At 43.1% G+C, this 57671-nt stretch carries 57 protein-coding genes (1 of these 57 running past the window's edge); 39 read left to right on the plus strand and 18 right to left on the minus strand.

Annotated elements, in window-relative coordinates; translation table 11 throughout:
* Window positions 1-389 precede the first annotated feature (389 nt).
* The 8 genes from rplM (at window position 390) to LJ707_RS05300 (ending at window position 7482) form a co-directional block, all read left to right on the plus strand.
* Window positions 390-827, plus strand: a complete 438-nt coding sequence (gene rplM, locus LJ707_RS05265; protein WP_194100815.1) for a 50S ribosomal protein L13 — start codon at window positions 390-392, stop codon at window positions 825-827.
* Between the two features lie 27 nt (window positions 828-854).
* The gene (gene rpsI / locus LJ707_RS05270; protein WP_228949764.1) at window positions 855-1241 is read left to right on the plus strand and encodes a 30S ribosomal protein S9; all 387 of its coding nucleotides are present in this window, start codon (window positions 855-857) and stop codon (window positions 1239-1241) included.
* Window positions 1242-1262: 21 nt separating this feature from the next.
* Window positions 1263-2114 (plus strand): 30S ribosomal protein S2, encoded by an 852-nt coding sequence (gene rpsB / locus LJ707_RS05275; protein ID WP_228949765.1) that lies wholly within the window; start codon window positions 1263-1265, stop codon window positions 2112-2114.
* An 88-nt stretch (window positions 2115-2202) separates the two neighbouring features.
* Window positions 2203-3054: a translation elongation factor Ts gene (gene tsf, locus LJ707_RS05280; protein ID WP_228949766.1), complete on the plus strand. Its 852-nt coding sequence runs from the start codon at window positions 2203-2205 to the stop codon at window positions 3052-3054.
* Between the two features lie 95 nt (window positions 3055-3149).
* A complete protein-coding gene (gene nagA, locus LJ707_RS05285) occupies window positions 3150-4274 on the plus strand; it encodes an N-acetylglucosamine-6-phosphate deacetylase (RefSeq protein ID WP_228949767.1) in 1125 nt (374 codons plus the stop codon).
* A gap of 37 nt (window positions 4275-4311) precedes the next feature.
* On the plus strand, window positions 4312-5016 hold the full coding sequence (gene pyrH / locus LJ707_RS05290; RefSeq protein WP_228949768.1) for a UMP kinase: 705 nt from the start codon (window positions 4312-4314) through the stop codon (window positions 5014-5016).
* Between the two features lie 76 nt (window positions 5017-5092).
* The gene (frr, locus tag LJ707_RS05295) at window positions 5093-5656 is read left to right on the plus strand and encodes a ribosome recycling factor (RefSeq protein WP_228949769.1); all 564 of its coding nucleotides are present in this window, start codon (window positions 5093-5095) and stop codon (window positions 5654-5656) included.
* A gap of 71 nt (window positions 5657-5727) precedes the next feature.
* Window positions 5728-7482 (plus strand): ABC transporter ATP-binding protein, encoded by a 1755-nt coding sequence (locus tag LJ707_RS05300; protein ID WP_228949770.1) that lies wholly within the window; start codon window positions 5728-5730, stop codon window positions 7480-7482.
* 320 nt (window positions 7483-7802) lie between these two features.
* Here the strand turns inward: LJ707_RS05300 and LJ707_RS05305 are convergent, their stop codons facing one another.
* Window positions 7803-8222, minus strand: coding sequence for a nucleoside-diphosphate kinase (locus LJ707_RS05305; RefSeq protein ID WP_228949771.1), 420 nt, complete (start codon window positions 8220-8222; stop codon window positions 7803-7805).
* A gap of 200 nt (window positions 8223-8422) precedes the next feature.
* Here LJ707_RS05305 and LJ707_RS05310 point away from each other — a divergent pair, with 200 nt between their 5' ends.
* The 5 genes from LJ707_RS05310 to LJ707_RS05330 are packed head-to-tail and all read left to right on the plus strand — an operon-like array spanning window position 8423 to window position 13313.
* Window positions 8423-9433 carry a bifunctional oligoribonuclease/PAP phosphatase NrnA gene (locus tag LJ707_RS05310; RefSeq protein WP_228949772.1) on the plus strand — a complete coding sequence of 337 codons (1011 nt, stop codon included), beginning with the start codon at window positions 8423-8425 and terminating at the stop codon, window positions 9431-9433.
* Between the two features lie 2 nt (window positions 9434-9435).
* Window positions 9436-10392 carry an FKBP-type peptidyl-prolyl cis-trans isomerase gene (locus LJ707_RS05315; protein WP_228949773.1) on the plus strand — a complete coding sequence of 319 codons (957 nt, stop codon included), beginning with the start codon at window positions 9436-9438 and terminating at the stop codon, window positions 10390-10392.
* Between the two features lie 59 nt (window positions 10393-10451).
* The gene (locus tag LJ707_RS05320; protein ID WP_228949774.1) at window positions 10452-11441 is read left to right on the plus strand and encodes an FKBP-type peptidyl-prolyl cis-trans isomerase; all 990 of its coding nucleotides are present in this window, start codon (window positions 10452-10454) and stop codon (window positions 11439-11441) included.
* 47 nt (window positions 11442-11488) lie between these two features.
* The gene (locus LJ707_RS05325) at window positions 11489-12259 is read left to right on the plus strand and encodes a TatD family hydrolase (protein WP_228949775.1); all 771 of its coding nucleotides are present in this window, start codon (window positions 11489-11491) and stop codon (window positions 12257-12259) included.
* Window positions 12260-12293: 34 nt separating this feature from the next.
* Complete coding sequence (locus LJ707_RS05330) at window positions 12294-13313, plus strand: asparaginase (protein WP_228949776.1); 1020 nt, start codon at window positions 12294-12296, stop codon at window positions 13311-13313.
* Between the two features lie 2 nt (window positions 13314-13315).
* Here the strand turns inward: LJ707_RS05330 and LJ707_RS05335 are convergent, their stop codons facing one another.
* A complete protein-coding gene (locus LJ707_RS05335; RefSeq protein ID WP_228949777.1) occupies window positions 13316-14041 on the minus strand; it encodes a glycosyltransferase family 2 protein in 726 nt (241 codons plus the stop codon).
* Between the two features lie 335 nt (window positions 14042-14376).
* Here LJ707_RS05335 and LJ707_RS05340 point away from each other — a divergent pair, with 335 nt between their 5' ends.
* The 3 genes from LJ707_RS05340 (at window position 14377) to LJ707_RS05350 (ending at window position 18891) form a co-directional block, all read left to right on the plus strand.
* Entirely contained in the window at window positions 14377-15105 is a 729-nt protein-coding gene (locus LJ707_RS05340; protein WP_228949778.1) for a pyridoxine 5'-phosphate synthase, read from the plus strand.
* A 141-nt stretch (window positions 15106-15246) separates the two neighbouring features.
* A complete protein-coding gene (gene gcvP, locus LJ707_RS05345; RefSeq protein ID WP_228949779.1) occupies window positions 15247-18138 on the plus strand; it encodes an aminomethyl-transferring glycine dehydrogenase in 2892 nt (963 codons plus the stop codon).
* Window positions 18139-18474: 336 nt separating this feature from the next.
* The gene (locus LJ707_RS05350) at window positions 18475-18891 is read left to right on the plus strand and encodes a response regulator (RefSeq protein WP_228949780.1); all 417 of its coding nucleotides are present in this window, start codon (window positions 18475-18477) and stop codon (window positions 18889-18891) included.
* Here the strand turns inward: LJ707_RS05350 and LJ707_RS05355 are convergent.
* A complete protein-coding gene (locus tag LJ707_RS05355) occupies window positions 18888-19658 on the minus strand; it encodes an MBL fold metallo-hydrolase (protein ID WP_228949781.1) in 771 nt (256 codons plus the stop codon). The two genes, LJ707_RS05350 and LJ707_RS05355, sit on opposite strands and share 4 nt — an antisense overlap.
* Window positions 19659-19789: 131 nt before the next feature.
* Between LJ707_RS05355 and recJ the strand changes: the two genes are divergently transcribed.
* Together recJ and LJ707_RS05365 are read left to right on the plus strand one after the other, a co-directional pair.
* Window positions 19790-21490, plus strand: coding sequence for a single-stranded-DNA-specific exonuclease RecJ (gene recJ, locus LJ707_RS05360; protein WP_228949782.1), 1701 nt, complete (start codon window positions 19790-19792; stop codon window positions 21488-21490).
* Window positions 21491-21656: 166 nt separating this feature from the next.
* Window positions 21657-22505: a neutral zinc metallopeptidase gene (locus LJ707_RS05365; RefSeq protein ID WP_228949783.1), complete on the plus strand. Its 849-nt coding sequence runs from the start codon at window positions 21657-21659 to the stop codon at window positions 22503-22505.
* Here the strand turns inward: LJ707_RS05365 and LJ707_RS05370 are convergent.
* Together LJ707_RS05370 and LJ707_RS05375 are read right to left on the minus strand one after the other, a co-directional pair.
* Window positions 22500-23369 carry a DNA adenine methylase gene (locus LJ707_RS05370; protein ID WP_228949784.1) on the minus strand — a complete coding sequence of 290 codons (870 nt, stop codon included), beginning with the start codon at window positions 23367-23369 and terminating at the stop codon, window positions 22500-22502. The two genes, LJ707_RS05365 and LJ707_RS05370, sit on opposite strands and share 6 nt — an antisense overlap.
* Window positions 23366-24733, minus strand: coding sequence for a hypothetical protein (locus LJ707_RS05375; protein ID WP_228949785.1), 1368 nt, complete (start codon window positions 24731-24733; stop codon window positions 23366-23368). The genes LJ707_RS05370 and LJ707_RS05375 overlap by 4 nt, the downstream gene beginning before the upstream one ends.
* 102 nt (window positions 24734-24835) lie before the next feature.
* On the opposite strand from LJ707_RS05375, the gene LJ707_RS05380 reads away from it, so the two are divergent.
* Entirely contained in the window at window positions 24836-25663 is an 828-nt protein-coding gene (locus LJ707_RS05380) for an N-acetylmuramoyl-L-alanine amidase (protein ID WP_228949786.1), read from the plus strand.
* Between the two features lies 1 nt (window position 25664).
* Here the strand turns inward: LJ707_RS05380 and LJ707_RS05385 are convergent, their stop codons facing one another.
* Both LJ707_RS05385 and LJ707_RS05390 read right to left on the minus strand, forming a co-directional pair.
* The gene (locus LJ707_RS05385) at window positions 25665-25946 is read right to left on the minus strand and encodes a hypothetical protein (RefSeq protein WP_228949787.1); all 282 of its coding nucleotides are present in this window, start codon (window positions 25944-25946) and stop codon (window positions 25665-25667) included.
* A 144-nt stretch (window positions 25947-26090) separates the two neighbouring features.
* Entirely contained in the window at window positions 26091-27746 is a 1656-nt protein-coding gene (locus LJ707_RS05390) for a glutamine--tRNA ligase/YqeY domain fusion protein (protein WP_228949788.1), read from the minus strand.
* Between the two features lie 174 nt (window positions 27747-27920).
* On the opposite strand from LJ707_RS05390, the gene LJ707_RS05395 reads away from it, so the two are divergent.
* The 11 genes from LJ707_RS05395 (at window position 27921) to LJ707_RS05445 (ending at window position 34896) form a co-directional block, all read left to right on the plus strand.
* Complete coding sequence (locus LJ707_RS05395; RefSeq protein ID WP_228949789.1) at window positions 27921-28703, plus strand: enoyl-CoA hydratase/isomerase family protein; 783 nt, start codon at window positions 27921-27923, stop codon at window positions 28701-28703.
* Between the two features lie 123 nt (window positions 28704-28826).
* Window positions 28827-30278 (plus strand): sigma-54 dependent transcriptional regulator, encoded by a 1452-nt coding sequence (locus LJ707_RS05400; RefSeq protein ID WP_228949790.1) that lies wholly within the window; start codon window positions 28827-28829, stop codon window positions 30276-30278.
* A 3-nt stretch (window positions 30279-30281) separates the two neighbouring features.
* The gene (locus tag LJ707_RS05405) at window positions 30282-30476 is read left to right on the plus strand and encodes a hypothetical protein (RefSeq protein WP_228949791.1); all 195 of its coding nucleotides are present in this window, start codon (window positions 30282-30284) and stop codon (window positions 30474-30476) included.
* Between the two features lie 82 nt (window positions 30477-30558).
* Window positions 30559-31602 carry an AI-2E family transporter gene (locus LJ707_RS05410; protein WP_228949792.1) on the plus strand — a complete coding sequence of 348 codons (1044 nt, stop codon included), beginning with the start codon at window positions 30559-30561 and terminating at the stop codon, window positions 31600-31602.
* Between the two features lie 144 nt (window positions 31603-31746).
* Window positions 31747-32013, plus strand: a complete 267-nt coding sequence (locus LJ707_RS05415; RefSeq protein WP_194100846.1) for a YtxH domain-containing protein — start codon at window positions 31747-31749, stop codon at window positions 32011-32013.
* A 53-nt stretch (window positions 32014-32066) separates the two neighbouring features.
* The gene (locus LJ707_RS05420) at window positions 32067-32411 is read left to right on the plus strand and encodes a phage holin family protein (protein WP_228949793.1); all 345 of its coding nucleotides are present in this window, start codon (window positions 32067-32069) and stop codon (window positions 32409-32411) included.
* A gap of 5 nt (window positions 32412-32416) precedes the next feature.
* Window positions 32417-32893, plus strand: a complete 477-nt coding sequence (locus tag LJ707_RS05425) for a hypothetical protein (protein ID WP_228949794.1) — start codon at window positions 32417-32419, stop codon at window positions 32891-32893.
* 73 nt (window positions 32894-32966) lie between these two features.
* Complete coding sequence (trmB, locus tag LJ707_RS05430) at window positions 32967-33614, plus strand: tRNA (guanosine(46)-N7)-methyltransferase TrmB (protein WP_228949795.1); 648 nt, start codon at window positions 32967-32969, stop codon at window positions 33612-33614.
* A 6-nt stretch (window positions 33615-33620) separates the two neighbouring features.
* On the plus strand, window positions 33621-33959 hold the full coding sequence (locus tag LJ707_RS05435; protein WP_228949796.1) for an MGMT family protein: 339 nt from the start codon (window positions 33621-33623) through the stop codon (window positions 33957-33959).
* A gap of 71 nt (window positions 33960-34030) precedes the next feature.
* Window positions 34031-34252 carry a hypothetical protein gene (locus LJ707_RS05440; protein ID WP_228949797.1) on the plus strand — a complete coding sequence of 74 codons (222 nt, stop codon included), beginning with the start codon at window positions 34031-34033 and terminating at the stop codon, window positions 34250-34252.
* Window positions 34253-34422: 170 nt separating this feature from the next.
* Window positions 34423-34896, plus strand: a complete 474-nt coding sequence (locus tag LJ707_RS05445; RefSeq protein ID WP_228949798.1) for a ribonuclease H-like YkuK family protein — start codon at window positions 34423-34425, stop codon at window positions 34894-34896.
* 6 nt (window positions 34897-34902) lie between these two features.
* Here the strand turns inward: LJ707_RS05445 and LJ707_RS05450 are convergent, their stop codons facing one another.
* Entirely contained in the window at window positions 34903-37287 is a 2385-nt protein-coding gene (locus LJ707_RS05450) for an ABC transporter permease (RefSeq protein WP_228949799.1), read from the minus strand.
* A 188-nt stretch (window positions 37288-37475) separates the two neighbouring features.
* Between LJ707_RS05450 and LJ707_RS05455 the strand changes: the two genes are divergently transcribed.
* Complete coding sequence (locus tag LJ707_RS05455) at window positions 37476-37946, plus strand: SRPBCC family protein (protein WP_228949800.1); 471 nt, start codon at window positions 37476-37478, stop codon at window positions 37944-37946.
* Window position 37947: 1 nt separating this feature from the next.
* Here the strand turns inward: LJ707_RS05455 and LJ707_RS05460 are convergent, their stop codons facing one another.
* A complete protein-coding gene (locus LJ707_RS05460) occupies window positions 37948-39177 on the minus strand; it encodes an acyltransferase (protein WP_228949801.1) in 1230 nt (409 codons plus the stop codon).
* 276 nt (window positions 39178-39453) lie between these two features.
* A complete protein-coding gene (locus LJ707_RS05465) occupies window positions 39454-40398 on the minus strand; it encodes a TIGR01212 family radical SAM protein (RefSeq protein ID WP_228949802.1) in 945 nt (314 codons plus the stop codon).
* Between the two features lie 117 nt (window positions 40399-40515).
* Here LJ707_RS05465 and LJ707_RS05470 point away from each other — a divergent pair, with 117 nt between their 5' ends.
* Window positions 40516-41085 (plus strand): pentapeptide repeat-containing protein, encoded by a 570-nt coding sequence (locus LJ707_RS05470; RefSeq protein ID WP_228949803.1) that lies wholly within the window; start codon window positions 40516-40518, stop codon window positions 41083-41085.
* 78 nt (window positions 41086-41163) lie between these two features.
* Window positions 41164-43206 carry a M13 family metallopeptidase gene (locus LJ707_RS05475; RefSeq protein WP_228949804.1) on the plus strand — a complete coding sequence of 681 codons (2043 nt, stop codon included), beginning with the start codon at window positions 41164-41166 and terminating at the stop codon, window positions 43204-43206.
* A 158-nt stretch (window positions 43207-43364) separates the two neighbouring features.
* Here LJ707_RS05475 and LJ707_RS05480 read toward each other — a convergent pair whose 3' ends face one another.
* On the minus strand, window positions 43365-45092 hold the full coding sequence (locus LJ707_RS05480; protein ID WP_228949805.1) for a glycoside hydrolase family 3 protein: 1728 nt from the start codon (window positions 45090-45092) through the stop codon (window positions 43365-43367).
* 122 nt (window positions 45093-45214) lie between these two features.
* Here LJ707_RS05480 and LJ707_RS05485 point away from each other — a divergent pair, with 122 nt between their 5' ends.
* Window positions 45215-45895 (plus strand): porin family protein, encoded by a 681-nt coding sequence (locus LJ707_RS05485; RefSeq protein ID WP_228949806.1) that lies wholly within the window; start codon window positions 45215-45217, stop codon window positions 45893-45895.
* A gap of 92 nt (window positions 45896-45987) precedes the next feature.
* Window positions 45988-46632 carry a glycosyltransferase gene (locus LJ707_RS05490; RefSeq protein ID WP_228949807.1) on the plus strand — a complete coding sequence of 215 codons (645 nt, stop codon included), beginning with the start codon at window positions 45988-45990 and terminating at the stop codon, window positions 46630-46632.
* Window positions 46633-46643: 11 nt separating this feature from the next.
* Here the strand turns inward: LJ707_RS05490 and LJ707_RS05495 are convergent, their stop codons facing one another.
* From LJ707_RS05495 to LJ707_RS05525, 7 genes are all read right to left on the minus strand, one after another.
* Window positions 46644-47585: a hypothetical protein gene (locus tag LJ707_RS05495; protein WP_228949808.1), complete on the minus strand. Its 942-nt coding sequence runs from the start codon at window positions 47583-47585 to the stop codon at window positions 46644-46646.
* Window positions 47586-47598: 13 nt separating this feature from the next.
* The gene (locus tag LJ707_RS05500; RefSeq protein ID WP_228949809.1) at window positions 47599-49434 is read right to left on the minus strand and encodes an ABC transporter ATP-binding protein; all 1836 of its coding nucleotides are present in this window, start codon (window positions 49432-49434) and stop codon (window positions 47599-47601) included.
* Between the two features lie 173 nt (window positions 49435-49607).
* Window positions 49608-50432 (minus strand): hypothetical protein, encoded by an 825-nt coding sequence (locus tag LJ707_RS05505; RefSeq protein WP_228949810.1) that lies wholly within the window; start codon window positions 50430-50432, stop codon window positions 49608-49610.
* Window positions 50433-51434, minus strand: coding sequence for a glycosyltransferase family 2 protein (locus tag LJ707_RS05510; protein WP_228949811.1), 1002 nt, complete (start codon window positions 51432-51434; stop codon window positions 50433-50435).
* Window positions 51422-52405: a glycosyltransferase family 9 protein gene (locus LJ707_RS05515; protein WP_228949812.1), complete on the minus strand. Its 984-nt coding sequence runs from the start codon at window positions 52403-52405 to the stop codon at window positions 51422-51424. The genes LJ707_RS05510 and LJ707_RS05515 overlap by 13 nt, the downstream gene beginning before the upstream one ends.
* Before the next feature lie 7 nt (window positions 52406-52412).
* Window positions 52413-53372: a glycosyltransferase family 90 protein gene (locus tag LJ707_RS20395; RefSeq protein ID WP_228949813.1), complete on the minus strand. Its 960-nt coding sequence runs from the start codon at window positions 53370-53372 to the stop codon at window positions 52413-52415.
* A gap of 146 nt (window positions 53373-53518) precedes the next feature.
* Window positions 53519-54811, minus strand: a complete 1293-nt coding sequence (locus LJ707_RS05525) for an aminopeptidase P N-terminal domain-containing protein (RefSeq protein WP_228949814.1) — start codon at window positions 54809-54811, stop codon at window positions 53519-53521.
* A gap of 201 nt (window positions 54812-55012) precedes the next feature.
* On the opposite strand from LJ707_RS05525, the gene LJ707_RS05530 reads away from it, so the two are divergent.
* From LJ707_RS05530 to recG, 4 genes are all read left to right on the plus strand, one after another.
* Complete coding sequence (locus LJ707_RS05530; RefSeq protein ID WP_370632378.1) at window positions 55013-56305, plus strand: OmpA family protein; 1293 nt, start codon at window positions 55013-55015, stop codon at window positions 56303-56305.
* An 81-nt stretch (window positions 56306-56386) separates the two neighbouring features.
* Window positions 56387-56530, plus strand: coding sequence for a DUF6728 family protein (locus LJ707_RS05535; RefSeq protein ID WP_228949816.1), 144 nt, complete (start codon window positions 56387-56389; stop codon window positions 56528-56530).
* Window positions 56527-56907 (plus strand): RidA family protein, encoded by a 381-nt coding sequence (locus LJ707_RS05540; protein WP_228949817.1) that lies wholly within the window; start codon window positions 56527-56529, stop codon window positions 56905-56907. Before LJ707_RS05535 ends, LJ707_RS05540 begins: the two co-directional genes overlap by 4 nt.
* Window positions 56908-56925: 18 nt before the next feature.
* Window positions 56926-57671: the start of an ATP-dependent DNA helicase RecG gene (gene recG / locus LJ707_RS05545; RefSeq protein ID WP_228949818.1), read on the plus strand. 1375 nt of this gene lie beyond the right edge of the window; the window shows 746 of its 2121 coding nt (coding positions 1-746); its start codon is at window positions 56926-56928; the stop codon falls past the right edge of the window.

The following is a 57671-nucleotide window of genomic DNA, read 5'->3' on the forward strand; positions in this document are numbered from 1 at the left end:
AAGGAAAGGGCGAAGCCGCCCCAAAACAAAAAAGCCGGCCAACTGTAGCTGACCGGCTGATGCCTGATAGGATGTAATAGTTATAATGATATACAGCGCCCCTTAAACTGTTAACCTGCCCCTGAAACCGCGGGAAGCATAATAGGATGACGCACCATTGTGGGTATTGCTTTAGGGTTGGCGCCGTATTAAAAATGTATGAATTGCAAAGATTTTTTAATCACTACAGATACCTGTTATATATGGGTATATAGTTGCTTGCCTGTAAGTACTTAACAGCCTGAAACAAAATAGTTAAAAAGCATTTGACAGAATTGGAATAAAACGTATCTTTGCAGTCCCGAATTTTACGGGTAGAATAAACGTTTAATTAATTTAATTTTAAGCAAGTGAATACGTTAAGTTACAAAACTGTCTCAGCCAACAAAAAAACCGTTAACAAGGAGTGGGTTGTTGTTGACGCGGAAGGCGAGATTTTGGGGCGCTTGTCTTCTAAGATCGCTATGATCATCAGAGGAAAAAACAAGCCAAGCTTTACCCCAAACGTAGACTGCGGTGATAACGTTATTGTTATTAATGCAGACAAGGTAAAACTGACCGGAAACAAGTTTGCCGATAAGCAATATGTTTCTTACACTGGTTACCCAGGTGGTCAGCGTTTCATTTCTCCTAAGGAGTTAATGGCAAAGCATCCTGAGCGCGTAATTGAAAAAGCCGTTCGTGGTATGTTACCTAAGAATCGTTTGGGCAAGGCCTTATTTGGTAATCTGCATGTTTATGCCGGTGCCGAACATCCGCACGCCGCTCAAAACCCTAAAACCATTTAACTTTTTAATTTCTAAAGGAGAAAAGAAATGCCAACAACTAACACTTCAGGCAGAAGAAAAACCGCAGTTGCCCGCATTTATTTAAGCGAAGGCAACGGCAACATTACCGTTAACGGTAAAGATTACAAAGAGTACTTCCCAACATTGCCGCTACAATACATCGTTAACCAATCAGCAGAGGTTGCGGGTGTAGCAGGTCAGTATGATGTTAAGGTAAACGTAGCAGGTGGTGGTGTTAAAGGACAGGCCGAGGCCGTTCGTTTAGCTATCGCTAAAGCTATTGTTGAGCTTGACGCTGAAAAGAAACCAGCCCTGCGCGCTAAAGGTTTAATGACACGTGATGACCGTATGGTTGAGCGTAAAAAACCAGGACGCCGCAAAGCGAGAAGAAGATTTCAATTCAGCAAACGTTAATATTTTAAGGAGGACTCAACAATGGCAAGAACAACATATCAGGATTTACTGGATGCAGGTGTACACTTTGGTCACCTTACCCGTAAATGGGATCCGAAAATGGCTCAGTACATTTTCATGGAGCGCAACGGTATCCACATTATCGATTTAAATAAAACTTTGGCAAAAGTTGAAGAAGCAGCTTCAGCCATCAAACAAATAGTAAAATCAGGACGTAAAGTTTTGTTTGTTGCTACCAAGAAACAAGCTAAAGACATCGTTGCTGAACAAGCTAAAACTGTAAACATGCCTTTCGTTACCGAGCGTTGGTTAGGTGGTATGTTAACTAACTTCGCTACCGTACGTAAGTCGATCAAAAAAATGTCGAACATCGACAAACTGACTAAAGACGGTACTTACAGCATCCTTTCTAAAAAAGAGCGTTTGATGATCCAGCGTGAGCGTATCAAACTGGAAACTTTATTAGGTGGTATAGCTGACCTTAACCGTTTACCGGCTGCGTTGTTCCTGATCGACGTTAAGAAAGAGCACATCGCTGTTTCTGAAGCGTTGAAACTGAACATCCCAACCTTCGCGATGGTTGATACTAACTCTGATCCTTCAAACATCGACTTCCCGATCCCGGCGAATGATGATGCTACAAAATCAATCTCTTTGATCACTTCTATCATCATCAAAGCTATTGAAGAAGGTTTAGACGAGCGCAAACGCGAGAAAGAAGACGAAGCTGAAAAAGAAGCTGCTGCTGCAAAAGCAAAAGCTGATAGCCCTGAGGCTGCTGCCGAAGGTGGTAAAAGAGCACGTAAAGTAACAGCCGAGGCTGAAACTGAAACTGAAGCTCCATCTGCCGAAGCTTCTTCAACTGAAGAATAATTTAATGCTGAAAGGTTGAAATGTTGGAATGTTTCAAGTTTCAACCTTTCAGCCTTTTAACATTTGTAACATTTAAAACATAACAATAATGTCTACAGTACAAATATCTGCCGCCGACGTAAACAGACTGCGCCAGCAAACCGGTGCCGGTATGATGGATTGCAAAAAAGCTTTAACTGAAACTAATGGTGATTTTGAAGCAGCAATTGACTATTTAAGAAAAAAAGGTGCTAAAGTAGCAGCAAGCCGTCAGGACCGCGAGTCAAATGAAGGTGTTGTTATCGCCCGTGCATCTGCTGATGGTAAAAAAGGTGTTGTAATTGAGCTTAACTGCGAAACTGATTTCGTGGCAAAAAATGCTGAATTCATCGCTTTTGCTAACGCTATCGCTAATGCCGCTGTTGAAAAAACTCCGGCTTCAATTGATGAATTATACAAACTTGAAATTGATACTGAAACTTCACGCATCTCTATCGGCGAAGCTATTACCGACAAAACCGGTAAAATTGGCGAGAAGATAGGCGTATCAAAATACGAAGTGGTTGAAGGCGAGAAAGTAATTGGTTACATCCACGGTAACTTCCGTTTAGGTGTATTGGTTGCTTTGAGCGCTAACGCCGAAGGTGCTGAAGAAGCAGGTAAAGACGTAGCGATGCAAATTGCTGCCATGAACCCTGTTGCTATTGATAAGGATGATGTTGACGCTACTACTATTGAGCGTGAATTAGCTATCGCTAAAGAGCAAATTCGTGCCGAAGGTAAACCGGAAGAAATGGTTGAAAAAATTGCCACCGGTAAACTGAACAAATTCTACAAAGATTCAACCCTGTTGAACCAGGAATTTGTTAAGGACCCATCAAAAAATATTTCACAGTTTTTAGCAACTGTTGAAAAAGGCCTTACCGTAACCGCCTTTAAGCGAGTTGCTTTAGGAGCTTAATTTTATTATCCCCCTCGTTTTAAACGAGGGGGATTTTTTTTGCGATAACTTTTTTAACTACTTATGCCGAACTTGTTTCGGCAATTTAATGTTTAATGGTCACAGCATTACATAACCTGCAATTAATAACTAACGGAACCATTGTTTCGGGTAAGGCAATTTTAATTGAGGGTAATGTTATTAAAGCGGTGACGGATGCCGGGCAACTCCCCGCAGGTATTAAAAGCATTGACCTGAATGGTGCTTATGCAGCACCAGGACTCATTGACCTGCAGATTTACGGTGCCGGTACCAAACTATTCGGCGGCAATCCATCCGTTGAGGCGCTGGCCGAGATGGAAGACGTATTGTTAAAACAAGGTACAACGGGGTTTTTGGCCACCATTGCAACTAATAGCGATGAGGTGGTACTGCAAGGTATTGATGCTGCAAAGCAATATATGCCCCATGCCAAAGGCAACTTTTTAGGCCTTCACCTTGAAGGGCCATATCTTAACCCTAAACGTAAAGGCGCGCATCCCGAAAGCTTTATTAAAAAAGCTGTACTAACCGAACTCAAAAGCTGGGTTGAGCGTGGCGAAGGCATCATTAAAATGATAACCATAGCGCCCGAGTTGCAGGATGCCGAGGTGGTTGAATACCTCGCATTGCAAAACATTATTATATCAGCAGGGCATACTGATGCTACTTACGATCAGGCTTTACAATTTTTGAACAACCCGGTAAAGGCGGCAACGCACCTTTTTAATGCCATGCCGCAAATGCACCATCGTGAGCCGGGAATAATTCCTGCTATTTTTGAGAAAAGGCCATACACCAGCATTGTGGCCGATGGCATACATGTGAGCTTTCCGATGATTGCCCTGGCTAAACGCGAGCTGGGTGAAAAACTGTTTTTTATTACTGACGCGGTTACCGTAGCCAACGAAGGCGCTTACCAGCACCAGCTTAAAGATGGCCGTTTTGTAATGCCCGACGGTACACTGTCTGGCTCGGCATTAACCATGCTGAAGGCAGTTGAAAACGGCGTAAAAAAGATAGGCATCAGCTTGCCCGAGGCTATAAATATGGCATCACTTTACCCGGCGCAACTGGCATCGCTCACAAAAAAAGGTAAAATTGAAGCAGGCTACTTTGCCGATTTGATAATTTTTAATGATAGTTTTGCCATCGCAACTACCGTATTGCAGGGTGAGATCGTGTATAACACAAACCAATAATATTGAAACTAACTGACAACACTATAACACATATCTGATGAAATACAAAAGGATCTTACTTAAACTCAGCGGTGAATCGTTGATGGGCGAAAGGCAGTATGGTATTGATAACAACCGCGTGCAGCAATACGCGCAGGATATTAAAACCGTATTTGATGCCGGTATTGAGGTTGCTATAGTAATTGGCGGCGGCAACATCTTCAGGGGGTTGAGTGCCGAAAAATCAGGTATGGAACGTGCGCAGGCCGATTATATGGGCATGCTGGCAACGGTAATTAACTGTATGGCCATGCAAAGCGCGCTGGAGGATATAGGTATTGATACACGCCTGCAATCAGCCATTAAAATGGAGCAGATATGTGAGCCTTACATCCGTCGCCGTGCCATGACGCATTTGCAAACCGGTAAAATAGTAATATTTGGTGCCGGTACCGGTAACCCATACTTTACTACGGATACCGCTGCCTCATTACGTGCTATCGAGATCAAGGCTGATGTGGTAATGAAAGGTACCCGTGTAGATGGTATTTACACTGCCGACCCGGAGAAAGATCCCACCGCTACCCGTTACGATGAGATCAGCTTTCAGGAAGTGTATGACAAGGGCCTGAACGTAATGGATATGACCGCCATTACCCTTTGTAAAGAGAACAAGTTACCAATTGTAGTGTTTGATATGAATAAGGAAGGCAACTTTATGAAACTTGCCCAGGGCGAACACGTAGGTACTATTGTAAAGTAACAGCATTTTGTTATAGCCTGTAAAAGGCTTTACACAGAACAGATGTTTTTATTATTTTTGTTGAAAATTTATAAAAATGAGCGAACTCATTAAAAAGCAGGTTAACGATGCAAAGGCTTTAATGGAAAAAGCCGTTGACCATACAGATAGTGAACTATTAAAGATCCGTGCTGGTAAGGCAAATCCTGCCATGCTGGATGATATTACCGTTGATTACTATGGCACACCAACTCCATTGAGCCAGGTAGGTAATGTAAATACACCTGATGCGCGTACCATTGTTGTACAACCTTGGGAAAAATCATTACTTAACGCTATCGAAAAAGCGATTAAGGATGCCAACCTGGGTGTAAATCCTACCAATGATGGTGTTATTATCCGCATCAACGTACCACCACTTACCGAGGAGCGTCGTCGTGACCTGGTGAAGAAAGCCAAAGGCGAGGTTGAAAGCGGCAAGGTAGCTGTGCGTAACATCCGTAAAGATGCTAACGAGAAGATCAAGAAGCTAAAAGCTGAAGGTGTATCAGAAGATGAGATCAAAACCGGCGAAGCCGAAATCCAAAAGCTGACCGACAGCTACATAGCTAAATGCGATGTATTATCAGAAGCTAAGGAAAAAGATATAATGACGGTTTAATAACCAACCTAATGTCAAATTAAAGGGGATGAGCGTTTTACGCCATTCCCTTTTTTTATTTTTGCGCCCTTATGAAATTGCTTTTATCATATTTATCAAAACATAAATGGGTGGTGGTGCTTGCCCTCGGCCTGGCTGCTGTTAACATCGGCTTTTCACTGCTTGATCCTTACATTACAGGCCGTATTGTGGATGAGGTGATTGAAAAACGCCAGCATCTTGAATACAGTCAATATTTACAAAATGTATTGCGTTTGGTGGCTTACGCGGTAGGCGTGGCCATGGTATCGCGCATAGCCAAAAACTTTCAGGATTATTTTACCAGCATCATTGTGCAAAAAACCGGTGCCGAAATGTATTCGGATGGTTTGAGGCACTCGCTGCAAATGCCTTACCAGGTGTTTGAGGATCAGCGCAGCGGCGAAACCCTGGGCATACTGCAAAAGGTACGGTTGGATAGCGAAAAGTTCATCACCTCGTTCATCAGCATATTGTTTGTGAGCATTGTAGGTATGGTGTTCGTAATTGTTTATTCGGCCACGGTGAGCTACAAGGTAACAATAGTGTATTTTGCCGCTATACCGGTTATAGCGCTGGTAAGCACACTAATGAGCCGCCGTATAAAAAAGGTGCAAAAAAGCATCGTGAATGAAACTACCGCGCTGGCCGGTTCAACAACCGAATCATTGCGTAATATTGAGCTGGTAAAAAGCTTGGGTTTGGCTAACCAGGAGATTGAGCGCCTTAATAAAACCACCTACAAAATACTCGATCTCGAACTTAAAAAAGTAAAGTTTGTGCGCAGCATGAGTTTTGTGCAGGGTACTACGGTAAACCTGGTGCGCAGTGCCATGGTGGTGGTATTACTGATACTCATCTTTGGCGGAACCATTTCGCCGGGGCAATATTTTAGCTTTTTATTCTACTCATTCTTCCTGTTCAACCCATTGCAGGAGTTGGGTAACGTTATCCTGTCATGGCGTGAGGCGCAGGTATCACTGGGTAACTTTAGCCGCATACTTTCAACACCGATAGAGGTTAAGCCGGATAAGCCGGTACTGCTTGAAAAGGTAAGTAAACTGTCTTTTCAGGATGTAAGCTTTAAACACCTTACGGCCAACCGCAATGCGTTAAACCACATCGGCTTTGAAACCAACACCGGCGAAACCATTGCTTTTGTTGGTCCATCAGGCTCGGGTAAAACTACGCTGGTTAAGTTACTGGTAGGGTTGTATCAACCCATGCAGGGCGATATTTTATATAATGATGTGCCAAGTAATGCTATTGATCTGGATCAGTTGCGGGAGCGTATCGGTTTTGTAACACAGGATACGCAATTGTTCTCAGGCACTATTCGTGAAAACCTGCAATTTGTTCGTCCCGGTGCTACGGATGCCGAGTGTATGAATGTGCTGCACCGTGCTGCCTGCCAGGGTTTGCTGGCCCGTGCAGATAAGGGTTTGGATACCGTAATTGGCGAGGGCGGTGTAAAGGTATCTGGCGGCGAAAAACAGCGCCTTTCAATAGCGCGGGCTTTGCTGCGCAACCCGGATATACTTGTATTTGACGAGGCTACCTCGGCATTGGATTCATTGACCGAGGAAGAGATCACCGAAACGATACGTGATGTATCTGTAAAGAACGACCACATTACCATATTGATCGCCCACCGCCTGTCAACCATTATGCATGCCGACAAGATATACGTGCTGGAGAAAGGCAATATTGTGGAATCAGGCAAGCACCTTGATCTGCTGCTGCAAAAAGGCCTGTACTATGCCATGTGGCGCCAGCAGATAGGCGAGAAGGATGTGATTGACGGGTAATACCCCTCCCTAACCCTCCCGAGGGAGGGAAATTTAAAAGCTTTGAAAATAAATTTGTAATTCCCTCCCTCGGGAGGGTTAGGGAGGGGTTCGCAAACTAATTATGAGCTTGTTTCGTACCAAGCAATGATGTGGTTTTATATTCCTTTCTGCCCTTATCATATCGGGCGGTAGCGAGATATCTACACGAGTTTATAATCAGGCAACAGATTCCTCTTTGTATCTCGCTCGCAACGGCAAGTAATAAAAGTTAAAACCTCATAAAAAAACAACCCCCTCTTTGCGCAGCAGAGAGGGGGCAGGGGGTGAGTTAAAATAACTTAAAATTTCTCGAAAGCTGAGAAAAAGAAACTGCCTTCAATCTGTGCGTTCTCGTCAGAGTCTGAACCGTGAACGGCATTCGCTTCAATTGATTGGGCGAATAACTGGCGGATAGTACCCGCTTCAGCTTTAGTAGGATCAGTAGCGCCGATCAGTTTACGGAAATCTTCAACCGCGTTGTCTTTTTCAAGTATGGCGGCAACGATAGAGCCTGATGACATGAAATCAACCAAAGCACCATAAAACGGACGCTCTTTGTGTACAGCGTAAAATTCGCCAGCCTTGGCAGCGCTAAGCGCGGTATATTTAAGCGCTACAATTTTAAAACCGCTTTTAGTAATCTTATCCAATATTGCACCAATATGCCCGTTTGCAACAGCATCAGGCTTAATCATGGTAAATGTTTTGTTAGTTTCCATTTTGAGTGTTTATAGTTGCCGCAAAAATAGACTTTTACAGCATCATTTTTAAAACTTTTTGGTATAAGAGCAAAAGTAGCAGGCTTTTATCACATAAAGGGATAGCATAGCATACTGCCGGCTCGTAAATAAAAATGTTACACCTAAATATCAATGCGTTGGAAATTTATCTTAGCTTTGCAATCCTTTAAAAAAGTTTGATGTTAGATATAGCCTCGGTTGCCCGGCTGTTAGAGCAGCCACGAAAAATAGTAATAACCACGCATCATAAGCCTGATGGCGATGCGATGGGCTCGTCGTTAGGCTTGTATAATTATTTAGTACAGCAGGGGCACCATGCCCGGGTTGTTGTACCGTCAGACTATCCCGACTTTTTAAGCTGGTTGCCCGGTAATGAGGAAGTGGTCATCTATACCGAAAATGTTGCCATTGCCGACACCCTGATAGCCGAGGCCGAAATGATATTTTGCCTTGACTTTAACGCCCTGTCGCGCATTAACGCCATGACGGATAGCGTACGCGCCAGCCAGGCTGTAAAGCTGATGATAGATCACCACCTGGACCCCGAGGATTTTGATGATTTTCGATACTGGGACATTAACGCCTGTGCTACTGCGCAGTTAGTGTATACCTTTATTGCCGATGCCTTAAATAACAAGGCCCTGATCAATAAAGATGTGGCTACCTGTTTATATACGGGCATCCTGACGGATTCAGCATCATTCCGATTGCCTAAAACAACTGCCGAAGTGCACATGATAGCCGCCGAGCTGATCAATGCCGGTGCGGTTAACTGGCGCATACACGAGCTGATTTACAACAGCTCGACCGAAAACCGCCTTCGCTTTTTAGGGCATTGCCTGAGCAATAAGCTGGAGGTGCTTTACGAATACAATACCGCCATCGTATCAATAACCAAAGCCGAACTTGAACATTATGATGTACAAACCGGCGATACCGAAGGCATAGTAAATTTTGCACTATCAATTGCCAATATTAAACTTGCAGCGTTTATTGTTGAACGTACCGGTGAGGTTAAACTCTCGCTGCGCTCAAAGGGCGAGTTTCCGGCTAATGAGATCTGTAAAAAGTACTTTAGCGGCGGCGGGCACCGCAACGCGGCCGGAGGCCGGTCAGACAAGCCGCTTAACGAAGTAATACAAGAATTAAAAGATATATTACCCAACTACAAAAAGTTATTAATACAATAGAAATGAAAAAAGGCTTCATGTTTTTTGCGCTTGCCGCGTTAGCTATGGCAAGCTGTAACGGTGGATTTAAGCAGGCACCGGGTGGTTTGCTTTACAACATCCACAATGATAAAGAAGGTACTACAATTAAAGAAGGCGACTTTTTAGCGGTTAACGTGATCACTAAAAATGATGCCGACTCGGTATTGTCATCAACTTACGATGCCGGTAACTCGGCTCCTGTGCTGATGCAAAAACCACAGGCAAAAGGCGATATTTATGCCGCGCTGCAATTATTGAGCGAAGGCGATAGCGCTACCATCAAAATGAATATCGACTCGGTATTCCCTAAAGGCCAGCGCCCGCCGCAGCTTAAAGGTAAATACCTGGTTTATGAGATGAAAGTTGAAAAAGTGATCAGCAAAGGTAAACTGAGCGATCAGGTTTTCCAGGGCCGTATCTCTGAGTACTTCAAAAAACAATCAGAAGACTTTAAAAAACGCGAGCCTGCGCTGATCTCAAAATATATTGCTGAGAAAGATCTGAAAGTAACTAAAACGCCTTCAGGCCTTAACTATGTAGTTACTAAACAAGGCAGCGGCCCGCAAATTATTGAAGGCGATACTGCTGTTGTTAACTACACCGGTCGTTTACTATCAGGCAAAGTGTTTGATACCAGCGTTAAAGAAGTAGCCGAGAAAGAAAAGATAGCTAACCCGATGCGTAAGTATGAGCCTATCCGTGTTCCGGTTGGTTCAGTAGGTATCATCAAAGGTTGGGCTGATGCATTGGTGTTGTTAAACAAAGGCGCTAAAGGTACTTTCGTTATCCCGTCAAGCCTGGCTTACGGCGAGCAGGGTTCACCAAACGTTATCCCTCCGTACTCACCGTTGGCTTTTGAGATTGAAGTGGTTGACGTGGTAAAACCAAAGGCAGGCGCGGCACCACAGGCTGTAGCACCGGCTCCGGTTAAAAAATAACTGCACATTTAAAAAATACCGGCCTTTCTGACCATCATCAGAAAGGCCTTTTTATTACTATGAAAAAAACAAGTATAGCCATTGTGCTGGCCGCTTTATCATTTTCGGCATCGGCACAGGTACAACGCACGGCAAAGGGTGCCGAGTGTACCATTGTTACCAAAAACAACGGCCCTCATATTAAAGAGGGCGACATTATTACTTTCCAGGTAGAGCAGCTTACCGATAAGGATTCGGTATTATTTAGCACCTATAAGGCCGGTAAACCGGTACAAACGCAGGTGCGTGCCTCGCAAAGCATAATGGACCTGATGGACGTATTTACCCTGCTTGGCGCTAAAGATAGCGCGCTGGTAAAATTGCCGGTTGATTCGGTTTTTAAAGGTCATGAAGATGCTATGCCTGCATTCCTGAAAAAAGGAAGCAATATCATAACAAGGCTAAAAATTGAAAAGGTACAATCGCTTGCCGAAGCCATGGCCGAAAAGGAGGCTGAAATGGCTAAACTTAAAACCGCTGAAACCACAGCGGCTAATAAATATATCACTGATAATAAGTTAACGGTTGCAACAACGCCGTCGGGCTTAAAATATGTTATCAAATTACCATCGGCCAGGCTAAAACCCAAAGCAGGTGATACCATGCTGGTTAATTATGTAGGCCGCACGCTGGATGGTAAGGTGTTTGATTCGAGCATTGAGGCCGAAGCAAAAAAAGCCAACCTGCAACAACCCGGGCGTACTTATGAGCCCATTGAGGTGGTACAAGGCGAAGGCCGTGTAATAAAAGGCTGGGAAGAAGGTTTGGCCTTACTGGGCGAGGGCTCAAAAGCTACGCTGATCATCCCATCGGCATTAGGTTATGGCGAGCGTGGTTCGCAGCCGGTTATTATGCCATACAGCACCCTGGTGTTTGATGTTGAACTGGTAAAGGTAAAGCCGGGTAAAAAGGCGGTAACAGCGCCGGTTAAAAAAGCGCCTGCCAAAAAAGTGCCGGTACGTAAAAAGACCGCCGCTAAAAAGGCAGCCACAAGTAAAAAAGCTAATTAATTTAAAGCCTTCTGATATTAATCAGGAGGCTTTTTTATTTTTGCCGCATGGTATTAACTGACACACATACCCATCTGTACTACGAAACCGACCCGGAGAAGCGCCGCGGGCTAATAGACCGTTGCCTGCAAAATGATGTAAAGCGCCTGTTTTTACCCAATGTTGATGCCGATTCGGTGCCGAAGGTTTATGAACTTACCGACGCTTACCCCGAGATGTGTTTCCCGATGCTGGGCCTGCATCCCTGCGATGTTAAACCGGGTTGGGAGGAGCATCTGGAAAAAATAAAAGTTTACCATCAACCCGGGCATAAAATATATGCCATTGGCGAAATAGGTATCGACCTGTATTGGGATAAAACCTATCTCGAGGGGCAAATAGCCGCCTTTAAGGCGCAGATCAATTGGGCAAAGCAGCTTAATTTACCAATCGTAATTCATTGCCGCGATGCTTTTGATGAAGTGTACGAGGTGTTGTTAAGCGAAGCCGATGATAAGTTACGCGGTATATTTCATTGCTTTACCGGTACGGTCGAATATGGCCAAAAGGTGATCGATCTGGGGTTTTACCTGGGTATTGGCGGTGTGGTTACTTATAAAAACAGCGGGTTGGATAAGGTGGTTGAGCAAATTGACTTACAGCATATAGTTTTAGAAACGGATTCTCCGTATCTTACGCCCACTCCTTACCGTGGTAAACCTAACGAAAGTTCGTACCTGATATACATTGCGCAAAAGCTTGCCGATATATATAATACAGATGTTGAAACGGTGGCTGATGTAACTACCCTTAATTCAAAAAAAATATTCGGGGTATAATAATTTATTTAAAACACACACACGACAAATATTAATGAACCAGATACTGATCATCTATACCGGGGGGACAATAGGTATGATGAGCGACCCGGTGACAAAGGCGCTTGTACCCATTAACTTTGAGCAGATAATGGATAACGTGCCCGAACTGGAGCGCCTTAATTGTAAAATAAAGGTACACTCGTTTGATACCGTTATCGATTCATCTAACATGAATCCGGAGATATGGAACGAGCTGGCCCGCCTTATTAAAAAGAATTACGATTCGGTAGATGGATTTGTGGTATTGCATGGCTCGGATACGATGGCTTTCAGCGCATCGGCATTGAGCTTTATGCTCGAAAACCTGGATAAGCCGGTGATATTTACCGGTTCGCAACTACCCATAAGCGCGGTACGTACCGATGCCAAGGAAAACCTGATGACGGCCATCGAGATAGCCAAGGCAAAAAAGAATGACCGTGCGCGTGTACCCGAGGTATGTATCTATTTTGATTATAAACTCTTTCGCGGTAATCGATCCTTTAAATACAATTCATCTAAATTCGAGGCCTTCCGCTCGCCAAATTACCCAATACTGGCCGAGTCGGGCGTTCACCTGCGCTTTAGTATAAATGATATCCGTCAGCCCGGAACAGAACCCATCATTGTACATAATATGGCCGCTAATGATGTTGCCGTATTAAAATTATACCCGGGCATTAGTCCGAAGGTGGTGGAAAGTATCCTGTCATCTGATGTTCGCGGCGTGGTGATGGAAACCTACGGTTCGGGCAATACCACTACCGACGACTGGTTTATTGACCTGCTCAAGAACGCTATCGACAGCGGTAAGGTGATACTGGATATATCGCAATGTAAAGTGGGTACAGTTGAGCTTGGCCGTTACGAAACCAGCAAGCAACTAAAGGATATTGGTGTAACCAATGGTTACGACATGACCTTTGAGGCTGCCGTAACCAAAATTATGTATCTGCTGGGGCAATCTGATGATCCGCTGCAGGTAAAGGAATGGCTTGAAACCGACCTGCGCGGAGAGCTTACCATCTCCTGATATTATTTAACACCAAGCATGCCGTATTTTAGAATGCAATAGATAGCGCGGAAACCATCTTTCCAGCCTATCTTTTTGCCTTCTTCGTACGTACGGCCGTAGTAGGATATACCCACCTCGTAAATGCGGATCTTAGGTACGCGTGATATTTTCGCGGTAACTTCAGGCTCAAAGCCAAAACGGTTTTCGCGCAGCGTAAGTGCCTGTATCATTTTGGTATCAAACAGTTTGTAGCACGTTTCCATATCCGTAAGGTTAAGGTTAGTGAACATGTTTGATAGCGTGGTTAAAAACTTATTGCCTATTGTATGCCAAAAGAACAGGATACGGTGGGCATTGCCGCCCATAAACCTTGAGCCGAATACCACATCGGCAAAACCATCAACAACGGGTTTAAGCAGGTCGTTAAACTCCTCCGGATCATATTCCAAATCGGCATCCTGAATGATCAGGTATTCGCCTGTTGCTTTGCTGATGCCGGTATGCAGCGCGGCACCTTTGCCTTTATTAACCTCATGCGCATAGTACTTAATATCCATATCAGTATTTGCATCCATATAGTTTTTTATGGCTTCTTCGGTATTATCAGTCGAGCGGTCATTAACTATAATTATTTCTTTAGCAATGTTATTACGCAGGGTTACGCTTTTTACTTTGTTAAGGATGAAGTGAATGGTACGCCCTTCATTATAAGCCGGGATAACGATGGAAAGTTTGGTAATCGGCATGATCAATAGTTTGCGGTTAAAGTAATTAATAACCTTTAAGTACTATAATTATGCCTACAACACTGTGTTGTGAAGCTCTATAACAGAAAAGGCAGTTATTAGCCGCAAAAGTGTAAAAGTTACACCTTGTCGGAATATTATTGGCTTAATTTAATGATTGAGAATCAATACAGAAATTGTAATTAGTGAATTAAAAGTAACAATGTGGGGAAAATATTGCGCAGTATGAGAATTGTTTTAAAATGGTTTTAAGATGCAAACAGTTCAATCTAAAAATACATTTTATTGTTTAAACCTTAATTAATGATATTTGCCGTTCAATATAAACAAAGCTTATGGTACGTCTGTCTGTAAACATCAACAAAATAGCAACGCTGCGCAATTCACGCGGAGGCAATAACCCCGATGTGTTAAAGGTAGCTATGGATTGCGAACGTTTTGGCGCGCAGGGCATAACTGTACACCCAAGGCCTGATGAGCGGCACATACGTTACAGTGATGTACGTGCTATTAAACAGGTAATTACCACTGAGTTTAATATTGAAGGTAACAGCCGCGAACAAAAGTTTGTTGATTTAGTACTTGAAACCAAACCAGCACAGGTTACCCTGGTGCCCGATGAACTGGGGCAGATTACCTCGAACCACGGCTGGGATACCATTGCCAATCAGGATTATTTGAAATATACTATTGCTATGTTTCAGGAGGCGGGTATTCGTGTATCTATTTTTGTTGACCCGGTGCCGCAAATGGTGGAGGCCGCCGCTACAACAGGTACCGACAGGATAGAGCTTTATACCGAAGGCTATGCCACCCATTTTTCGCACGGGCGTGAGCTGGCAATCGCTCCCTATATCGCTGCTGCCAAGGTGGCAAATGAAGCAGGTTTGGGCATTAATGCCGGGCACGATCTTGATCTGCAAAACCTTAAATTTTTTGCGGCCCATATACCCGGTTTGCTTGAGGTAAGCATTGGCCATGCACTGGTTAGCGATGCCTTATACTTTGGTCTTGAAAGTACCATTCATCAATATTTGGAACAACTGAAAGTCAGTTCGGTTTAACGTTTTACCAATTTTGGTGTTTTGCTGTGCTGATGCTGGAGTTGCGACCATGTAAATGCAATGTCAATAACAGGTTAGGTGATTGATAATCGGCTTAATAATTGTACCTTTGCGGCATTATATTAACAGGGCCATATTTTCATGCAATTGAACACTGATTACCAGGAAAAATTCCAGTCGCGCCATATCGCTCCCAACGATGCCGACACCGCCGAAATGTTAAAAACTGTAGGCGTAAATTCATTAGACGAGCTTATTGAACAAACGGTTCCGGCGCCGATACGCCTCAAGAACCCTTTGAATTTGCCGCCTGCCAAAAGCGAATTTGATTACCTGAACACGCTTAAACAAACCGCGTCAAAAAACAAGGTTTTTAAAAGCTACATCGGTCAGGGCTATTATGATGTTATTGTTCCGGGTGTAATACAGCGTAACATTCTCGAAAATCCGGGATGGTATACCCAATATACGCCGTACCAGGCCGAGATCGCACAAGGCCGTTTACAGGCGCTGCTTAACTTCCAAACCATGGTGATTGACCTTACCGGTATGGAAATAGCCAATGCCTCGTTACTTGATGAAGGTACCGCCGCTGCCGAGGCCATGTTTATGCAATACAGCCTGCGTAAAAATCAAAAGGCCAATAAATTTTTTGTATCTGAAGAGCTATTTGCTCAAACCATTGATATTTTAAAAACCCGCTCACAGCCTTATGGCATTGAGCTGGTAATGGGTAGCCACGAGTCGGTTGAATTGACCGAGGATATGTTTGGCGCTATTGTACAATACCCTGCCAAAAATGGCGAGGTATATAACTACAGCGATTTTGCTGCCAAAGCACACGAAAAAGGCATTAAGCTAACCGTAGTTGCTGATTTGATGAGCCTTGTACTGCTAACGCCTCCGGGCGAGTGGGGTGCCGACATTGTAGTGGGCAGCAGCCAGCGCTTCGGTATCCCGATGGGCTTTGGTGGCCCGCATGCGGCTTTCTTTGCTACCAAGGAGGAGTACAAACGCTCAATGCCTGGCCGTATTATTGGCGTTACCATTGATAGTGCCAACAATTACGCCCTGCGTATGGCATTGCAAACCCGCGAGCAGCACATCCGCCGTGATAAGGCAACTTCAAATATTTGTACAGCCCAGGCACTATTGGCTATTATGGCCGGCATGTACGCCGCCTACCACGGTCCGCAAGGACTTAAACTGATAGCCGAGCGTATACATGGTTTATCCGTATTGCTTTCAAACTCGTTAGAGGGGCTGGGCTACAAGCAACTAAACAAAGCTTACTTTGATACCCTGCAATTTGATTTGGGCGACCTTGTTGGCCCGCTGCACGGCGAGGCGCTGAACAATGAGATGAACCTGAACTATAATGGTTCAACGGTTACCATTACGCTTGATGAAACTACCTCGGTTGAAGATGTAAAAACCATTGTTCGCTTTTTTGCCAAAGTAAAAGGCAAAACCCTGAATGATGTAAACATTGATGAGCTGAAGGGCATCCTGCAAACTACCATTCCGGCAGCATTGCAGCGTACATCAGCATACCTAACCCACCCGGTATTTAACTCGCACCACTCAGAGCATGAGATGCTGCGTTATATTAAATCGCTTGAGGCAAAGGATCTTTCATTATGCCACTCTATGATTGCCCTGGGCTCATGCACCATGAAGCTGAATGCTACTACCGAGATGGTACCGGTTACCTGGGCCGAGTTTAGCAAGATGCACCCTTTTGCCCCGGTTGATCAAACCGGCGGTTATATGCAACTGTTTGATGAACTTGATAAATGGCTGAGCGAGATTACCGGCTTTGCAGCCATGAGCTTACAGCCAAACGCCGGCGCGCAGGGCGAATATGCAGGTTTGATGGTTATCCGCGCTTACCATTTGGATAGGGGTGATACCCAGCGTAACATCGCTTTGATCCCGTCATCAGCACACGGTACCAACCCGGCATCGGCAGCTATGGCCGGCATGAAGATCATCGTTGTAAAATGTGATGAGAATGGCAACATTGATGTTGCCGACCTGAAAGCTAAAGCCGAGCAATATAAAAACGAACTTTCGTGCCTGATGGTAACTTATCCTTCAACACATGGTGTTTTTGAGGAAAGCATCATCGAAGTATGTAACATTATACATGACAACGGCGGCCAGGTTTATATGGATGGTGCCAACATGAACGCGCAGGTAGGTTTAACCAGCCCGGCCAATATTGGTGCCGATGTTTGCCACCTTAACCTGCATAAAACCTTCTGTATTCCTCACGGTGGCGGTGGCCCGGGCATGGGCCCGATCGGTGTAGCTAAGCACCTGGTGCCTTACCTGCCGGGCCATGCGGTGGTTGATATCGACAAGGGGAAATCCATCCCGGCTGTTTCGGCAGCGCCATGGGGTTCGGCATCAATCCTGATCATATCTCACGCTTATATAGCCATGATGGGGGGCGAAGGCTTAACCAACGCTACCAAATACGCTATACTGAATGCCAATTACATAAAAACAAGGCTAAAAGAGCATTACCCGGTATTGTACACCGGCAGCAAAGGCCGTTGCGCGCATGAAATGATATTGGATTGCCGCTCGTTCAAAGTACAGGGCATTGAGGTTACCGATATTGCCAAGCGTTTAATGGACTATGGCTTCCATGCGCCAACCGTATCATTCCCGGTTGCGGGTACAGTGATGATTGAGCCTACAGAATCAGAGCCTAAGCACGAGCTTGACCGTTTCTGCGATGCGATGATAGCTATACGTAACGAAATAAAAGATGTGGAAAATGGCTTGCTTGACAAGATAGACAACCCGCTGAAGAACGCGCCGCACACTGCTGCTGTAGTAACCGGCAACCAGTGGGATCACGCTTACACCCGTCAAAAAGCGGCATTCCCGCTGCCTTACGTGGCTGCTTACAAATTTTGGCCATCAGTAGGCAGGGTTAATGATACTTATGGCGACCGTACGCTTATTTGCTCATGCCCGCCAATTGAAGATTATGCTTTTGAAGAAAGTGTAATTGAATAATTAGGAATATTTTTTAACGCATAAACAATATGTGCCTTTTTGCATATTGTTTATGCGTTTTTTTTGTAAAAAATGCATTTTTAAAGCTGATTTTAGCAACAAATACAACCCATTTTGCGTATTTCAATGTGTAATATTTATGATCAAATGATGATTGTGATATTTATTATACATAAATTTAAGCTGGTGCAATAAAGAGTACTATTCACACTGATAAAAGCGCTGTAATTTTGATGTAAGATTTTGTGTGATAAGAATTGTGAGAATTAATTTTTATAGATTTACAACTTTTACGAATAAAACTTTTTACTTGACCATACGTATAACACCCCTAATATGAGTATTCTTAGCAAAACAATAAACGTTCTGTTAGTTGATGATGATGAGATCAATAATTTCATCTCAATTAAACTGATAAAAAAAGCGTTGTTAAACACCAACATCACCGCTTGCCTGAACGGTAAATTTGCTATTGATCAGCTTGTTGAATTGCAGCAAAAGGACCCGGAAGGGCTGCCCGACTATATCCTGCTGGATATTAACATGCCTATTATGAATGGCTGGGACTTTTTGGATGAGTACAAACGCCTCGGTATCGATCCATTAAAAAAGACCAAGATATTCATCATCTCTTCTTCGGTTTTTAGTAACGATATCAGCAAGGCCAAATCATACCCGCTTGTGCACGATTTTATTTCAAAGCCGCTGAATGTTGAACGTATAAAAGAAATTTTCGACGTAGAGAAAAATTAAACCGCCTGTATAGCGAAATGCTCGCCATCAAAGGTTACTGTGCCAACTGTAGTGCCTTTTGAGTGGTAAAACAAACATTGCCAGCCATCAGCCGCGGCTTGTTTTCCATATTCTTCGCGCAGCTCCATGGCTTTACGGCCATCATAATCATACTTAGCAATAAACCGGCGCAGCAATTGTTCAGGTTCCGGCAATTCATCGCCACCAAAAAACACCTTTTGGCCATCTTCTTCAATTAAAAACACCTGGTGATACTGGCAATGCCCGCCCGATAGCTGGTAGGTGATACCCGGTTTTAGTGTGCCATCACCTTCAGTAGTGGTTAGTTTTACACTATCCTGCAAGGCTTCAAAAATCTCGATATGGTATGATGATGATTTACCGGCCAGGGCGTATTCCCACTCGCCGCGCTGAACCACATGCTCAGCCTGCGGAAAGCTGGGTTGCAGGCCGCCGCCACGTTCAACCACCAAACCGCCTGAATGATCGTAATGCAGGTGCGACATTAGTATCAGCGTAACATCCTCAGGCTCAAAACCCGCATTACGTATATGTTGGTGCAGGTAAAGCTCGTCGCGGGTATCTTTGTAGCCCAAACCGCTGTCTAACAGGATCAGGTCTGTTGAGGTTTTTATTAGGAATGGATTTACGTGGATGAACAACGAGCCGGGGCGGCTTTTACGGTCATCGGTTTCGGGGTTAAAGGGAACGAACTTTTTTGTTGCATCTACCGAGTAAGAGCCTTCGTCCAGTGTAAATATTTCCATGATCTGTATATATGCTGATGTTTGAGCAAGCTCAGAATATCAGCCCGGTGTTATTTTGTTAACAATATTTAATTGGCTTTTATGTTTAATAGCCAATGTTATATATTTAGGGTTTTATCCCCTGCAAAGATATGAATAAACGGTGGGCCGTAAGGCAAAAAGCGGATCATGATGAAGTAAAAAGCCTTGCTGAGGCCTTAAACATCAATCCCGTTTTAAGCCATTTGCTGTTGAGTCGTGGTATTCATAATTATGATGAAGCCCGCTATTTTTTCCGTCCGGATATACGTCATCTGCATGATCCCTTCCTGATGGCCGGTATGGAACAGGCTGTTGAACGTATTGAACTGGCCATTGCTGGTAACGAAAAGATACTGATATACGGTGATTATGATGTAGACGGTACCACAGCCGTATCATTAGTATATGGCTTTTTTAAAGAGCGTTATGATAACCTGGAGTATTATATTCCCGACCGTTATACCGAAGGCTACGGTATATCCACCCAGGGCATTGATTATGCCGCTGCCAATGGTTTCTCGTTAATTATAGCGCTGGATTGCGGTATCAAATCTATTGATAAGGTTGATTACGCCAACACGCTGAATATTGATTTTATTATTTGCGACCACCACACCTGTGGCGATACCATACCTGCGGCCGTTGCCGTGCTTGACCCGAAACGCCCGGATTGCGGATATCCATATAAGGAGCTTTCGGGCTGTGGCGTTGGCTTTAAGCTGTTGCAGGCTTATGCCGAGAAAAATGACATTCCGTTTGAGGAGATATTTCGTTTTGTTGACCTGGTAGCTATCAGCATTGCCTGCGATATTGTGCAGATAACCGGCGAGAACCGTGTGCTGGCTTACTTTGGCCTGCAAAAACTCAATAACGAGCCATGCACGGGTATAAAGATATTAATGGAAGTAGCAGGTCGGTCAGCCAATTACTCCATCGCCGATATTGTATTTACGCTTGGCCCGCGCATTAACGCCGCAGGCAGGATAGATGATGCTAAGCATGCCGTGCAATTGCTGATAGCGTGCGATGAGGCAGATGCCCGCGAAAAGGGCGCGCTCATCAATATTAAGAATACCGAACGCAAGGGGCACGACCTGCAAATAACCGACGAAGCCTTAAGCATGATTGGTGCAAGCGAAGCCATGATCAACCGCAAATCAACCGTGGTATTTAACGAGAGCTGGCACAAAGGGGTGATCGGTATCGTGGCCTCACGCCTCACCGAAAAATATTACCGCCCGACCGTAGTGCTCACCCGCTCAAACGGGCATGTGGCAGGCTCGGCACGCTCTGTTTTGGGCTATGATCTGTATGAGGCCCTATGCGGTTGCAGCGACTTATTATTGCAATTCGGCGGGCACAAATACGCCGCAGGCCTCACCATGAAGCCCGAAAATGTGGAAGCGTTTGTCGAGAAGTTTGAAGAGGTGGTAAGTGCATCTATTACTGCCGAGCAATTGATCCAGCAGATAGAAATTGATGCGGAGCTCGAACTGAAGGATATTGACGGTAAGTTCTTCAGGGTACTGAACCAATTCGCTCCGTTTGGGCCGGGTAATATGTCGCCTGTATTCCTTTCAAAAAACGTATATGTAAATGGAACGCCCGGCCTGGTGGGTAGCAATCATATCAAAATGAGCATTAGTCAGCCCGGGTCGGCGTGGTTTGATTGTATTGCCTTTAACCACGGCGAATGCCTGCACCAGATTCGACCCGGTGTGCCCTTTGATGTATGCTACAGTATCGAAGAAAACGTATGGCGCGACAAGCGTTCGCTGCAATTAAATATCAAGGGTATAAGGTGTTATTAGTTTAATTCACCCTGTCATCGCTATCGCCCGACATCCCTCTCTACGTTAGCGTAGAGAGGGATTTTCTATTTAATCCCCCTCTCTGTTTACAGAGAGGGGGCAGGGGGTGAGTAAAACAAACCACCAACCTCCATGTTAACGAATAAACCTTTTAAATCAACACAACATGAAATGGCTTGGCAGGCGCGAAAGTAGTAATACCGAACAAGGCAGCGGCGGTGGTCGTGGTTTGGCATTGGGTGGGGGCGTGGTAGGCATTATTGCCGCCGCTATCTACTTCTTTACCGGGATTGATCCATCAGCAATACTGGGTGGTACCCAGCAGCAGCAAGGGGAACAAACCAATACCCAGCCCGGCATTGATCCGAACAACCAGCAGCAAAAGTTTGTAAGTGTTGTACTTGCCGATACCGAAGATATATGGGGGAAACTGTTTAAGGAGATGGGCAAAACATACGAGGAGCCTACCCTTCACTTTTTTGAAGGCGGTGTGCAAACCGAGGGCTGCGGCTTTGCCCAATCGGCTACAGGGCCGTTTTATTGCCCCGGCGACCGTAAAGTATATATCGACGTTACTTTTTTTGATGAACTGGAGCAACGCTTTGCTGCTGCCGGAAATTTTGCCCGTGCCTACGTAGTAGCGCACGAGGTTGGGCACCACGTACAGCAACTGCTGGGTACAAGTGCCAAACTGGAGCGTGCCCGTGGTAACGTAAGCGAAGCAGAATACAACAAGCTATCGGTAGCGCTGGAACTGCAGGCCGACTTTTACGCAGGTGTATTTGCCCATTACGAAGAAAGCACCAAGAACGTTTTAGAACCCGGCGATATTGACGAAGCCCTGAACGCCGCCAACCAAATTGGCGACGACCGCCTGCAAAAAGAAAGCACCGGCCGCGTAGAACCCGACAGCTTTACCCACGGCACCAGCGCCCAACGCCAACACTGGTTTAAAAAAGGCTACGAAACAGGTGATGTTAAGCAAGGCGATACTTTTGCGGAGATGGGATTATAGGATGATTTTTACATCCGTAAGGTCAATTGTTTCAGGTAAAAATATATTATCTGAATATATAAATACCTCTGTTCCCTTACTTGATTTCGCAGCACTATAATTAAGTGAATATTCAAAAGTTTGATGCTTGGAATAAAGTTGCTTTATTTCCAGTGCGTTATCATAGGATACAATCCACTTGTGTCTATCAAGTGATGTAATCATCTTACTTACTTCCTCGTGATCGCTGTGTTTATAGTAGTTGACATATAATTCTTTACCTTTTAAATAATATGGAGGGTCAAAGTAGAATAATGAATTTATAGGTAGTGTTTTCTTTAACTGCGGAATTAGATTACAAGCATCTAAATTATATAGATTTATTCTGTCAGAATACTTTGCAATTCTTTGTATTCTCTTAATTAAATTGTCTTTATTATATCGGGCATCAATCTTATAGTTGCCAATTTGATCTATGCCACCAATAACACCACCTTTGATTATACCCGATCTATTTGTTCTGTTTAAAAAAAAAGTTGAAAATCCTAAATCATCAATATTTGCGATATTTTTTTCTTTTTGGATTTCTTTTTGAAGTTTCCAGGTTTCAATATTAACTACAGTATCCTTTATTTTTTTACAAAGACTTTCGGTGTCATTTAACACACTATGCCAAAAAGCATAAATGGATTTGTCATAATCATTTATGACAATATTTGATGCATATTCGTCTATCAGTAAAGTTAATGCAACGGATGCTCCGCCTGCATAAGGTTCAATATACCATCCATCCATTAAAAGATTTTTTTTAAAAATCTCTTTGATAAAATCAGATACTTTTGCTTTACCTCCAGGGTATCTTAACGGGGAATAAAAGTCTGTCATACTAATTCCCAAATTTTCTCAATAAATACTTGAATAACATCCCAGCTCCTTTTTAAATGTTGTTCATTTGGTGAATAATGTCGGTTATGTACGTATGCATTGAATGTATCTATGGCTAAAATATCATGGGCATCATTTATTGAAACTCTAATACCCTTGAGCTCATGGTCTGTCAATAAGTTTCTGGCTTCTAAATAATCCGCTACTTTTTCAATTTTTTCCTTTAATGGCGTAAGTTTTTTCACTCCTTTAATAGCCCCTTGTTTACTTGCAATAAAAGCATCGATACTTAGTTCGATAAATACACGGAAAATAACAGCAGTGGAATTGACGAAATCTGCTACGTTTAAATCTTTTAATTCGTGATAAATAGTATTGACTCTCTGGTCGGTAATTTTTATTATACAGTTTTTAGGTATCAAATATTTCCGATCTGAAGTAGGGGGAAGGCTTCTTATACTTTTTGGAGTATTAATTGGAGCAGTTTTATCATCTATTTTTAATGTAGAAGATATTAATTGCCAAGGGGATTTGGATTTATTTGTTTTGTCAGGTAGCTCTGTTTTCTGAAAACCTTCAATGTAGTTTTTTCGATCATTCTTTGTTCTTATTGCATTAACAGTATAATCCTTATATAAAAAATCTGAAGCTATTTTTGATAAGCCTTTAACCAATTCGGGTTCTTGTAAGTCAGAGCTTAATATTTTATTTGTGTATTTTATACCTAAAACATCCCTAACATCCGGGTCTGTTAGAAGACGCTCGACATTTGTATATGTTAGGTTTGATAGATCTTCTTTTAATTTATGGTCTGTAAAATTGGAACGTTGTAAAAATTCGATGGCTTGTAATGCAATCGGATTATGTCCTTTAATCTTTTTACTGAATCGTGCCTGTTGAGTTGTATCCCAAGCTACAGTTCCAACACCACCGTTTTCTCCTGTATGTTTAAGTTCTATCCATTTGTCCGCATCTGCGGGGTTCTCAAATACTAAACAGTCAATGTTTGAAATGGGTTTTTTTGCAAAATTTTCAACATGCGGCTTTAGTTTTTTTAAGAAGCTCACACTCTTGGCGTCCACTATATCGGGGGAGTTTAAAATTTTCAAAATACTAACTCTTCTATTACCCTCTAAGACAGTGAATCTTTTTTTGTCTTCTTTGTTAGGCGTTACATATATTGGATCACCTGGGTTTAGACCGGCATCTAAAATATCTTTTGCTAGTTTTATTAATTTTTCAGGCTGGTCATCAACCATTAATTGTATTGCATCCCTTTGGTTGGTAACCATTTCGAAACGGGGATTTTCAATGCTAACAATTAGGTTAGTAAGTTTGATAGCTTGTCTTTGAGCGTCTGGCATTGTTTAAATAAGATAAGGTTTACTCAAAGGTATTAATTTGTTTAAAAAAAACTAATTTTATAAACTTGATGAAACTCAATTCATTTGCTGTTCTCTATTAATATGAAACAACTCCACCTCTACATAATCCTTTCTTTATTCCTCCTCACCACCTCTTGCTCCCCCAAAAAAGGACCTTACGCTGTAACCAACAAGGTGTATAACGAGCAGGCCGAAGCCTTTGCGCAAACGTTGCTGCAAACCGAGCCGGTGGTTTTGACGGATAGCCTGGGACGTAAGCTGGTCAGCGAGTGGGTGGGTACGGTAAATTTTAATCTGCGCAAGCCTAACTATGTGGTAATCCACTATACCGCGCAGGATTCGGCGGCGCAAACGCTTAAAACATTTACCATCACCAAAACGCAGGTGAGCGCGCATTACGTCATCGGCGGTGATGGGCGCATATACCACATGCTTAACGATTACCTGCGCGCCTGGCATGGCGGTTCGGGCAAGTGGGGCAACGGTACTGATGTTAACAGCTCATCCATTGGTATTGAGCTGGACAACAACGGCAAGTCGCCCTTTAACGATGCGCAGATCAACAGCCTTGTTATTTTGTTAGCGCATCTTAAAAAATCATATAATATCCCAACGGCCAATTTTATCGGGCACCAGGACCTGGCGCCTACCCGCAAAGTTGATCCCGGTAAATACTTCCCCTGGAAAAAGCTGGCCGAAAAAGGCTTTGGCTACTGGAGCAACGATGTGCTTGAACTGGCTCCCGAAGGGTTTGACGTAGCTACCGCCTTACGATTGATCGGTTACGATACCAGCAACCTCAACGCTGCCATATCAGCCTTTAAAAACCACTTTATTCAGGCCGATAGCTCACCGGTACTATCACAACTCGACCTGAATGTGCTGTACAATGTTTACCAAAAATATTGATCTACAAAGGCGTTGGTACCGGTACTGAAGATCCACGCGGATAAAATCCTTCATCCATCAGCATAAGTTTGCCTTTTGAAAAGTAGTAGAATTTGGTAGTGGTATCTTTTATGTTGTACGGAACATCCTTATAAACTGTGCGGTAGGTAGACATTTCAACGACCAAACTACGAGGGTGTTCCTTTATAAACTGCTCTTCGGGCATACCTACAGTAACAGGTTTTAATACGGTGCAGCCTATAACAAATAATGTTAAAGAGGCTATTATAAGTGCTTTCTTCATTGTGATATGTTTTGCAGTTATGATGAAAAAAGCAAACATAGGTTTAACCAACTCCGGATAACAATACTGATACACGCTGATTGCCAGCCACAAAAAAAGCGGACTATGTTTTAATAGCCCGCTTGGTATCCTGATAAAAAGGTTTTATTTCTTTACCCAGCCGTCCTTCAAGGTAACGGTACGGTTAAACACCAGCTTGTCAGGTGTTGAGTATTGGTCGAGGGTAAAATATCCTTTGCGGATAAACTGGTAACCTTTGCCCGGTACGGCTGTAGCCAGGTCTTCCTCAATAAAGCCGGTTATCACTTTAAGGCTGTCCGGGTTAATGTATTCCTTAAAGTCGCCATCCTCGTTTGATGGGTCTTCCACCCGGAAAAGGCGGTCGTACAGCCTGATCTCGGCAGTTTTAGCATGTGGTATGCTCACCCAGTGTATGGTGCCTTTTACGTTAACACCGCTGGTATCACTGCCCGATTTTGATTCGGGGATGTAGGTACAATGTATCTCGGTAATGTTGCCTTCAGCATCCTTAACCACACTTTGGCCGGTAACAATGTAGGCATTCTTTAGCCTCACGCTCAGGCCAACACCCAGGCGGAAGAATTTTTTAGGCGGAACTTCCATAAAGTCCTCACGCTCTATCCATATTTCACGGCTGAATGGTATATCTCTGCCGCCTTCGCCGCCTTCAACTTCAGGATTATTTTCGCCATGCAGCGTTTCTGTTTGCCCTTCAGGGTAGTTGGTGATCACCAGTTTTACGGGGTCAAGCACGGCCATACGGCGCCATGCGGTTTTATTCAGATCCTCGCGGATACAGAATTCCAGCAGCGCAACATCAATCATATTTTCGCGCTTGGCTACGCCAATGCGCTCGCAAAACTCACGGATGCTGGCTGGGGTATAACCACGGCGGCGTAAACCGCTGATGGTTGGCATACGCGGATCGTTCCAGTCCTCAACATAACCCTCGTTAACCAGTTGCAGCAGCTTGCGCTTGCTCATCACTGTATAGTTAAGGTTAAGGCGGGCAAACTCATACTGGCGCGATGGGAAAAGCTCCAGTTGCTCAATAAACCACTCATACAACGGGCGGTGTGGTATAAACTCCAGCGTACAAATAGAGTGGGTGATCTCCTCAATAGCATCCGACTGGCCGTGGGCAAAATCATACATCGGGTAAATGCACCATTTATCGCCCGTACGGTGATGTTTGGCATGCTTTATACGGTACATGATCGGGTCGCGCAGGTGCATGTTGGGCGATGCCAGATCAACCTTGGCACGCAATACTTTTGCGCCATCCGGATATTTACCGGCTTTCATGTCCTCAAACAACTGTACGTTCTCCTCAATGCGGCGGCTGCGGTATTGGTTAGGCGTACCCGGTTCGGTTGGCGTGCCTTTTTGGGCGGCTATCTCTTCGGGTGTGCTATCATCAACATAAGCTAAACCCTGGCGCACCAGGTTAAGTGCGAAGGCATACAGCAGGTCAAAATAGTCGGACGCGTATAGCTCATTGGCCCATTCAAAGCCCAGCCAGCGTACGTCTTCCTTAATGCTTTCTACATATTCGGTATCCTCGGTAACCGGGTTGGTATCGTCAAAACGCAGGTTGGTTTTGCCGCCGTATTTTTGGGCAAGGCCAAAGTTCAGGCAAATTGACTTGGCATGGCCTATATGCAGGTAGCCGTTAGGCTCGGGCGGAAAACGGGTATGTACCCGGCCGCCGTTTTTACCGGCACTTATATCATCTTCAACAATTTCTTCAATAAAGTTCAACGATCTTTCTTCGCTCATGATCAAAAATTAAAAATGCGCATAAATTCATCTAAATGCGCAAAATTTTACAAAGGTATACAAAAAAGCGCCTTGTGTTAGGATGTTTTGTTTGTTTTAACTGTAACAGCATCAATAATCATAATTATGGCGGCAGATTTGTTATTTTGCTTGTTTAAGCCCTAAATTAGCAGCATGCCCCTGCAAAATATACTGGTTGAAATACGTTCGCGTATTTGTTACATCATTATCAATCGCGAAAGCAAACTCAACGCGCTAAATTTCTCTACGCTTGCTGAACTTGGCGAGGCTATAAAACAGGCTTTTTTAAATACTGATGTTGGCGGCATTATAATAACCGGTGCCGGGCCAAAGGCTTTTGTTGCTGGTGCTGATATTGCCGAGTTTGCCCCGCTTGATACCGATGGCGGCCGAAAGATGGCCGAAACAGCCCAGCATAATGTTTTTGATGTAATTGAGCATGGTAATAAACCGGTTATAGCCGCTATAAACGGCTTTGCTTTAGGCGGTGGGCTTGAGCTGGCTATGGCCTGCCACATCCGCTTGGCATCGGCAAATGCTAAATTGGGTTTGCCCGAAGTTACTTTGGGGCTTATACCGGGTTACGGCGGTACGCAGCGTTTAACCCGCCTTGTAGGTAAGGGGCGTGCGCTTGAAATGATATTAACTGCCGATATGATCACGGCGGAGCAAGCTCTGCAGTTTGGTTTGGTGAACCATGTTGTAAAGCCGGATGCCTTGTTGCCAAAGGCCGAAGAGATCATGAATAAGATACTGACCAGGGCGCCACTGGCTGTGGCATCAGCCATTAAGGCGGTAAATGCAGCCATTACTGATGCTGAAAAAGGGTTTGATGTAGAGATAAATGAGTTTGCCGCCTGCTTTGCAACTGATGATACCCGCGAGGGCATAGCGGCTTTTACAGAGAAAAGGAAGCCTGATTTTAAGGGGAAATAACTGTGGTTGCCCCATGGTTAAGTTTTTTTTGTAACCTAATTTAATTTTTTTTAGTATAAGACATAAAATTGCAGATTGTATTTATGTCTTGCATATTTTGCCCTATAAACACTATTTTGCTGTATGAAAAGAATTCTCATCATAGATGATGAAGTGAACGTCGCCTTGTTGTTGTCAAAATTTCTAACACGAAATGGCTTTGATGTAGTTACTGCCTCAAACGGAGCCAGCGGGCTGGAAAGTTTGAAGAACAGTGAATTTAACCTTGTGCTTTGCGATTACAGGTTAGAGGATACCGATGGGCGCGAGATGCTTCGTCATATCAAGACGAATTACCCTAAAACCGGCGTGATCATCATTACCGGTTATTCTGATATAAAAATGGCTGTCGAACTGATCAAGATGGGCGCATATGATTATATCACCAAGCCGCTATACCCGGATGAGATATTAAACACCATTAACAAAGCCATTGAAACGCAATACGCGCTTTTACAGGCTGATGAGGAAGAATTGCCGGTTGCCGCGCCCGAAAAAACTACCTCAGCCAAAAATAATGGTAAAAAGCATTTAATGGGCGGCGAGTTTGTGGTTGGTACCAGCCGCGCCTCAAAAGAACTGGCCCGTCAGATTGACCTGGTGGCCCCAACAGGTTACAGCGTAATTATATTAGGCGAAAGCGGTACCGGTAAAGAAGCTGTTGCCAAGAGCATACACGTGGCCAGTCCGCGTTCAAGCAAACCATTTATTGCGATGGATTGCGGCTCACTTACCAAGGAGCTTGCCGCAAGCGAGTTCTTCGGGCACGAAAAGGGCTCATTTACCGGTGCTTTATACACTAAGATAGGCCACTTTGAAATGGCTAATGGCGGTACCCTGTTTCTGGATGAGGTGGGCAACCTGTCGTACGATATTCAGGCAGCATTGCTGCGCACCGTGCAGGAGCGTAAGGTAAAACGTATTGGTAGCACTAAGGAGATCGATCTGGATGTGCGCATTATCGTAGCTACTAATGAGAACCTGCAGGATGGCATTAACAAAGGCCGTTTCCGTGAGGATCTTTATCACCGTTTTAACGAATTTGCCATTTACATGCCGCCACTGCGTGATCGCGGGCAGGATATTATAGCGCTGGCTGAGCACTTTTTACATATTGCTAACGAGGAGCTGGGCCGTAGCGTAACGGCATTTTCAGAGGAGGTGGTAGAATGTTTTATGAACTATCGCTGGCCGGGTAACATCCGCGAGCTTAAAAATATTGTTCGCCGTGCAACCCTGTTAACCGAGGGCGGCGAAGTTCCTTTAAAGGCGCTTCCGCTTGAGTTATCAAACTATAAAATGCCTGTATTGGAAAGTGTGGGTACCTCATCTGTTTCGGCTACGGTTGCAGCCGCTCCGGTTGAGGTTAAGGAGATAAAGCACGACTTGAAAAATGCCGCGCTTGAGGCCGAGTACGAAACTATTTTGCGTGTATTGCGTGAGGTGAACTTTAACAAAACCCGCGCCGCCGAGATATTGAAGATAGACCGCAAAACGCTTTATAATAAAATGAAAGCCATCAACATGGGTAAATAAAGTATGGCAGATAATACAGGAGAAAAAATTGATATACACCTGTTGAGGCATGATGTTAACAACCAGCTTTCAAACATCAACCTTTGCCTTGAGCAGTTAAAGTACGAGGTAACCGACCAAACCGAGGATTACAGGTTTTACCTCGAAGCCATTGCCATAAGCTGTAAAAAGATACAGGAAATATTGGCAGATAAATAATAACGTTTACGTAATAAGGCAGATTAAAACAATTTGCCTTATTTTATTATTACCGTAGCGTAAGCAAAATTGTTCCATTTACATGTCCATCTTTAGCTATAAGCAGCGTAATAACATTATACTGGTAAGCATTATTGTGCTTGGCTGCTTTTTGCTGTACGCGCTTAGCGGCTTATTTAGCTCCATATTGGGTGCGGTTGTGCTTTTCACCATATTCCGTTCAAGTTATCTATACCTGGTTGAGCGGCGCGGGCTTAACGGCCCTGTGGTTGCGGTAGGCATTATTATAGTATCGCTTATTGTTATCGTTATACCATTTCTGCTGCTGAGCTTTATGGTGATCAACAAGATCGCTGAGCTTAACACCGACTCTTTCCTGCTCGAAAAATGGTTCAAAAAAATAGATGCCTTTACCGGCTCTAATCTTAACAAACCCCACTTTGTTGAGGATGGCATACAAAAGCTGAGCGATTACGCTACAGAGCTGTTTCCATCCATTATAGGTGGTGCCGCCAATATTATTGTCATTCTGTTATTCATGTACTTTATACTGTATTTTATGTTTGTACAGATGAAGAGCTTTGAGGCGGGTTTGCTGCGCTACGCTCCCTTTCGGGAGCAGCATGCGCTAAAGTTTGCGCAAGAGTTGCGTAATTCTACTTACTCCAACGTTTTGGGGCAGGGCGTTATATCTATAGTACAGGGCGCTTTGCTGGCCAATGGCTTTTGGATATTCGGCATACCCGACCCTATATTCTGGGGCGTGATAGGTACTTTTATTTCGTTTTTACCCGTAGTTGGCGCGCCAACGCTTACCATACCAGCCGGGCTGTTATTGATGGCTGACGGCCATGCCATAAAGGGCGTTGTGCTGATAGCGTACGGTGTACTTTTTATTGGTAATGTTGATAATGTTTTGCGTATGGTAATCAATAAGCGCATTGCCAATACGCATCCGCTTATATCGGTAGTAGGGGTATTTATCGGCCTGCCTTTATTTGGCATTTTGGGGCTGGTATTTGGCCCTTTACTGCTATCATACTTTTTATTACTGGTTGAAATTTACCAAACCAACCGCATGGCTGCCGAGCGCCTGGAGCGCATACGCACGGGGCCCGATCTTTAAAAAAAATTCAGGTGCGATAAACTATAAAGGGTAAAAAACGGTTAAATAATTACATATTTAGTCCTGCAAAGGCGCGTATTGACTTTACGGTAAAGTATTTAATTATTTTTTAAAACAAAATCGTCAACTTAAAATTTATAGGATATGAACGACAACACAAAAACAGTAGTTGCCTTGCTGGCAGGAATAGCGGCAGGCGCGGCATTAGGGTTATTATTTGCCCCTGATAAAGGCTCTGAAACCCGTGATAAGCTCAGCGAATCGTTAAAAAACCTTGGTGATTCAATTAAGGATACGGCAGCCGCTGAGATAGATAACCTGGTTGGTTTTAAAGACAAGGTTGTTCAAAACATCAAAACAAAAATTAAAGGTGCCGAAGAAGAATACCAGGACGACCTTGAGCACGCATAAATAAATTTTACAGCCCCGCCGCAAGGCGGGGCTACTAATACTACCCTCTACCTATGGAAGAAAAAAAAGATACTACATCAACACAGCCGATCATTGATCAGTTGAAGGAGTACGCCGAAACGCGTTTCACGCTTGCAAAATACAAGGCCATTGAAAAAGGCTCATCAGTTATTGCCAGCATCATTATTGATTTGATTGTTGTAGTAATTGCGGCAGTAACATTCCTATTCGCGAGCTTTACGCTGGCGTTGTTCCTGGCCGATGTTTTTGCTTCTTACTGGAAGGGTTTCGGCGCGGTGGCTGGTTTGTATCTGCTCATCGTTATTATCATTATAGCGGCAAAAGGCAGCTTTGAAAAACCAATAATTAATGGTTTCATTCGTAAAATCTTCAAATAAAAGCAATGGCAGGCATACCAATTAAAAATATCGACGACCTGAGAAGTGAGATCGCGAGGCTTACAATTGCTGAAGATGTACAATCAACATCATTAAAGCTGCGTTTCAGCAGCCCGTCAGCATTATTCGCCACAGTATTATCCATATTCCCAAAATCGGCCACGCTTGACGGCGTTAAGGGCGCAGGCTTCTTTAAGCAGGATTTTGTTGGCCTTATCTCACGCTTTTTATTACCGTTAACGCTTAACAAAACACTGTTCAGGGGCTCAAACTTCCTGGTAAAAGCTTTAGTAAGCGTGCTATCTCAAAAGGCCTCTACCTATATTAATGAGGATTCTGTTACCGGCGTGTGGGGCAAAGTAAAGGGCCTGTTCAGTAGTATTACCAGTAGCATAGGTAAAAAGAAAAAGCCGGATGTTGTTGTAGAAACGGTAGTTGTTCCGCCTGTGGCAAGCGTGCCGCCTTATACCGAAACTTACTGATAAATACTTTATTGAACCACCGCATTTGCTATTAGCCATGGCGAAAGTTATTTTTGCGCTTTAATTTTTTTAAGTGGGTAAAGATAAGATACGCAGGTTTGCCGAGGTGGCAACCTTTAGCAATGTACTGCAGCTTGATGAAGGCAAGGTAATGCAGGGCCGCTGGGCCAACGATTTTTTTAAGAACAGCAACCCGGTAGTGCTTGAACTGGCCTGCGGTAAAGGTGAATACACCGTAAACCTTGCCCGTATGTTTCCTGAAAAGAATTTTATTGGCATTGATTATAAAGGCAACCGTATTTGGCGCGGGGCTAAAACCGCGTTAGAGGAGGGTGTTAACAACGTAGGCTTTTTACGTATACAAATAGAAACCATACTGGATTACTTTGCGCCGGGCGAGGTAGACGAGATCTGGATTACCTTCCCCGACCCGCAGCCGCAGCTAAGCCGCGAAAAAAAGCGGTTAACATCGCCGCGTTTTCTTGAAAAATATAAGCAGATATTAAAACCGGGCGGCTTTATTAACCTGAAAACGGATAATGATGGTTTACATGCCTACACTGCCGAAAAGATAGCCGACCTGGGCTTAAACCTGCACGTACGTACTGAGGATCTTTACCACTCGGCGTATGCTGATGAGGTGCTATCCATAAAAACTTATTACGAGCGCAAATATTTACAGGATAACAAGAATATCAATTACCTTAAATTCTCATTTTAACCAATAATGGCCGAAGAGAACTTTTTTGACCGGGTATATGAGGTGGTGCGGCAAATACCTGCCGGGCGTGTAACCTCGTATGGCGCTATCGCGCATTTTCTCGGTACAAAGCGTTCGGCCAGGGTGGTGGGTTATGCCATGGGCGCATCAGGGGCGGCGTACCCGCCTGTACCGGCACACCGTGTGGTAAACAGCCAGGGCTTGCTTACCGGTAAATTCCATTTCCCTACGTTTGAGCTTATGGAGCAAATGCTGGCCAGTGAAGGCATTATGGTTGAGGATAACAAGATCCAGAATTTTAAGGAAAAGTTTTGGGACCCATCTGTAGAGCTCTCCTTAGATTGATTTTTAACTTTTAGGTATTTTATTTAAACTATTGGCAAGGTAAGGGTGTTGTAAAATAAAACTTCATTACCATGAAAAAGCTATTTTTAATACCGATAGTAGCCGCGGCCTTAGCATTTACTGCTTGCAGTGGCACCAACCAGCAGGGTGCGGGTACCGATAGTCCGCAAAATTCAAATGATACCACCCTGAATACCGACACTGTAATAAAGCATACCGATAGCTCAAGTACCGGTTTAGATAATTCAGGTTCGGGAGGAACGGCAGTGGTTGACAGTACAAAAAAAGAGTAGCCCAGGCTGCTCTTTTTTTATGAAAGGCTATTTGTAAATCGCTGTATTTTGTTGACAATCAGTATAATGTTAACAAATAAATAATTGCTTATTCACATTAATATGGAATGTTATAGCTTATTTTTATTGACCTATTCAGGGTCACTATAAATTAACCTAAAACATTTTATATGACCTGGAGAAAATTCAGCGGCGAAGTGATCCAAACGCCCATTCTTGAAGAAGTTGAACACGCCATTGAGCGTGAGAGCCTGCTTGGTAATAAACTTAAAGTTTGCATTGGTACCGACTCGCAGGTTAAGGGCGCTGTTACTGATTTTGCCACGGTAATTGTGTTTATCCGCGAGCAGCGGGGCGGATTCATGTTCATTCATCAGGAGCGTACATCGCAAAAAATGAGCATTAAGGAGCGGATGCTTACCGAGGTGCAAAAATCTATCGACACGGCTTACCGTCTTTGCGATCTGCTCGACCTGTACGATGTTGACCTGGAGGTACATGCCGACATTAACACCAACCCAATGTTTAAAAGCAACCAGGCCCTGCACGAGGCCATGGGCTATATTTTAAGTATGGGCTTTGTGTTCAAGGCCAAGCCCGAGGCTTTTGCCAGCTCGTATTGCGCTAATAAAATGGTGCAGTAAAGCCGGTTAAACTTTAAGCTTGAGGGCCGGATTAAAATTAACGGCTCTGGCAATTTGCAGGCAAACCGTAATGGCCACTATGGCGGCTGATATGAACAGCGCAATTATAAACGGTACTAAGGAAACATTAACGCGATAAGCAAATGTTTCCAGCCATTGGTTTGTGATGAGGTATGATGCAGGCCATGCTATGGCGTTAGCTAATAATACAATGTAAAAGAATGGCTTGCTTAGCGTTACCAGCAGTTGCTTGCCATTTGCGCCAAATACTTTTCTGAGTGCTATCTCTTTTATGCGGAGATGTATGGCCTGCGCAGCCGATGCAAAAAAGCCTAAAGAGGCGATAAATATAGCCAATGCCGAAAAACAGGTTAGTACTGAGCGTAACTGCTCCTGCTTTAAAAAAAGCTGCCCATACAGTTCATCCAAAAAGTGATAGTTAAAGTTATCGCCATCCATTTTGTTAATGTCGCTCCACTGGCGGTTAAGGGTGGTTAGCAGGTTGGGTATGGCTTTGCTTTCGGCACTTATCATTATTTGTGTTTTTAGTAAGCCACAACCGACATTCATCAGGTATATGGCTGGTTGTACGCTGCCTTCAAAACCGTTGGCCTTTACATCCTTTATTACACCTATAACCTTATAATTGCCGCCACAGCCTGATACCACGCTGCCGATAGGATCATTCAATCCCATCGCTTTGGCCGCTGTTTCGTTGATCACCGCGTGGGCAGAATCAGCCTTAAAGGTTGATGAAAAAAGCTTGCCCTCTTTTACCCCGATATTCAGGGTTTCAAAATAGCCGTAACCCACCCCAATAGTTTGCATGGAATACGCCTTATTACGCACCCTGTATTCATAGGATGCCGGAATGATGCCGCCGGGTATATTTGATGCCACACTAACAGCCTTTACACCCGGAATAGCTTTTATACGATCACTCACCGGGGCGAACTTTGCAGGGTCATTATAAATGGCCAGGTTATCAATATACACCACCTGTTTGGCGGTAAAGCCTACATTTTCTGATCGCATAAACGTAACCTGCTGACTGATGACGATAAGTGTTATCACAAAACCAATAGCGAACGCAAATTGCAATACGGTTATTGAATTTCGTATCCACGAAAAGGTATCGCGGTTGGCAAATTGATTTCCGCGCAGCACCTCTATGGGCTTAAAGCCCGCCATAACCAGTGCCGGGTAAATGCCCGCTAATAGGGTAAGCAATATTACCGCTGTTAACAGTTGCGCTATAATCTTTATGGTTATGCCTGTAAGTAGCAGATCAACACCTAATAAATTGTTAAAATAAGGCAGGCCCATCATCACAACAGCAAACGCTATTGATAAAGCCAACAGGCACTGGAAAAATATCTCTATCAAAAACTGAAAAATGATCTGCCTTTTTAGCTGACCGTTTACCTTTTTAACGCCAACTTCTTTTGAACGTTTATTTGCCTGTGAAATATAAAGGTTGGTAAAGTTTACACCGGTTACTATCAGTATAATCAATGCTAAAATAATGAGGCTTTTTACAATCTGATCATTAGCATGCGAGCTATAATGGGGCTTTAAGTGCAGGTTTTTAAGCGGATCTAAATAAATAGCGGGCTTAGCTGAGCTGAGGGTTAAGGCTTCTTTAGCTACCTGGCTACTATCGGCCATGGCCGCTGCTTTATATATTCTGTCAATCTTTTTTGAGAGTAAGGCTACATCGGCATTGGGCTTTACCAATAAATAGGTTTGATAGATCTGGTTGGCGTAGCTTTGATCCTTGCCCTGCGTTATATCCTCGCTAAAACCGATGCAATCAAAATTCAGATTGGTATTTCCGGGCGCGTCTTCGGCCACACCTGCTATGGTCATGGGCATGCCTGATTTGGAGATCATGTTCACGGTTTTGTTTTGAACATTGCTGTCGCCCGGAAAAAGTATGCTGGCTGTATGTTTTGATAGCAGTATGGTAGGTGTGGCGCTGTTGGGGTTAAGATTAAAGCCTTTGGGTTTAATGCCTAAAATTTTGGCTATGGAATAATCTGCACCAACCCATTTTTTAATCAGGAAACGCCCGGATGAGGTATGAAATGGTAACTGAAACAATGCTGTATTCATTCTGCCGGTTTCTTCAACTTCGGGGCACTGACTTTTTATTTCTGCCGCCAGTTTACCCGGAGTGTAGGGCGATGGCCCATTAGGCATTTCACGCTCTACTAAATAAATGCGGTTAATATTATTATTCCATTTATCGTAGCCGGTTTCGTTATCAACATACAGCATTACAAAAATAAACGCCGCCAAACCCAACGCCAAACCGGCGATGTTTAAAAAGTTATACCATTTGCCTTTTAAAAAAGTCCGGAGCGCGATTTTTATGTCAAGATGGGTCATGGGCAGATCAGTAAAGGTTAGCTAACACTTAAAAAGGTACATATTTTAAGCCAATATATAAATTGCTATAATTCAGTTATCTACGTATTTTATTGCTGTGCGATAATGAAACACTGCGTTCGTTTTTATTGCAAATGTTGTTTTGTGCAGATGTAACAACTATTATCAATATTGTATGTTATCACTGCGTGAAAACTTACACTTTAATATGGGAGCAGGCCATCCCGATCTCACATGCCGAGGCATGGGACTTTTTTTCGTCGCCGCTTAATTTAGCTAAGATCACCCCGCAAGGCATGGGCTTCGTCATCACGTCAGACTATACAGAGCATACCAAGATGTACGAGGGTATGCTGATCTCCTACAATATATCGCCCTTGTTCGGCATAAAAATGCGTTGGACGACCGAGATAACCCACATTGCCGACGATAAAAGCTATTTTATTGATGAGCAGCGTTTCGGGCCGTACGCCATGTGGCACCACGAACATCATTTTAAAGAAGTTGAAGGCGGCATACACATGACTGACAAGCTGACTTACGCTATACCTTACGGCGCGGTAGGTACCATAGCCAACAAAGTATTGGTACATAAAAAAGTGAACCAGATATTCAGCCACCGCGAAAAAGCGATTGAAAAAATGTTTGGTAAGCTTTAATCTATTTGATCAGTACTGATTTGTTTTCGGGGTTCTTTTTGGGATTTTTTATCAAAAAGTCAGATTTGCGGATGTAATGGTTCAGCGGCTCCTCAACAAGTTTAAACAGGATGATGGAGATGATGTTCAATATTACAAAAGCATATAAAAGGTTGATCGGGTCATTTTCAAAAGGCGAGTACCAGTCTTTACCCCATTTGTCGTATAGTTCAAAAGCATAATCATTGGCGTGGTTAAACCAGCCATGCAGCAGGTTATACATCCAGCCCAGGTGTATCAGGTAAAATATGTATGAGCTTTTGCCCAGTAGCTCAACAAATTTATTTGCCAGTATTTTTTTGAGAATGGTAGTTTCGGTAAGCAGCCCGTAAAAAAACAAAGCTATGCAAACTGGCAACAGGTAGTTATTAGTAAAAATACCTATCGGGCTTTGCAGGCCGGTAGGCCAGCCCTTTGCCGGGGTTTGCAAGGCCATAATATAAACACACGCAAACATCAGGAATAAGCCGAGGTACGAGTACCTGATCCTGGTTTTACGCACAAAGCCCTTGCCCAAAACATACAGGGCCAGTTGCATCCCTACAAAAAACTCAAAGCATCGCCCTAAAAAGGTAAACAGCATCATAAAAGTGAAGTTGCCGAAAAAGCCAAACCAATCTACCCGGCTAAATACAACCACCAACAGCGCCCCAAAACCGGTTATAATGGCCGGTTGCAGCCAAAATTTGCGGTACCGCTGCATAATAAAAAAGGCGAACGGCGCCGAAAAGTAAAAGCACTCCTCAACCGTGAGCGACCAGCCCTGGGCGATGCCTGTATCCCAAAAATTATAAAAAAAGCCGCGCACAAAGGTGATGTTCATGGCCAGCATGGCATATGGGTTGTAGCCCTTGGTAATGCTTTCATCGCCGGTGGCAAAAAAATATAAGAACGCGCCAACGGTTAGCAGGGCGTACATAGGGTATATGCGCGCTACCCGATTTTTTAAGTATTGCTTAAACCAATCTTTGGTTAAATGGAAGTTATTATAATATCGATAAGTGATCAAAAAACCTGATAAAACAAAGAAGATGGTTACCCCAATGTGGAATTCGCCAAAGAAGCGTTGCCCAATTTGGGAAAAATTTTCACCAAAAACGTAGAAATAATGGGATACAAATACAAGATAGGCAGCCAGCGCGCGTACGCCGGTTAACGCCGGAAAATAGTTTTGCAAGCGGTTTTGTGACAAAGCGATACTTTATTTAGGGTTTACGCCAATAGTTTAAGTAACTAATGCCGCAAACGAAGTACCATAAAATAATCTGGCATTGTTTTTACTGGCGCGCCTGGGCACTCACCCCGCCTTCGCTTCGCTGGGCACCCCCTCTCTACTTAACGTAGAGAGGGAGTTTACATGTCGCAAATTATCAATTAAATAAGTAAAGAACCCCTCTTTGTAAACTGAAAGGGGCAGGGGTGAGTAATTTTAAATTTCCCTCTTTGCGCAGCAGACAGGGTGAGTCATTTACAATGCCGAACCCTGTATCACGCCTCTGTCTAAAATCTTTTTATCAATGTAATATTGTATCTCCGATTTTTTGAGCTGCCAGTTAGGGGCTATAAGTAACTCACGGTCGCTTAGGCCAAACAGGCGCTGTACCACCACATCCGGGCGAACTATAGGCAACAGCTCACATAAAAATTCGGCATAATCATCAAGCGTAAATAACTTGAAAGGGTCGCGTTTATATTTAACGCCCATTACCGAGCCTTCAACAATATGCAGGTGATGGAATTTTACGAACTTTATTTGTGGGTGGCGGTTTATCTCGTCGGCATAGCGCAGCATCATTTCACGCGTTTCCCACGGGAAGCCAAAAATGGTGTGCACACAAATATCCAGCTTGCTGTTCTCCACCAGTTTCAGGGCATTCAGTAAATCCTCATGCGTACAGCCACGATTGATCTGGTTAAGTGTATCGTTATAGATGGATTCCATACCCATCTCCAGGTCAACATCAAAGCGGTCGGTATAGCTTTCAAGCAAGGCTATCTTTTCAGCATCGATACAGTCGGGGCGGGTACCTACGGATAGGCCAACAATATTTTCGGTATTGATGCTCAACGCCTCATCATACATCATTTTTAAATAATGCGTAGGGGCGTAGGTATTGGTGTTGGGCTGAAAGTAGATAATGAACTTATCGGCCTTATTGCCTTTTATGGCGCGCTCCATGCCTTGCTCCACCTGCTCGCGCAGGTTGGGCGTACTGCGAGATACTGATGGCGTGAACGAATCGACATTACAATACGTGCAACCGCCATAGCCCTTTGAGCCATCGCGGTTAGGGCAGGTAAAACCACCGTCAACAATTACCTTGAACACACGCTGCCCGTCATATTTTTCGCGCAGCCACGCACCGTAATTATTGTATCCTTTAAATCCTTGTTTTACTTCTGCTGTTTCCACTTATCTATATTGCAACGTAAATTAATGTAAGTTACAAAGATACGAATAATGCTTTGATGATACAGGCGCTTAAAATAATGGCAATGTCTGTAAATGAAAATTATTTAATTTGCCGCCATGCTTAACCACATCGAAGAAGATAAAACATTTACCGGCCTTACAACCCTTGCCGGCCTGGCGCAAACCTTTGATAACTGTAAGTTTATTGACTGCGATATGCCGGGTGCCGATCTGTCAAGCATCACTTTTATTAACTGCCGTTTTGAGCAGTGCGACCTTGAAAGGGCCGTGATCTTTAAAACCGGTTTTCAGGATGCTTTTTTTAAGGATTGTAATGTTAACGGTGTGGATTTTAGTAAGGCACTCGATTTTTTGTTCGGAGTAAGTTTTGAGGGATGCACGCTTAATAACGTTATCTTATACAAAAAGAAAAATAAGGGTGGGCGGTTTACTGATTGTTTGTTAAAGGAAGCTGACCTGACCGAGTGCGACCTGACTGATGCCTTATTTGCCAACTGCGATCTGCACCGTGCTGTTTTTAGCTATACAATTCTCAAAAATGCCGATCTGCGTACCTCCTATAATTACATCATCGATCCGGATGAGAACACGCTGAAAAAGACCCGCTTTTCGGTACATGGTTTGCCGGGATTACTGGCTAAATACGATCTCAGGATAGAGGGATAAATTTTACCGCACATGGTAACATATTGCAAAATATTACGTCAATTAGTAGATATATTAAATAACTGAACCTATTTTATTATGAAGTTAACACATTGGGCAATGCTTGCCTCGGTTGCTGTTTCGGCGGCGGCCTGTAACTCAAACAAAAAGGACGCTACCAGCGAACCACCCGCGCGTACCGTTTTCTTTGACAAAACCGCCATGGACACCACCGTTAAGCCGGGCGACGACTTTTTTATGTATGCCGGTGGTAACTGGATGAAAAAGACCAAAATTCCACCATCAGAAACGGGTTGGGGGTCATTTTACACCCTGTATGATGATAACCAGAAAAATCTGCATCAGATACTTGAAGCCATTGCCAAGCAAGGTAATGAGCAAGGCAGCACTGAGCAAAAGGTAGGTGATTTGTACACCAGCGGTATGGATACCGTTGCTATGGAGAAACTGGGCTTTGACCCGGTAAAACCACTGCTTGCCAAAGTAAAGGCGGTTAAAGATCATAAAGAACTATTAGCCCTGGCTGCTGATGGTTACAAGGATGGCGATGGCTTTTTATTAGGTTTTTATGTATCGCCTGATGATAAGGAAAGCAGTAAAAACGTGGCCCACTTTGATCAGGCCGGCTTAAACCTGCCCAATCGCGATTATTATTTTGATAAGGATAAAGAAGCTATCCGCAAGGCTTATGTAAAATACATTGCCAAACTGTTTGAATACACCGGCGAAGCCCCGGCCAATGCCGCTAAAAAAGCTGAGAGCATTCTGGCGCTGGAAACGGCCATCGCTAAATCTCACCGTACTCCGGTTGAGCTGCGCGATCCTAATGCCAATTATAATAAACTTGCCGTGGCTGATCTGCAAAAAGCTGTACCTGATATTGATTTGAAGGATGTGTTTACCCGTATGCAGCTAAGCACCGATACCGTATTGGTTGGCCAGCCCGATTATTACAAGGCGCTAAACGGTTTACTTAAATCTCAGCCTATTGATGTTTGGAAAGATAAGCTTGCCTTTAACGTACTTAACGGTGCTGCCGGCGATCTGAGTAAAAAATTCAGGGATGCACGGTTTGATTTTTTTGGACGAACATTATATGGCCAAAAGGAGCAAAAAGAGCGTTGGAAAAATATGGCATCGCAGGTTGATGGCGGCCTGGGCGAGTTGCTTGGTCAGCTTTACGTTGAAAAATACTTCACACCTGATGCTAAGGATCGCATGCTTAAACTGGTAAATAACCTGCAGGCGGTGTATAAAGACCGTATTGAAAAGCTGGACTGGATGAGCCCTGAAACTAAGAAAAAGGCGCTCGAAAAACTTAATTCGTTTGTTAAGAAGATTGGCTATCCTGACAAATGGAAGAATTACGATGATGTAGAGATCAGCAAGGATGCTTATTACAAAAACCTGCAATCAATAGCCAGGCACGACTATAAGGAAATGATTGCTAAGGTGAACAAACCGGTTGACAAAACTGAGTGGGGGATGACGCCGCCTACGGTTAACGCTTATTACAACCCATCGTTTAACGAGATAGTTTTCCCGGCAGGTATCCTGCAGTTTCCGTTCTTTGATAAGAACGCTGATGATGCCATTAACTATGGCGCTATCGGTGCGGTTATCGGCCACGAAATGACCCACGGTTTCGATGATCAGGGTCGCCAGTACGATGCTCAGGGCAACCTGAAGGATTGGTGGACTGCCGCCGACGCGTCTAAATTTAAGAGCAAAGTGCAGATCATGATCGATCAGTATAACGGCTACACCGTACTTAACGGTTTGCATGTTAACGGCAGCCTTACCCAGGGCGAAAACCTGGCTGATATTGGCGGTGTTGCCATTGCTTACCAGGCATTTAAAAATACCGGGCAGGGCAAAGGCGATAAAAAGATTGACGGCTTTACGCCCGATCAGCGTTTCTTCCTGTCATACGCCCAGGTATGGCGCATAAAAAGCAGTGATGAAACCATGCGTGTACGCATCAGTTCTGACCCGCACTCGCCTGAAATGTTCCGTGTAAACGGCGTGCTGGCAAATACCCCGGCATTCTACAAAGCCTTTAACGTGAAACCCGGCGATAAAATGTATCGTGCCGAAAAAGATCAGGTTAAGGTTTGGTAAACCTCACCCTAATCCTCTCCTAAGGAGAGGGAACTTTAAAACCCGTCATTGCGAGGTACGAAGCAATCTCTTTTATCTAAGCTAATTAAGTCGCTTCAGAGATTGCTTCGTGCCTCGCAATGACGTAAATAAGGATGAAATAAATAGTTAGGGAGAATTTACGGCAGCATTACGCCAGTTCCCGTGGGGAAAAAGCTGTTAACGCTCACAGGTAGTTTACCCATAGGCTTTATTTGCCCGGTTATTACTTTAACTGCAGCACGCTGCAATTCATCGGTATTTTGATAACAGGCCAGGAGTGCCCCGCTACGCTCAATGCCCGGCAGCCCGGCAATAGTATAAGCATTGGCAAACACGGTGGTTACCGTATGTGGCTGGGCTGCAAGCTGCGCTATCAGGAATTTTATGTCAGCATTATAATCCAGTTTGCTTTGCGGGCGGCTGCGGGTATCATATATCGATATAAATATCTGGTCGTACTTTTTCAAGTTAACCAGCATGGAGTTAAGGTCATTAAGAGAGGTGGTTTTACCTACCACAAACAACATGCTATTTGGATACCATCGGGCCAGCTCTTGCTGAAAGGTGGTCATTCTATCAATGCCGATATTAACAATAGCAGTTTTAGCCAGCGGGTTTAACCGCAGGGTAGGGGTGCTGCCTTTCAGCATGGTAACTGCCGCATCGCTTAGCTGTTGTATAAGTGCTTTGGCTTCTGGGCGGTTAACGTAACTTACTGCATCGCGTAACGGGGCAGGTTTATAACTGTTAAGCCCGGCCCAGTATTTGGCGGCAAGCACTTTTTTTACCTTGGCCTCAAACTCAGCCTCAGTGATCAGATCCTTACGCAATGCTTTTTTGATAAGCTTAATAGCGCGCTCCGAGTTTTCTGACAGCTCAAGGATATCATTACCTGCCAAAAATGCCTGTACATCGGCCTCACCGTTCGGGAAGAATTTGGTAACGCCCTTCATCTCCATCGCATCAGACACTACAAGGCCCTTAAATTTTAATGAATCTTTTAGTAAACCGGTTATAATAGGGCGCGATAGTGTAGATGGCCTGTTCTTAGCTGTATCTAATGCCGGAATATTCATATGGGCAACCATTACGCCGGACAAGCCTGCATTGATAGCCTCCCGGAAAGGGTACATTTCTAAAGAATCAAGCCGCTGGCGGGTAAATGGTAATACCGGCAGATCGGCATGAGAGTCCACATTAGTATCGCCATGACCCGGAAAGTGTTTGGCAGTAGTTAAAATACCCTCATTTTGCATACCCTGAAAGTAAGCTATACCCTTTTTTGCTACGTTAAAGCGGTTATCACCAAATGAGCGGTAATTGATTACCGGGTTATTAGGGTTATTATTGATATCCATTACCGGGGCAAAATTCATTTGCAGGCCAAGGTGTTTAAAATCGCGGCCTATCATTTGTCCCATTTTATAGATCAGGGTATTGTCCTGTATGGCGCCAAGTGTCATTTGATATGGGTAAGTGATGGCTGAGTCTAACCGCATGCCTACGCCCCATTCGCCATCCATTGATACCAGCAGGGGTACTTCGGCCGCGCGCTGGTACCTGTTGGTAAGCGCTGCCTGCCTGCCCGGGCCGCCCTGAAAAAATACCAGGCCGCCAACCTTTTGTTCCTTGATCACCTGTTCAACCGAATCCTCATAAGCACGGCCTTTGTTGGTATGCGCACGCACAAAAAAAAGCTGGGCTATGCGTTCTTTAGTGCTTAACTCATCGTAAACAGAATCAACCCAACGGTTTTGCTGCGAAAGCGATTGCACAAAGCCTGCTTTTTGAGCAAATGAGCACGTGTAAATAAAAAATGATATGGTTAATAGTATATATTTTATACGCGGATAATATCCTTTCATAGCTCAAATGTAGTTTAATCTACTTATCCTATCAATTGTTTTGCCAGTAGTGTTTTTTAAGGTACGAATAAACCTTTGCCCATGGTTTTACTCTATGCTGTAAAACCAACAAGTTTAAAAAAATGAAAAAAGTTTTATTTATTGCCATATGCCTGCTTATAGCGGGCGATGTTAGCGCCCAATATTATCGCCGTAAACCGGTGCGCCGCCCGCCGCCGGGATATTATCATAACAATAACCAACGCCGCCATAATGATTTTTACCAGGTAACGGCGGGTTTTAAGGGCGGCCTTAATATTGCCAATACGGTTGACGCTTATAACTCCGACTGGACAACCAACACCATTGCCGGTGCCAACCTTGGCTTTACGCTGGATGTGCCGATCATCTATCCGCTATCATTCGCGCCGGAGGTGCTGTGGTCACAAAAAGGGTTTAGCGCGCAAACTATTGACGGCGATTTTAAGCAGCGCAATAATTTTATTGATGTACCCCTGCTGGCCAAGATCAAGCTTACACCGGGATTTAATTTTGTGATCGGCCCGCAGCTATCATTCCTGTTATCATCAAAAAATATTTACCGTAATGATTTTGCCACGGTTGTTGAAGAGCGTTATGATTACGAAGGCAACAAGACCCTTGTTGGCGGCGTGATAGGTTTAAGTATTGACCTTAACCGCACGGTTGACCTGCACGCCCGCTACACCATTGACCTGCAGGACAGCAATACCGAGCGCTACTCAAACATACCCGATTACCGCAACCAGATTTGGCAAATAGGCCTGGGCTTTAAGTTCAGGTAAAAAGGTATGTAATTCTGAGGCATTTTAATTGCCTCAGAATTATATTTAAGCATAATACTTGTGATTAATATCAAACATGATACTTTTATGTCATGATATTTGACTTTCTAAAAACGATTAAGATATCGTATGGAATAACAGTTTGCAATGAGGCAAAGGAGCTTGAAGATTTGTTAAACACGCTTTTGCCATTAATTGATAAACACGACGATGTAATTGTTTTGCAGGATGTAACAAATGAAAATGATGCTGTTAATAAGATTATTGAAAAATATAAAAATAGGGTAATAGTTTTTAAAACCCATCTTAATGATGATTTCGCAACTTTTAAAAACAACCTTATAACCATTGCTAAAGGTGATTACCTTTTTCAGATGGATGCTGATGAAATACCCAAAGCATCACTTATAAAACATCTTAAACCTATACTTAAAAAAAATAAGCGTAACGATTGCTTTTTAGTGCCCCGTATAAACATTGTTAACGGTTATACCGATGAACATATTAAACAATGGAACTGGCACATAAATAGCAGCGGTTACATTAATTATCCCGACTATCAGCCCCGCATAATTAAACTGAATGGAAAGATAAAATGGAAAAACAAGGTGCACGAAGTATTTACCGGTTTTGAAAATGAGTTTTTACTCCCTGCAGAAGATTTTGACCTTTGTTTGCTACATATTAAAGATATAGAACGACAAGAACGGCAAAATGCATATTATGATACCATTTAATACCTCCATTATTAAGCATTCAATTCAGCTACGATTGACTCAAAATGGCTTTGGAACAAGAAGTCATGTCCACCTTCACCTTCAGGTACTACATTGATCACATCAAATGATGTTTCGAGTACACGCTTAACCTTCAGTCCTTCGGCAATTGAAAAAGGAAATGATTGATTCCCAATAAAAAACTTACATCCTGCAATTACTGAAGCAAGTTTTAAAAAATCAGAAACCTGTAGCCATTCTATATCAGGCACAATTTGTTTAATATCGTCGTATTCGCTTTTTACACCTATAAAAAGTTTATTTTTATATTGCTGTAAAAACGAATGATCTGTTAACAAGTTACGATAACGCTCACTACGGGCAACGATAATAGTATCATTATATGAAGCATCAGGTTCAACAAACAGCCATTTTTTCCACAATTCTAAATTAACACCGGTAATGTATCCGCACCAGCGGGCTATGTTGCCTTTATCAAGCGGAATTAATCCTGCCCTAAAATAATCCAGGTCTATATCAATACGCTGTGTAGTAGTAATATCGCAAGTATTAATGTAAGGTTGTGCAGCAACAAGCGGAATAAGTAACTCTGCCATTTTTTGGTTGAGCATAACATTACCAAGCGGGTGAGTGTACCCCTTGGCAAGTTGCATTGGCTGATTTATCTTCAGATACAGGTTAACAGGTAATCCTGTTAATTCATGTAACTTTTTAATGGTCGGCAATGAATAAATAATATCGCCGGAATTGCCGCTGTGACTAAAATTGATGCTTCCGTTTGACTGTGCTTTAGTTACAATATCATTCATCCTGAAAAGGTGCTGATGCTCAAACATTGTTTTAGCATATTCAGCACGTTTTGAAGCATCCAGATTATATTTATATAGTTTGTATGCTTCTCTGTTGGTATATTTTAGCCAGTTTTTACTAAAAAAACCTTTCTTTTTTGCCATAAATTAAGGTTGGTTAATCGTTGTTAAACGTTTGCATATCAATAAGTTTTCGGTACAGCCCATTGTGTTCCATCAATTCGACGTGGTTACCTTGCTCAACAATACGGCCTTCTTCAAGCACTACTATAATGTCAGCATTTTGTATGGTGCTTAAGCGGTGTGCTATAATTAATGATGTGCGATTTTTCATTAGGTTGTTTAGAGCATCCTGGACCAGTTTTTCTGATTCTGTATCCAGTGCTGAAGTTGCCTCATCAAGCAGCATAATAGGCGGGTTATTAAGTACCGCACGTGCAATACTGATTCGCTGCCTTTGCCCGCCCGAAAGTTTTACACCACGGTCACCAATATTTGTTTGATAGCCATTATCGGTATCCATAATAAAGTTATGGGCATTGGCAATGCGAGCTGCTGCCTCAACTTGCTCCTGTGTAATACCGGTTTTACCAAAGGCAATGTTGTTGAAAATAGTGTCGTTAAATAATATTGACTCCTGGTTAACAATACCCATCATAGCACGCAGCGAATCTGAAGTTATATGTTTAATATCTTTATTATCAATTAAAACCGCACCTTCCTTTGGTTCAATAAATCTTGGCAGCAAATCCATAAGTGTTGATTTACCACCACCCGATGGGCCAACTAATGCTACGGTTTTTCCTTTAGGCACTATGAGATTAATGTTTTTAAGCACCACTCTCTCTTTATAGGCAAAGCTCAGGTTATTGAGATGTATCCCCTCCTTAAATTCAGTTACATCAACCGCATCAGGTGCATCTGTTATCTGTGGTTTTTCATCAATTAGCGCTAAAATCCGTTCACCAGCAACCAAGCCCGTATGTATGTTACTAAAAGCATCGCCAAGGGCTTTTGCCGGACGCATTAATTGCGAAAAAAGGGCAATATAGGCTATGAACTGGCCAGGCGTAAGCTCTGACTCATTATTGAACAGCAGATAACCACCATATAGCACGATAAAGGAGATCATGATGATGGATAGTGCTTCAGATACAGGTGATGCCAGTTGCTGCCTTCGAGACATTGCCTTGCCTATGTTTGAATAACGGATGTTTTCATCATCAAAGCGTTTGATAATGAAATTTGTAGCATTAAATGCCTTTATAATTTTGATGCCTGAAAGCGCTTCATCAAGGTAGCTTACCATATTGGCATATGAGTTTTGAGCTTCTACAGCCTGCGAGCGAAGTTTTTTTACGATGCGCGAAATGATAAGACCAGCTACAGGTATAACCAGTAATGATATTAAGGTAAGTTTTACTGAGGTAGAAAATAATACCACAAGATACGCTATGAGTAACAATGGCTCCTTAAATATTACCTGCAACGAGCCGGTAACCGTAAACTGCACGGTTTGTACCTCTGATGCTATCTTAGAGATAATATCACCCTTGCGTTCGTTATTAAAAAAACCAAGATGAAGGTTTATTACATTATCAAATACCGCTTTGCGTATTTTTAGCAGTGTGTGAATGCGCATGTTTTCCATAGTACGTTGTGACAGGTACCGGAAAAAATTACCTAATATAACCGCCACAACTATAATTACACAAACAAATTGCAGCGCACCAAACTTTCCATTGTGTACAGTATAATCATTTAAGTAATATTTAAACCAGCCCGCCACATCAAAGGTAGAAAGGTCACTGCTTACTTTGGCGGCCTTTTCCGGCCCGCACTCGTTCACGTTGAACAATGTATTTAGTAGAGGGCCAAGCAAAGCCAATACGGATGTGCTGAATATCACATATAATAATGTATACAGTATATAGGGTATGGCAAATTTTTCAATAGGCTTGGCAAATGATAGCAGCCTGAAATATGTCTTCATTAAAATTTTATAAAAGCGCGCAAAGCTAACAGTAATTAAACAATTATTATTATAACGTTAAACCGTAAGCCATTATATATATACTGAAAAGCTTATGGCTGTTACGTTATTTATAGCTTTAACGCTACAACTTATGGTTAGTTATCAGGGGTGAGTTTATATGAGCTTGTTTTTCAGTTGATTAATTTTTTATAAAAAACGTTAATACGTTCAACGTTTTTAAAAATCCGCTTAAAGAGTTTGGTGGTGTATAACCGGTTTTTGAATGCGGAGCCCGAAATATAAAAGGTTGCTATAGTAGTATTAAGATAACGGCCTTTAAAAAACAGCGCGTATTTTTTTCGGGTACGTTCAACGGTTTGATCAAATGAATAATCAATATTGCCCAGGCTTTTATGTATAAGTAAAAAATCTATCACGTGGCAGGTGTAACCCAGCATTTCGGCCGTCATGCATATATCAAGGCCATATAAATGGTAACCGCCAATGTTGCCTGATAAAGCCAGGTTAGCGGCATTTTTTACCACCATAAAATTTTCGTCAACACTGCATACCCTGGCTGGTTGTTTCCCTTTTACATCAACGAAACCGTTTGGGTAACTAATTTTTATAGAAAGCTTTTTATAAAGCCTCGGGGCCGCCCCGGCATTACCTAATACCGCCCAATTCGGGTGTAGTGCATCCATTTCATTAATACGTTTCTGTAATATGGAACGGGTACTGTGTTCGGTAAGTAGTATATCCTGATGGCATAAAATAATGTATTCACCTTTAGCTGATTGAAGGAATGAATTGAGCCCCGTGTAAGCATCCACTTTATTGGCGGCACTGTTATCAGCAATAAGAAACTCACAGTCTGCCGGATCAAAACCTCCTTTAATGAATGATTCGAGCATCTCAGTATATTCCTGCTTTTGGGTTACCAGTGTGCATATTGAATATTTGTATCGATACTCAGGTAAATCAATACTTTTTACAAAATCAGGCAGGTTACTCATCTAATTTCTGTTTAATACGGCATCAATAGATGCTTTGATATTTTTTTTACATTGCCGGTAATCCATGTAGCGATTGTTGGCGATGGCTTGTTTTGTAAAAGCGGCCTTGTATACCCGTATATCAGGCAAGAGGCCGGTAAACAGCTTCACCGATGTATAAAAGTATACTTGTCCGGTGATCCATTTATAGAACAATGCTACGAACGTGGCAAAGGCCCATAACATTTTAAGCCCGCTGCCAAGGTGCAGGTAATGCAATGTAAGTTTGTTACGGGTACTTATGGTTTTGATCTTTTTTCGGGAGTTATGGCTTTTAATGGTTGATGATACTTCATGCCTGCAAACTGATGCAGGCACATAATAGCACTTCCAACTATTTTGCCATGCCCTTAACGATAAATCAAGATCCTCATGATAATAGGGCGAAAACAACTCGTTAAAACCACCTAACTGCATCAGCTTATCGCGATTTACTAAAGCATTTGCGCCGCTTAAATAAAATGTATATATGTGATGAACGTTTTTTATATCGACGTTTCTTATCTTATTGATTTTATAAACAGAGCTAAGGGGGTATTTACATGATTCAGAGATATTGCCATTTGCCTCATCTATAATACATCCCATTGTTCCAAATGTATCGGGTTGCTCAAATAACACAAGTTGGTGTTCAAAATAATTTTCGTCAATCGATACATCACTGTTAAGCAATAACACCAACTCAAGGTTAGCCTGCTTAATACCCCTGTTTATGTTGGTTGAAAAGCCTTTGTTATCGGTGTCTGTTGTTGTTATAATATCAGGATAATGCTCATTTAAAAAGCTAATACTATCATCGGTTGAAGCATCATCAGCAACTATTATTTCAAAAGTGCAGCCAATTTTACGTAATGCATTATATATTGATGGCAGGTTTTTTTGCAATAGCACTTTGCCATTATAGTTAGGTATAACAACTGATATACCTTGAGGCGATTGTGTAATGTTATCTACTTTTTCCAATTTCTAATTATTAAAGCTACGGTTTGCGGGTCAATCTCCGCAAGAGTTTCCGATTTACTTTCCAAATATCCGGCACGTTCACCCAGCGGTGCCCACCTGCCCGGATGAATGGGCCGAACACATGGAAACAGCCCTAATGTGTTAACGCCCGATGCCGCCGCAATATGCAGCGGCCCCGTGCCCGAGGCAATGAGCCCATCAGCATTACGTATAAAATTTACAAACTGATACAGGTCCATTTTACCGGTAATGTTATTTATTGATGGTGGCAGCTTTTTTATCCAATCGGCAAGCAGTGTCTGTTCTTTTTCTGATCCGCTGATGAATATATTAAACTTCTCTGCCGGTAGCATATTGATAAGCTCGCCGAAATAATCAAGCGGCCACTCTACCCCGCTGCCATGCGATTTAGGATGCAGTATCAAATTAAATTTATCAGCGGATAGCAGTGCCATAATATTAGCGGGCACACATTGCCTTGGCTCAAATTGATAATACTTGTATACATCAGCAAGCGGCGGTACAGATAAGCTAAGGGGTTTAAGTAGCACTGTGTTAAGCTGCGCTTCGTGCAGATCTGATTTTTTGCGGCTCAGCTTTACCAGTTTATTGCAGGTAAGCCAGTGGAATATGCGGTTGGTGGTACCAATGCGAACTGTTATGTCCGCTGCCTTAGCCAGTTTAGCCACATGCTTGTTCGGAAAGACGTGTATAATACAATCAACGCCAAGGGTTTTAAGTTTAGCCGCCTGCTGCTCAAAGGTTAACTTTTGCAGTTCATCATAATTAATAAACTCATTAACCGCTTTGCATGCCTCAATTACAGGCTGTGTATAGGTGCGCCCTAAAAAAGATATTTTAACACCAGGAAATGCCGACCGTATATACCCGCACATGGGCAGGGTAAGTACTACATCGCCAATGGCATCGGTACGGCTTATCAGTATATGTTTATATGGGGTATGGCTCAATGCTGAATTACTTTAGCTGCAACGTGTATTCAAAATACTTTTGCAGCACTAATAACGATATAATGTCCTCTTTTTGTTTATCAAAAAACTGCTTAACGTAATTATTGGCGTTAACAGCTATTTGCCTGGCCTCTTCGGGGTGATCAATATAATATTGCAGCCGCTCCTCCAGGTCACTAAAATCATCCTTTATATGGATGTAATGTACATTAGGTATCAGGCGGCCCTCCATAAACCAGGTTTCGTACCTGGGCGCAGGCATGACCGCAATGGAGTTTGACGACATGATCCATTTAAGGTTAGTGGCTACATCATTCCCTTCAAGGCTCAGTATAAATTTGTATTGCAAATGTTGTTTGATACCTATCTTAGGCTTTAACCAGGCGATGTTACCGCCATTGGTATTAACCTGCCCTAAATTGCATAGCGGGCTATTAAAATACATCTCCATAAACCTGATGCGGTGTGGCTGCGTAACCACCCCGCGGCCTATCAACACGTCCTGCTTTTTTTCAAAGGGTATCTTATCATCAACAAACACAAAATGCCGGTATTTGTCAAGTTTAAGTAGTACCGCGTTGGCATTATCATCACCAATTGGCCTGCTTTTTTGAATGGTTGGTTCGGCAGGTGTATGTATCACATCGCCAAATAAAAAACAGGCTTTTAAGTTGCCATCAAAATAGCGGGTGTACTCAAATGTATCAAAATTGTAAGCTTTAGGGCTTTTAAATATTGCCATATTCCTTAGCCTTATGGCGCTTTCTCCTAAACTAACCGATTGCTTTAATTTGTTGTAGTAATTTACCCTGTCGGCAATTTCAGCAGCATTATAGTTATTTAGCGCATTAAGCTTTTTACCCAATAATTGCCTGTATAAAAAACCTGGCAACGCCTGTCGCAAAATGTTTTTGGCGTAATAAAAAAGTTTGGGTTTTTTAACAGGGCGGCGTTTCACTATATCCACATAACAAATTTAAGCATTGCAAATATACAGCGCTGTGCCGACTAATAGTTGCTATTTAGCGTGATAGATGAGCTTTGTAAGCACCCTCACCAATATTACATAATAGCTGGAGAGCTATCCTGAGTTTGAATAACAAGCTTATCAGGTTATCTACTGTTCATGATCTCTTCGATATGATCCGCCTCAACAGGTATATCGGCCATCAGGTCAATATTGCCATTTTCGGTTATCAGTATATCATTTTCAATACGTATGCCCAGGCCTTCCTCCGGGATGTATATGCCCGGCTCGCAGGTAAGGATGTTGCCTGCCTCAAATGGTTTGTATCGGCTTGCATAATCATGCACATCAATACCCAGGTGATGCGAGGTGCCGTGCATAAAGTACCTTTTATATAAAGGCATCTTCGGGTCCTGCTTATTTACCTCGTGTTGTTTAAGCAGGCCAAGGCTGATGAGTTCGCTGGTCATGATGCGGCCAACCTCTTCATGGTATTCGGCCGATAGGGTACCGGTTACTATCAGTTTGGTAGCTGCACGCATTACTCGCAGCACCGCATTATATACATCGCGCTGGCGTGGGGTAAAACGCCCGTTAACCGGTATTGATCGGCTCAGGTCGGCATTGTAGTTGGCGTACTCGGCACCAAAATCAAATAATATCACATCGCCATCCCGGCATACCTGGTTGTTATCATTATAATGCAGCACAATAGCATTTTTGCCCGATGCTATGATGGGGTTATAACCATGCCCTGTAGCGCGCTGGCGTAAAAACTCATGGGTAACTTCGGCCTCTATCTCATACTCGGTAACGCCGGGCTTTACAAATTTAAGCACACGTACAAAGGCATCGCGCGTAATGGCGCATGCCTTTTTGGTCAGTTCAATTTCAATGTTTGATTTAACGGGCCGCAGATCGCGCAGTACAGGTGCCGAGCGCTGGTAATGATGCAGCGGGTATTTTTGTTTCAGATCGCTTATCATGCGCATATCGCGGTAGGGTACGGTATGCAGGTAGCCGTCATTCTCGTTAGTATTAAGGTAAATATTGTCGGCGTAATTAATAATACTATGTAATATATTATCATATTCGCTCAGCCAGTATACGTTTTGTATGCCCGACGCGGCGCGTGCTTCATCTTTGGTATACTTGTGTCCTTCCCAAACAGCAATGTGTTCATTGGTTTGTCTTAAAAAAAGTACTTCTCTGTATAGGATATTAGGACACTCCGGAAATAATATCAGGATACTTTGCTCCTGATCGATACCTGATAAATAAAAAAAATCAGGATTTTGCTTAAAAATATGTGTTTGATCGCCATTACGCGGAAACTCATCATTTGAGTGAAAAATAGCTATTGATGAGGGTTTTAATCGTGAAACGAAATTTTTTCTATTATTTATAAATAGTTCATTATCAATGGGTAGATATTTCATGCCGTAGAGGTTAAAAAATCAAAATCCCAAAACAATTACAGGGTTATAGGCGTTATGGGTTTAATTTTTGGAACAAAATTTGGTATTCTTTTCAAACATAATTAGTATTTTTGAAAAAAATCACAATTAAAATCGTTTAATCTTAAAACTATGAATTATTCTACATTGAAGAAAACAGTCGCGTTATCGTTCGCTTCTTTGATGGCTGTGAGTGTGGCTTTCGCACAAACAGATTCAACCTCAACAGACTCAGCTTCTACGTCGACAGAACCTACTACTGCCAAGGTATTTGGTGGCTTAGGTCAGTACAGAACCTTTAGCATTGGTATCAATGGTGGTGTTACTTCACCATTCAGCGCCCTGGGCGGTACTAATGACTATTTGAACGCAGACATTAACTTAGGTTACGGCCTGTCTTTCCGTCAACAACTTTCACACAGCTTCGGTCTGATCTTAGACTTGCACGGTGGTAAAGTTGGCGGTAACAACAATGATGTTGAAAACGTTGATCCGGCATCATACACTGAAAAAGAATTTGAAACCCGTTTCTGGTCTGCTACCTTAGGTGGTCAGTGGAACTTCGGAAGCATCGATTTCTTACACCGCAAAAACTCAGTTAACTTCTTCCTGAACGCTGGTGCCGGTTTAGCTTTATACAAGCCAAAAACTACTCCAACTGCTGGTGGCGAGTTAGTAAACTACAGCTCTGATGATAAATACATCAAAGAATTAGTTATCCCTGTAGGTGCAGGTGTTAAATTCCGTTTAAGCGATGGTGTTGCCCTGAACTTAGGTTACACTGTAAACTTTGTTGACGGTGATAACTTTGACGGTTACAAAAGAGGATTCCCTACTCGTGACAAATGGTCATACGGTTACGCTGGCTTAGAGTTTACTTTAGGTTCAAAATCAAAACCGAACCTGGATTGGGTAAACCCTGTAGCTATGATGTATGACGAACTTTATGACGAAACTTTACGTCAGGAAGTTGAAGCCCTTAAAGGCCGTGTATCATCAGTTGAAACTGCAGTTAGCGACCTGAAAAAAGATTCAGACGGTGACGGTGTATCTGATCAGTTTGACAAATGCCCTAACACTCCTGCTGGTACAGTGGTTGACGGTGCTGGTTGCGCTATCGTATTCCCTAAATCTGATTCAACTGAAGCTGGTACTGCTTATTCAAACATCCAGTTTGAATTTGATAGCTCTGTATTAAGAACTTCAGCTTACCCTGCTCTTGACGCTACTTCTTCTGATCTGCGTTCATCAGGTGCTGTTGTAACTATCAAAGGTTACGCTTCATCAGAAGGTACTGCTGCTCATAACATGCAACTTTCTAAAGACCGCGCTAACTCAGTAAAAACTTACTTAGTTAACTCAGGTGTTGAAGCTAAAAAACTGAAAGTTAAAGGTTACGGCGAAACTAACCCGGTTGCTGACAACTCAACTGAAGAAGGACGTGTATTAAACCGTCGTGTTGAATTCAGCAAATAATTTTTGATCGATTCTTTTTTAAAGATCATATCGAAGGCCCCGGATAACCCGGGGCCTTCTTTTTTTTATTAAATTTGCCATATGTACTTCTTCCGGAAAAAAGACCCGAGCAGGCCCAGCAACTTCAATCTTAAAGTGATGCACATCATCAATGCTATTGCTATTATCATGTTTGCGGGCGGCATCATCTGGAAACTTATTGACTGGTTTATACTCAAAAAATGAAGACTATAATAAACACTACCAACGCCCCTGCACCTATAGGGCCATACAGCCAGGCTGTAAAAGCAAACGGCTTTTTATTTGTATCGGGCCAGATAGCCCTTAGCCCCGCTACCGGCGATCTGGTACTTGACGATGTAAAAACCGAAGCTACGCAGGTAATGGAAAATTTGAAAGCTATATTGACGGAAGCCGGTGCTGATTTTAGTAGTGTAATAAAAACAGGCATCTTTTTAAAGGATATGAATGATTTTGCCGCTGTTAACGAAGTATATGGTTCATACTTTACTGATAACTTTCCGGCCCGTGAAACGGTACAGGTTGCCGCTTTGCCTAAAAATGTGAATGTAGAAATATCAGTAGTTGCACTGGTTGGTTAATTGATATTTTAATCCGGATTGGAACTTAACAAAAGCGCATCCCCCTTTGAAACGCCTGTTGAATATTTAAAAGGTGTAGGCCCGGCACGTGCCGAAGTGCTTAAAAAGGAACTTGCCGTTTTTACGTATGCCGATCTGCTGCGGTATTTCCCCTATAAATACATTGACCGTACCCGGTTTTATAAGGTAAAGGATGTACACCCCGAGATGCCTTATGTGCAGGTTATTGTTAGGCTGTTGCGTAAGGAAGTTATTGGCGAAAAACGCACCAAGCGCCTGGTGGTGCAAGCACAGGATGATACCGGCCAGATAGAGCTGGTATGGTTTCAGGGCGTTACCTGGGTTGATAAGAGTTTGCGTGTAGGTAAGGCCTATATTATATTTGGTAAGCCGGGTATGTTTAACGGGCGGCCGCAAATGTCGCATCCGGAGATGGAGCTTTACTCCCCGCAGGCCATAAAGCGGCAGGGCAATCTTACCCTGCAACCGGCTTACAACTCCACCGAAAAGTTAAAGCAATTTAGTTTAGACAGCAAGGGTATGCAAAAGCTCACTGTTATATTAATTGAGGAGTACGCCCGCTACCTGCAAGAGAACCTGCCTTTATACATCATCAATAAATACCGCCTGATGGACCGGCGTGAGGCTTACCGCCAAATGCACTTTCCGGATGATGCTAACAAACTTAACGAGGCGCAGCACAGGCTAAAGTTTGAGGAGCTTTTCTTTTTGCAATACAAGCTGTTAAAAAACAAGTTATACCG

It is taken from the genome of Mucilaginibacter sp. UR6-1, assembly GCF_020880975.1.
Lineage (GTDB): Bacteria > Bacteroidota > Bacteroidia > Sphingobacteriales > Sphingobacteriaceae > Mucilaginibacter.

Coding starts and splice junctions, on each gene's coding strand:
- LJ707_RS05350 (WP_228949780.1), top strand. CDS start 18,475: ATGAGTATTCTTAGCAAAACAATAAACGTTCTGTTAGTTGATGATGAT.
- LJ707_RS05535 (WP_228949816.1), top strand. CDS start 56,387: ATGTACTTCTTCCGGAAAAAAGACCCGAGCAGGCCCAGCAACTTCAAT.
- gcvP (WP_228949779.1), top strand. CDS start 15,247: ATGCAATTGAACACTGATTACCAGGAAAAATTCCAGTCGCGCCATATC.
- LJ707_RS05405 (WP_228949791.1), top strand. CDS start 30,282: ATGGCAGATAATACAGGAGAAAAAATTGATATACACCTGTTGAGGCAT.
- LJ707_RS05305 (WP_228949771.1), bottom strand. CDS start 8,222: ATGGAAACTAACAAAACATTTACCATGATTAAGCCTGATGCTGTTGCA.
- LJ707_RS05440 (WP_228949797.1), top strand. CDS start 34,031: ATGAAAAAGCTATTTTTAATACCGATAGTAGCCGCGGCCTTAGCATTT.
- LJ707_RS05400 (WP_228949790.1), top strand. CDS start 28,827: ATGAAAAGAATTCTCATCATAGATGATGAAGTGAACGTCGCCTTGTTG.
- LJ707_RS05505 (WP_228949810.1), bottom strand. CDS start 50,432: ATGAGTAACCTGCCTGATTTTGTAAAAAGTATTGATTTACCTGAGTAT.
- rpsI (WP_228949764.1), top strand. CDS start 855: ATGCCAACAACTAACACTTCAGGCAGAAGAAAAACCGCAGTTGCCCGC.
- LJ707_RS05380 (WP_228949786.1), top strand. CDS start 24,836: ATGAAACAACTCCACCTCTACATAATCCTTTCTTTATTCCTCCTCACC.
- LJ707_RS05325 (WP_228949775.1), top strand. CDS start 11,489: ATGGTATTAACTGACACACATACCCATCTGTACTACGAAACCGACCCG.
- LJ707_RS05470 (WP_228949803.1), top strand. CDS start 40,516: ATGCTTAACCACATCGAAGAAGATAAAACATTTACCGGCCTTACAACC.
- frr (WP_228949769.1), top strand. CDS start 5,093: ATGAGCGAACTCATTAAAAAGCAGGTTAACGATGCAAAGGCTTTAATG.
- LJ707_RS05390 (WP_228949788.1), bottom strand. CDS start 27,746: ATGAGCGAAGAAAGATCGTTGAACTTTATTGAAGAAATTGTTGAAGAT.
- LJ707_RS05425 (WP_228949794.1), top strand. CDS start 32,417: ATGGCAGGCATACCAATTAAAAATATCGACGACCTGAGAAGTGAGATC.
- LJ707_RS05415 (WP_194100846.1), top strand. CDS start 31,747: ATGAACGACAACACAAAAACAGTAGTTGCCTTGCTGGCAGGAATAGCG.
- LJ707_RS05490 (WP_228949807.1), top strand. CDS start 45,988: ATGATATTTGACTTTCTAAAAACGATTAAGATATCGTATGGAATAACA.
- tsf (WP_228949766.1), top strand. CDS start 2,203: ATGTCTACAGTACAAATATCTGCCGCCGACGTAAACAGACTGCGCCAG.
- LJ707_RS05420 (WP_228949793.1), top strand. CDS start 32,067: ATGGAAGAAAAAAAAGATACTACATCAACACAGCCGATCATTGATCAG.
- LJ707_RS05370 (WP_228949784.1), bottom strand. CDS start 23,369: ATGACAGACTTTTATTCCCCGTTAAGATACCCTGGAGGTAAAGCAAAA.
- LJ707_RS05330 (WP_228949776.1), top strand. CDS start 12,294: ATGAACCAGATACTGATCATCTATACCGGGGGGACAATAGGTATGATG.
- LJ707_RS05525 (WP_228949814.1), bottom strand. CDS start 54,811: ATGAAATATCTACCCATTGATAATGAACTATTTATAAATAATAGAAAA.
- LJ707_RS05495 (WP_228949808.1), bottom strand. CDS start 47,585: ATGGCAAAAAAGAAAGGTTTTTTTAGTAAAAACTGGCTAAAATATACC.
- LJ707_RS05320 (WP_228949774.1), top strand. CDS start 10,452: ATGAAAAAAACAAGTATAGCCATTGTGCTGGCCGCTTTATCATTTTCG.
- LJ707_RS05315 (WP_228949773.1), top strand. CDS start 9,436: ATGAAAAAAGGCTTCATGTTTTTTGCGCTTGCCGCGTTAGCTATGGCA.
- recJ (WP_228949782.1), top strand. CDS start 19,790: ATGAATAAACGGTGGGCCGTAAGGCAAAAAGCGGATCATGATGAAGTA.
- LJ707_RS05395 (WP_228949789.1), top strand. CDS start 27,921: ATGCCCCTGCAAAATATACTGGTTGAAATACGTTCGCGTATTTGTTAC.
- LJ707_RS05300 (WP_228949770.1), top strand. CDS start 5,728: ATGAAATTGCTTTTATCATATTTATCAAAACATAAATGGGTGGTGGTG.
- pyrH (WP_228949768.1), top strand. CDS start 4,312: ATGAAATACAAAAGGATCTTACTTAAACTCAGCGGTGAATCGTTGATG.
- LJ707_RS05530 (WP_370632378.1), top strand. CDS start 55,013: ATGGCTGTGAGTGTGGCTTTCGCACAAACAGATTCAACCTCAACAGAC.
- LJ707_RS05375 (WP_228949785.1), bottom strand. CDS start 24,733: ATGCCAGACGCTCAAAGACAAGCTATCAAACTTACTAACCTAATTGTT.
- LJ707_RS05485 (WP_228949806.1), top strand. CDS start 45,215: ATGAAAAAAGTTTTATTTATTGCCATATGCCTGCTTATAGCGGGCGAT.
- LJ707_RS05340 (WP_228949778.1), top strand. CDS start 14,377: ATGGTACGTCTGTCTGTAAACATCAACAAAATAGCAACGCTGCGCAAT.
- LJ707_RS05480 (WP_228949805.1), bottom strand. CDS start 45,092: ATGAAAGGATATTATCCGCGTATAAAATATATACTATTAACCATATCA.
- LJ707_RS05540 (WP_228949817.1), top strand. CDS start 56,527: ATGAAGACTATAATAAACACTACCAACGCCCCTGCACCTATAGGGCCA.
- LJ707_RS05435 (WP_228949796.1), top strand. CDS start 33,621: ATGGCCGAAGAGAACTTTTTTGACCGGGTATATGAGGTGGTGCGGCAA.
- LJ707_RS05500 (WP_228949809.1), bottom strand. CDS start 49,434: ATGAAGACATATTTCAGGCTGCTATCATTTGCCAAGCCTATTGAAAAA.
- LJ707_RS05410 (WP_228949792.1), top strand. CDS start 30,559: ATGTCCATCTTTAGCTATAAGCAGCGTAATAACATTATACTGGTAAGC.
- LJ707_RS05445 (WP_228949798.1), top strand. CDS start 34,423: ATGACCTGGAGAAAATTCAGCGGCGAAGTGATCCAAACGCCCATTCTT.
- LJ707_RS05475 (WP_228949804.1), top strand. CDS start 41,164: ATGAAGTTAACACATTGGGCAATGCTTGCCTCGGTTGCTGTTTCGGCG.
- LJ707_RS05310 (WP_228949772.1), top strand. CDS start 8,423: ATGTTAGATATAGCCTCGGTTGCCCGGCTGTTAGAGCAGCCACGAAAA.
- LJ707_RS05355 (WP_228949781.1), bottom strand. CDS start 19,658: ATGGAAATATTTACACTGGACGAAGGCTCTTACTCGGTAGATGCAACA.
- LJ707_RS05335 (WP_228949777.1), bottom strand. CDS start 14,041: ATGCCGATTACCAAACTTTCCATCGTTATCCCGGCTTATAATGAAGGG.
- LJ707_RS05365 (WP_228949783.1), top strand. CDS start 21,657: ATGAAATGGCTTGGCAGGCGCGAAAGTAGTAATACCGAACAAGGCAGC.
- rpsB (WP_228949765.1), top strand. CDS start 1,263: ATGGCAAGAACAACATATCAGGATTTACTGGATGCAGGTGTACACTTT.
- LJ707_RS05385 (WP_228949787.1), bottom strand. CDS start 25,946: ATGAAGAAAGCACTTATAATAGCCTCTTTAACATTATTTGTTATAGGC.
- nagA (WP_228949767.1), top strand. CDS start 3,150: ATGGTCACAGCATTACATAACCTGCAATTAATAACTAACGGAACCATT.
- LJ707_RS05450 (WP_228949799.1), bottom strand. CDS start 37,287: ATGACCCATCTTGACATAAAAATCGCGCTCCGGACTTTTTTAAAAGGC.